53 protein-coding genes (1 of these 53 running past the window's edge) are annotated in these 55,916 nt (G+C 68.6%); 32 read left to right on the forward strand and 21 right to left on the reverse strand.

The features are described 5' to 3' along the window. From E4O86_RS05850 to E4O86_RS05885, 8 genes are all read right to left on the reverse strand, one after another. Nucleotides 1–1,580 (reverse strand): hypothetical protein (locus tag E4O86_RS05850; RefSeq protein WP_161139589.1); only part of this gene is annotated, 1,580 nt, incomplete at its 3' end. Then, complete coding sequence (locus E4O86_RS05855) at nucleotides 1,577–2,386, reverse strand: CbbQ/NirQ/NorQ/GpvN family protein (RefSeq protein WP_161139590.1); 810 nt, start codon at nucleotides 2,384–2,386, stop codon at nucleotides 1,577–1,579. The genes E4O86_RS05855 and E4O86_RS05850, both read right to left, overlap by 4 nt. 201 nt (nucleotides 2,387–2,587) lie before the next feature. Beyond that, on the reverse strand, nucleotides 2,588–3,757 hold the full coding sequence (locus tag E4O86_RS05860; RefSeq protein ID WP_161139591.1) for a mandelate racemase/muconate lactonizing enzyme family protein: 1,170 nt from the start codon (nucleotides 3,755–3,757) through the stop codon (nucleotides 2,588–2,590). Nucleotides 3,758–3,792: 35 nt separating this feature from the next. Then, on the reverse strand, nucleotides 3,793–4,866 hold the full coding sequence (locus tag E4O86_RS05865; protein WP_161139592.1) for a tartrate dehydrogenase: 1,074 nt from the start codon (nucleotides 4,864–4,866) through the stop codon (nucleotides 3,793–3,795). Between the two features lie 123 nt (nucleotides 4,867–4,989). Beyond that, nucleotides 4,990–5,841, reverse strand: a complete 852-nt coding sequence (locus E4O86_RS05870; RefSeq protein ID WP_161139593.1) for a sugar phosphate isomerase/epimerase family protein — start codon at nucleotides 5,839–5,841, stop codon at nucleotides 4,990–4,992. Nucleotides 5,842–5,871: 30 nt separating this feature from the next. Beyond that, nucleotides 5,872–6,873 (reverse strand): sugar ABC transporter substrate-binding protein, encoded by a 1,002-nt coding sequence (locus E4O86_RS05875; RefSeq protein ID WP_161139594.1) that lies wholly within the window; start codon nucleotides 6,871–6,873, stop codon nucleotides 5,872–5,874. Between the two features lie 69 nt (nucleotides 6,874–6,942). Further along, nucleotides 6,943–7,896: an ABC transporter permease gene (locus E4O86_RS05880; RefSeq protein ID WP_161139595.1), complete on the reverse strand. Its 954-nt coding sequence runs from the start codon at nucleotides 7,894–7,896 to the stop codon at nucleotides 6,943–6,945. Further along, nucleotides 7,889–9,466, reverse strand: coding sequence for a sugar ABC transporter ATP-binding protein (locus tag E4O86_RS05885; RefSeq protein ID WP_161139596.1), 1,578 nt, complete (start codon nucleotides 9,464–9,466; stop codon nucleotides 7,889–7,891). The genes E4O86_RS05880 and E4O86_RS05885 overlap by 8 nt, the downstream gene beginning before the upstream one ends. 254 nt (nucleotides 9,467–9,720) lie before the next feature. On the opposite strand from E4O86_RS05885, the gene E4O86_RS05890 reads away from it, so the two are divergent. After that, the gene (locus E4O86_RS05890) at nucleotides 9,721–10,953 is read left to right on the forward strand and encodes a Gfo/Idh/MocA family protein (RefSeq protein WP_161139597.1); all 1,233 of its coding nucleotides are present in this window, start codon (nucleotides 9,721–9,723) and stop codon (nucleotides 10,951–10,953) included. Between the two features lie 37 nt (nucleotides 10,954–10,990). Here the strand turns inward: E4O86_RS05890 and E4O86_RS05895 are convergent, their stop codons facing one another. Further along, nucleotides 10,991–12,079, reverse strand: coding sequence for an ABC transporter substrate-binding protein (locus E4O86_RS05895; RefSeq protein WP_161139598.1), 1,089 nt, complete (start codon nucleotides 12,077–12,079; stop codon nucleotides 10,991–10,993). A gap of 199 nt (nucleotides 12,080–12,278) precedes the next feature. Here E4O86_RS05895 and E4O86_RS05900 point away from each other — a divergent pair, with 199 nt between their 5' ends. Beyond that, nucleotides 12,279–13,568 (forward strand): rhodanese-like domain-containing protein, encoded by a 1,290-nt coding sequence (locus E4O86_RS05900; RefSeq protein WP_161139599.1) that lies wholly within the window; start codon nucleotides 12,279–12,281, stop codon nucleotides 13,566–13,568. A 51-nt stretch (nucleotides 13,569–13,619) separates the two neighbouring features. Here E4O86_RS05900 and E4O86_RS05905 read toward each other — a convergent pair whose 3' ends face one another. Then, entirely contained in the window at nucleotides 13,620–14,639 is a 1,020-nt protein-coding gene (locus tag E4O86_RS05905) for a Bug family tripartite tricarboxylate transporter substrate binding protein (RefSeq protein WP_161139600.1), read from the reverse strand. Between the two features lie 293 nt (nucleotides 14,640–14,932). Here E4O86_RS05905 and E4O86_RS05910 point away from each other — a divergent pair, with 293 nt between their 5' ends. The 7 genes from E4O86_RS05910 to E4O86_RS05940 all read left to right on the forward strand — a co-directional run bounded on the left by E4O86_RS05910 (nucleotide 14,933) and on the right by E4O86_RS05940 (nucleotide 22,115). Then, nucleotides 14,933–15,721 carry an FCD domain-containing protein gene (locus tag E4O86_RS05910; protein WP_161139601.1) on the forward strand — a complete coding sequence of 263 codons (789 nt, stop codon included), beginning with the start codon at nucleotides 14,933–14,935 and terminating at the stop codon, nucleotides 15,719–15,721. Nucleotides 15,722–15,766: 45 nt separating this feature from the next. Next, nucleotides 15,767–16,990, forward strand: a complete 1,224-nt coding sequence (locus E4O86_RS05915; protein ID WP_161139602.1) for an FAD-dependent oxidoreductase — start codon at nucleotides 15,767–15,769, stop codon at nucleotides 16,988–16,990. Then, nucleotides 16,990–18,354, forward strand: a complete 1,365-nt coding sequence (locus E4O86_RS05920) for an amidase (RefSeq protein ID WP_161139603.1) — start codon at nucleotides 16,990–16,992, stop codon at nucleotides 18,352–18,354. Before E4O86_RS05915 ends, E4O86_RS05920 begins: the two co-directional genes overlap by 1 nt. A 100-nt stretch (nucleotides 18,355–18,454) precedes the next feature. Beyond that, nucleotides 18,455–19,462 carry an ABC transporter substrate-binding protein gene (locus E4O86_RS05925; RefSeq protein ID WP_161139604.1) on the forward strand — a complete coding sequence of 336 codons (1,008 nt, stop codon included), beginning with the start codon at nucleotides 18,455–18,457 and terminating at the stop codon, nucleotides 19,460–19,462. 25 nt (nucleotides 19,463–19,487) lie between these two features. Then, on the forward strand, nucleotides 19,488–20,267 hold the full coding sequence (locus E4O86_RS05930; protein WP_161139605.1) for an ABC transporter ATP-binding protein: 780 nt from the start codon (nucleotides 19,488–19,490) through the stop codon (nucleotides 20,265–20,267). A 23-nt stretch (nucleotides 20,268–20,290) separates the two neighbouring features. After that, on the forward strand, nucleotides 20,291–21,124 hold the full coding sequence (locus tag E4O86_RS05935) for an ABC transporter permease (RefSeq protein WP_161139606.1): 834 nt from the start codon (nucleotides 20,291–20,293) through the stop codon (nucleotides 21,122–21,124). Between the two features lie 67 nt (nucleotides 21,125–21,191). Next, nucleotides 21,192–22,115 carry an ABC transporter substrate-binding protein gene (locus E4O86_RS05940; RefSeq protein WP_161139607.1) on the forward strand — a complete coding sequence of 308 codons (924 nt, stop codon included), beginning with the start codon at nucleotides 21,192–21,194 and terminating at the stop codon, nucleotides 22,113–22,115. Between the two features lie 27 nt (nucleotides 22,116–22,142). On the opposite strand, the gene E4O86_RS05945 is transcribed toward E4O86_RS05940, so the two are convergent. Next, on the reverse strand, nucleotides 22,143–23,519 hold the full coding sequence (locus E4O86_RS05945) for an aminotransferase-like domain-containing protein (protein WP_161139608.1): 1,377 nt from the start codon (nucleotides 23,517–23,519) through the stop codon (nucleotides 22,143–22,145). A gap of 490 nt (nucleotides 23,520–24,009) precedes the next feature. Here E4O86_RS05945 and E4O86_RS05950 point away from each other — a divergent pair, with 490 nt between their 5' ends. The 17 genes from E4O86_RS05950 to E4O86_RS06030 all read left to right on the forward strand — a co-directional run bounded on the left by E4O86_RS05950 (nucleotide 24,010) and on the right by E4O86_RS06030 (nucleotide 40,204). Beyond that, on the forward strand, nucleotides 24,010–25,689 hold the full coding sequence (locus tag E4O86_RS05950) for a UbiD family decarboxylase (protein WP_161139609.1): 1,680 nt from the start codon (nucleotides 24,010–24,012) through the stop codon (nucleotides 25,687–25,689). Nucleotides 25,690–25,800: 111 nt separating this feature from the next. Continuing rightward, complete coding sequence (locus E4O86_RS05955) at nucleotides 25,801–26,166, forward strand: Rieske (2Fe-2S) protein (protein ID WP_161139610.1); 366 nt, start codon at nucleotides 25,801–25,803, stop codon at nucleotides 26,164–26,166. Beyond that, a complete protein-coding gene (locus tag E4O86_RS05960; RefSeq protein WP_161139611.1) occupies nucleotides 26,153–26,524 on the forward strand; it encodes a hypothetical protein in 372 nt (123 codons plus the stop codon). Before E4O86_RS05955 ends, E4O86_RS05960 begins: the two co-directional genes overlap by 14 nt. Further along, nucleotides 26,514–27,767, forward strand: a complete 1,254-nt coding sequence (locus E4O86_RS05965; RefSeq protein WP_161139612.1) for an amidohydrolase family protein — start codon at nucleotides 26,514–26,516, stop codon at nucleotides 27,765–27,767. Before E4O86_RS05960 ends, E4O86_RS05965 begins: the two co-directional genes overlap by 11 nt. Nucleotides 27,768–27,883: 116 nt before the next feature. Beyond that, nucleotides 27,884–28,852 carry a tripartite tricarboxylate transporter substrate binding protein gene (locus tag E4O86_RS05970; RefSeq protein WP_161139613.1) on the forward strand — a complete coding sequence of 323 codons (969 nt, stop codon included), beginning with the start codon at nucleotides 27,884–27,886 and terminating at the stop codon, nucleotides 28,850–28,852. A gap of 83 nt (nucleotides 28,853–28,935) precedes the next feature. Beyond that, the gene (locus tag E4O86_RS05975; protein WP_161139614.1) at nucleotides 28,936–29,376 is read left to right on the forward strand and encodes a tripartite tricarboxylate transporter TctB family protein; all 441 of its coding nucleotides are present in this window, start codon (nucleotides 28,936–28,938) and stop codon (nucleotides 29,374–29,376) included. Beyond that, entirely contained in the window at nucleotides 29,367–30,899 is a 1,533-nt protein-coding gene (locus tag E4O86_RS05980; protein WP_161139615.1) for a tripartite tricarboxylate transporter permease, read from the forward strand. Before E4O86_RS05975 ends, E4O86_RS05980 begins: the two co-directional genes overlap by 10 nt. Before the next feature lie 215 nt (nucleotides 30,900–31,114). Then, nucleotides 31,115–31,630, forward strand: coding sequence for a MarR family winged helix-turn-helix transcriptional regulator (locus E4O86_RS05985; RefSeq protein WP_161139616.1), 516 nt, complete (start codon nucleotides 31,115–31,117; stop codon nucleotides 31,628–31,630). A gap of 316 nt (nucleotides 31,631–31,946) precedes the next feature. Next, nucleotides 31,947–32,819, forward strand: a complete 873-nt coding sequence (locus E4O86_RS05990) for an FAD binding domain-containing protein (RefSeq protein WP_161139617.1) — start codon at nucleotides 31,947–31,949, stop codon at nucleotides 32,817–32,819. Further along, a complete protein-coding gene (locus tag E4O86_RS05995) occupies nucleotides 32,819–33,316 on the forward strand; it encodes a (2Fe-2S)-binding protein (RefSeq protein WP_161139618.1) in 498 nt (165 codons plus the stop codon). Before E4O86_RS05990 ends, E4O86_RS05995 begins: the two co-directional genes overlap by 1 nt. Next, nucleotides 33,313–35,706, forward strand: a complete 2,394-nt coding sequence (locus tag E4O86_RS06000; RefSeq protein ID WP_161139619.1) for a xanthine dehydrogenase family protein molybdopterin-binding subunit — start codon at nucleotides 33,313–33,315, stop codon at nucleotides 35,704–35,706. Before E4O86_RS05995 ends, E4O86_RS06000 begins: the two co-directional genes overlap by 4 nt. Beyond that, on the forward strand, nucleotides 35,703–36,680 hold the full coding sequence (locus E4O86_RS06005; protein WP_161139620.1) for an amidohydrolase family protein: 978 nt from the start codon (nucleotides 35,703–35,705) through the stop codon (nucleotides 36,678–36,680). Before E4O86_RS06000 ends, E4O86_RS06005 begins: the two co-directional genes overlap by 4 nt. Nucleotides 36,681–36,699: 19 nt before the next feature. Then, nucleotides 36,700–37,170: an SRPBCC family protein gene (locus E4O86_RS06010; RefSeq protein WP_161139621.1), complete on the forward strand. Its 471-nt coding sequence runs from the start codon at nucleotides 36,700–36,702 to the stop codon at nucleotides 37,168–37,170. Nucleotides 37,171–37,275: 105 nt separating this feature from the next. Further along, a complete protein-coding gene (locus E4O86_RS06015; protein ID WP_161139622.1) occupies nucleotides 37,276–37,599 on the forward strand; it encodes an NIPSNAP family protein in 324 nt (107 codons plus the stop codon). Nucleotides 37,600–37,651: 52 nt separating this feature from the next. Continuing rightward, nucleotides 37,652–38,629 (forward strand): ABC transporter substrate-binding protein, encoded by a 978-nt coding sequence (locus tag E4O86_RS06020; RefSeq protein WP_161139623.1) that lies wholly within the window; start codon nucleotides 37,652–37,654, stop codon nucleotides 38,627–38,629. Between the two features lie 31 nt (nucleotides 38,630–38,660). Further along, nucleotides 38,661–39,434 carry an ABC transporter permease gene (locus E4O86_RS06025; RefSeq protein ID WP_161139624.1) on the forward strand — a complete coding sequence of 258 codons (774 nt, stop codon included), beginning with the start codon at nucleotides 38,661–38,663 and terminating at the stop codon, nucleotides 39,432–39,434. Then, nucleotides 39,431–40,204, forward strand: a complete 774-nt coding sequence (locus E4O86_RS06030; RefSeq protein ID WP_161139625.1) for an ABC transporter ATP-binding protein — start codon at nucleotides 39,431–39,433, stop codon at nucleotides 40,202–40,204. Before E4O86_RS06025 ends, E4O86_RS06030 begins: the two co-directional genes overlap by 4 nt. Before the next feature lie 34 nt (nucleotides 40,205–40,238). On the opposite strand, the gene E4O86_RS06035 is transcribed toward E4O86_RS06030, so the two are convergent. From E4O86_RS06035 to E4O86_RS06055, 5 genes are all read right to left on the reverse strand, one after another. Next, nucleotides 40,239–41,048 carry an ABC transporter ATP-binding protein gene (locus E4O86_RS06035; protein ID WP_161139626.1) on the reverse strand — a complete coding sequence of 270 codons (810 nt, stop codon included), beginning with the start codon at nucleotides 41,046–41,048 and terminating at the stop codon, nucleotides 40,239–40,241. 59 nt (nucleotides 41,049–41,107) lie between these two features. Next, a complete protein-coding gene (locus tag E4O86_RS06040; RefSeq protein WP_161139627.1) occupies nucleotides 41,108–42,130 on the reverse strand; it encodes an ABC transporter substrate-binding protein in 1,023 nt (340 codons plus the stop codon). Nucleotides 42,131–42,189: 59 nt separating this feature from the next. After that, a complete protein-coding gene (locus E4O86_RS23755; RefSeq protein ID WP_343039106.1) occupies nucleotides 42,190–42,930 on the reverse strand; it encodes an ABC transporter permease in 741 nt (246 codons plus the stop codon). A gap of 188 nt (nucleotides 42,931–43,118) precedes the next feature. Then, nucleotides 43,119–43,364, reverse strand: a complete 246-nt coding sequence (locus E4O86_RS06050; protein ID WP_161139628.1) for a hypothetical protein — start codon at nucleotides 43,362–43,364, stop codon at nucleotides 43,119–43,121. Continuing rightward, nucleotides 43,361–43,621, reverse strand: a complete 261-nt coding sequence (locus E4O86_RS06055) for a DUF2249 domain-containing protein (RefSeq protein WP_161139629.1) — start codon at nucleotides 43,619–43,621, stop codon at nucleotides 43,361–43,363. Before E4O86_RS06055 ends, E4O86_RS06050 begins: the two co-directional genes overlap by 4 nt. Before the next feature lie 287 nt (nucleotides 43,622–43,908). On the opposite strand from E4O86_RS06055, the gene E4O86_RS06060 reads away from it, so the two are divergent. Further along, complete coding sequence (locus E4O86_RS06060) at nucleotides 43,909–45,714, forward strand: SLC13 family permease (protein WP_246206238.1); 1,806 nt, start codon at nucleotides 43,909–43,911, stop codon at nucleotides 45,712–45,714. Between the two features lie 108 nt (nucleotides 45,715–45,822). On the opposite strand, the gene E4O86_RS06065 is transcribed toward E4O86_RS06060, so the two are convergent. Further along, nucleotides 45,823–46,128, reverse strand: coding sequence for a hypothetical protein (locus tag E4O86_RS06065; RefSeq protein ID WP_161139630.1), 306 nt, complete (start codon nucleotides 46,126–46,128; stop codon nucleotides 45,823–45,825). A 57-nt stretch (nucleotides 46,129–46,185) separates the two neighbouring features. Next, the gene (locus tag E4O86_RS06070) at nucleotides 46,186–47,838 is read right to left on the reverse strand and encodes a flavin-containing monooxygenase (RefSeq protein WP_161139631.1); all 1,653 of its coding nucleotides are present in this window, start codon (nucleotides 47,836–47,838) and stop codon (nucleotides 46,186–46,188) included. Between the two features lie 387 nt (nucleotides 47,839–48,225). Between E4O86_RS06070 and E4O86_RS06075 the strand changes: the two genes are divergently transcribed. Then, entirely contained in the window at nucleotides 48,226–49,230 is a 1,005-nt protein-coding gene (locus tag E4O86_RS06075; RefSeq protein ID WP_161139632.1) for an AraC family transcriptional regulator, read from the forward strand. A gap of 43 nt (nucleotides 49,231–49,273) precedes the next feature. On the opposite strand, the gene E4O86_RS06080 is transcribed toward E4O86_RS06075, so the two are convergent. Continuing rightward, the gene (locus tag E4O86_RS06080) at nucleotides 49,274–50,206 is read right to left on the reverse strand and encodes an alpha/beta hydrolase (protein WP_161139633.1); all 933 of its coding nucleotides are present in this window, start codon (nucleotides 50,204–50,206) and stop codon (nucleotides 49,274–49,276) included. Nucleotides 50,207–50,795: 589 nt separating this feature from the next. Between E4O86_RS06080 and E4O86_RS06085 the strand changes: the two genes are divergently transcribed. The 3 genes from E4O86_RS06085 (at nucleotide 50,796) to E4O86_RS06095 (ending at nucleotide 53,697) form a co-directional block, all read left to right on the forward strand. Next, complete coding sequence (locus tag E4O86_RS06085) at nucleotides 50,796–51,791, forward strand: ABC transporter substrate-binding protein (protein ID WP_161139634.1); 996 nt, start codon at nucleotides 50,796–50,798, stop codon at nucleotides 51,789–51,791. Nucleotides 51,792–51,896: 105 nt separating this feature from the next. Further along, a complete protein-coding gene (locus tag E4O86_RS06090) occupies nucleotides 51,897–53,345 on the forward strand; it encodes an aldehyde dehydrogenase family protein (RefSeq protein ID WP_161139635.1) in 1,449 nt (482 codons plus the stop codon). Further along, complete coding sequence (locus tag E4O86_RS06095) at nucleotides 53,302–53,697, forward strand: cupin domain-containing protein (RefSeq protein WP_161139636.1); 396 nt, start codon at nucleotides 53,302–53,304, stop codon at nucleotides 53,695–53,697. The genes E4O86_RS06090 and E4O86_RS06095 overlap by 44 nt, the downstream gene beginning before the upstream one ends. A 320-nt stretch (nucleotides 53,698–54,017) precedes the next feature. On the opposite strand, the gene E4O86_RS06100 is transcribed toward E4O86_RS06095, so the two are convergent. Further along, complete coding sequence (locus tag E4O86_RS06100) at nucleotides 54,018–54,275, reverse strand: hypothetical protein (protein WP_161139637.1); 258 nt, start codon at nucleotides 54,273–54,275, stop codon at nucleotides 54,018–54,020. A gap of 179 nt (nucleotides 54,276–54,454) precedes the next feature. Between E4O86_RS06100 and E4O86_RS06105 the strand changes: the two genes are divergently transcribed. Beyond that, nucleotides 54,455–55,342: a LysR family transcriptional regulator gene (locus E4O86_RS06105; protein ID WP_161139638.1), complete on the forward strand. Its 888-nt coding sequence runs from the start codon at nucleotides 54,455–54,457 to the stop codon at nucleotides 55,340–55,342. Nucleotides 55,343–55,396: 54 nt separating this feature from the next. Here the strand turns inward: E4O86_RS06105 and E4O86_RS06110 are convergent, their stop codons facing one another. Beyond that, nucleotides 55,397–55,916 carry the 3' portion of an ABC transporter permease gene (locus tag E4O86_RS06110; protein WP_161139639.1) on the reverse strand. It continues 347 nt past the right edge of the window, so the window shows 520 of its 867 coding nt (coding positions 348–867); its start codon lies off the right edge, out of view — the gene reads right to left on this strand; its stop codon occupies nucleotides 55,397–55,399.

A 55,916-nucleotide genomic window follows, 5' to 3' on the forward strand; every position in this document is an offset into this window, starting at 1 on the left:
AGCCGGGCTAGGCGGGCGCGGACGTCGGGCTCGCGGTCGAGCGCCGCTTCGAGCCGGCGCGGATCGCCGGCCGCCGGCGCCATGTCGCGGATCGTGGTCCAGTCGGCCCGCTCGAGGCCGGCGCCGCGGTCCCATTCCGGATAGCGCGCGATCGCGATCCCGCGCTCGTCCGGCGGCGCGGCGCGGGCATGGCCGGCCTCCGCTTCGTCCGGTTCGCCGTCCCTGCGGTCCGGCTCGGTCTCCTCGGGCCTCTCCTCCTCGATCCGCTTCGCCGCGTCGACGAAGATCTCGAGCTGCTCGGGCGCGGCCTCGCCGTCCTCGCCGAAGTCCCAGATGCCGTAGCCGTCGTCGCGGTAGACCGGCTCGACGACATAGCTCTTGGCGTTGAACTGGATGCGCATCTGGCCGAGATCGTTGCCGAGCAGGCCGCCGATCCGCCGGCTGATCGATGCGTCCGCGAGGTTTTCCCGCTCCGCGTCGAAGAGCGCGCGGCCCTTCACCACGAAACCGTGGCCGTCGCCGTAATCGGGGTCGAAGAGCGCCCGGGCGAGCCGCGCGAGGAGCACCGGCGCCGTCGTCGCCCCGGACGGTCCGGCCGTGTGGTAGGGCGCCCAGAGCGCGCGCAGCCCGGGGAAGCGACGCATCGCGAGCGCCTCCACCCGGGCGTCCTCGACGAGGGTGACGAGCGCGATCTGGAGCGGCTTCAGGCTGCCGGCCGGGAAGCGCACGGCCCCGAACGCGAAATGCGCCGTGGCATGCGCGATCGCGGCGCGGAATAGCGGGCGCGCCGCCTCGGCCGCGAAGCCGCGATAGACGGCAGGCACCCGCACGATTCCGCCGGCGATGCTTGTCCGGCGCGGCAGCGCGAGGCCCGTCCCCTCGAGCGCGCGGAGTGCCGGCGCCTGGCCCCAGAGCGCGGTGGCGAACGCCTTCAATGAGCTCTCCACGTCGTCGAAGGAGACGGCGTCCCAGTCCCGCTCGAGGAGCTGGCGGGCGAGCGGTTCCTCCAGGGAGAAGAAGGCCTGGCGCCGCACCCGGTCGCGGCCGCCCGCCTTCAGGCCGGCATGGACGAAGGATTCGAAGCGCCGGCCGTCGCAGCGGGCGAGCACCGCCTCCATGCGCTCGGCAAGCGGCGCGACCGATTCCGGCGCGAGACGGGCGAGCAGGCGCAGCCCGCCCCACCAGCGGTCGATCTCCGCTCCGCTCTTCAGCCGGCGCGCGGCGACCAGGCCCGCTTCGAGGCAGCGCGCCGCCGGATGCGAGCCGCTCCGCCGGCAGATCTCCGCGGCGGCATGCGCGCTCCGGAGGGCGGACGGCAGGCCGTGCGCCGGCACCAGCTCCGTGCTGAGCCGCGCGAACGCGTCGAGGCAGGTCGGGCCGGCATTGACGTTGACGAGCGCGAGCGCCGCCTCGCACCAGGCGTCGAGCTCGTCGTCGGCGAGGCGCGGCGCGAGTTCCTGCCAATGCAGGCGGAAGCCGGCGCGCAGGCCCTCGCGCTGCCCGACATAGCGGTGGAGCGCCGCGACCGGCCCCCGCGGCTGCGAGCTGACCACGACGAGCGGAGGCGCCGACGGGGTCATTGCAGGCAGGCGGACACGGCCGACTGGAGCGCTTCCCGCAGATCGGGATCGTCCGTGATGGGGAGCACGATCGCCGAGCGGATCGCGGCGGCGAGCGGCACGCCGCCCCCGGCGAGGCGGCCGGCATGGATCAGCATGCGGGTCGAGGCGCCCTCGGCGAGCCCGTGGCCGCGGAGATTGCGCGAGCGCGCGGCGACGTCGACGAGCCGCAGCGCGAGGTCGTGGTCGATCTCGGCCTCGCGGGCGACGATCTCGGCCTCCACCGAGGCCGCCGGATAGCCGAAGTCGATCGCCAGGAAACGCTGCTTCGTCGATTCCTTGAGGTCCTTGACCGCGCTCTGGTAGCCCGGATTGTAGGAGATCACGAGCTGGAAGTCGGGATGCGCCGCGACGAGCTCGTTCCTGCGGTCGAGCGGCAGCACGCGCCTGGCATCCGTCAGCGGGTGGATCACCACCGTGGTGTCCTGCCGCGCTTCCACGATCTCGTCGAGATAGCAGATCCCGCCGTGCCGGACAGCGCGGGTCAGCGGTCCGTCCTGCCAGACCGTGCCGCCCGGCTCGAGCAGGAAGCGGCCGGCAAGATCGGCCGCGCTCATGTCCTCGTGGCAGGCGATAGTGACGAGCGGCCTGCCGAGCCGCCAGGCCATGTGTTCCACGAAGCGGGTCTTGCCGCAGCCGGTCGGCCCTTTCAGCATCACCGGCAGCCGCGCGGCATAGGCCGCCTCGAACACGGCCACCTCGTCCCCGACCGGCTGGTAATAGGGCTCGCGCGTGACCCTGAAGGCGTCGAGTTCCGATCCGATCATGCCGCGCCGCTCTCCTCGAAACGGGCCCTGCCCGAAAACGAAAAAGGGACACCCGGCCGAGTGTCGGCCGAAGGCGTCCCTGCCGTCACGGCGCCTCCCGGGCGCCGCCTTGATGCTGCCGCGCTCATCGCGCGCGACGTCAATTGAGCACGATTTTGCGCCTGCTCACAAGTGCGAAGGCGCCGCCGCCGGGCGTGGGTCTCAGTCGAGAAGCTCGCGCCGGAAGAGCGCGTAGAGCTTCGACTTCGCCTCGAAGCCGACGCCCGGCACGTCCGGCAGCCCGACGCGGCTGTCCCTGACCTCCGTATCGTCCGCGAAGCCGCCGAAGGGCTGGAACACGTCCGGATAGGATTCGTTGCCGCCGAGATGGAGGCCGGCGGCGATGTTGAGCGACATCTGGTGCCCGCCATGCGGCACCACGCGGCGGCTCGACCAGCCGTTCTCGGCCATCATCCCGAGCGTCCGCATATATTCCACCAGCCCGTAGGAGAGGGCGCAGTCGAACTGCAGCACGTCGCGGTCGGGCCGCATGCCGCCGTAGCGGATGAGGTTTCTCGCATCCTGCATGGAGAACAGGTTCTCGCCCGTCGCCATCCGGCCGGAATAATGGTCGGCGAGCTCGGCCTGGAGCGCGAAGTCGAGCGGGTCGCCGGCCTCCTCGTACCAGTAGAGCCCGTAGGGCTCGAGCGCGCGGGCATAGGCGATCGCGGTCGCGAGATCGAAGCGGCCGTTGGCGTCGACGCAGAGATTGTGCGGCCCGCCGACCACGTCCGCGGCGGCCTCGATCCGCTTCAGGTCGTCGGCGAGCGGCACCAGCCCGATCTTCATCTTGCAGACCGTGTAGCCGCGGTCGCGGTAGGACTTCATCTCGTCGCGGAGCCCCTCGAGCTCCTTGCCGGGATAATAGTAGCCGCCGGCGGCGTAGACCCAGACGCTGTCGTCCGCCGCGCCGTCCCGGTAGCGGTCGGCGAGGAGCCGGTAGAGCGGCTTCTCCTCGATCTTGGCCACGGCGTCCCAGACCGCCATGTCGATCGTGCCGACGGCGACCGAGCGCTCGCCGTGGCCGCCCGGCTTCTCGTTCGTCATCATGGTCTTCCAGATGGCGAAGGGGTCAAGATTGCCGGCCGCCTCGTCGGCGAGCGTTGCCGGATCGGCCTCCATCAGGCGCGGGATGAAGCGCTCGCGCATCAGCGCGCCCTGGCCGTAGCGGCCGTTCGAGTTGAAGCCGAAGCCGATCACCGGCCGGCCATCCCGCACCACGTCGGTGACGACCGCGACGACCGAGCAGGTCATCTTCGAGAAGTCGATGAAGGCGTTCGCGATCGGGCTGGCGATCGAGACCGTCTTCTCCCTGATTTCGGTGATCCGCATCGTCTCCTGCCGCTGGTTCGGGGGGGAGGGGGCGCTCAGCCCGCCACGACCTCGGCGATCGCCCGGCCGCATTCCGCCGTGTTCGCCCGCCCGCCCATGTCGCGGGTGCGCGACGCCGGGTCGGCGATGACGGTCTCGATCGCCTCGATGATCCTGGCGGCGGCATCGCTGTGGCCGAGATGCTCGAGCATCATCGCGGCCGACCAGATCTGGCCGATCGGGTTGGCGATGCCCTTGCCCGCGATGTCGGGCGCCGAGCCGTGCACGGGCTCGAACATCGAGGGGAAGGTCCGCTCGGGGTTGATGTTGCCGGACGGCGCGATCCCGATCGAGCCGGCGACGGCGGGGCCGAGGTCGGACAGGATGTCGCCGAAGAGGTTCGAGCCCACCACCACGTCGAACCAGTCCGGGTGCTGCACGAAATGCGCCGTCAGGATGTCGATGTGGTACTGGCTGGTGGCGATGTCCGGGTACTCCGCCTTGATGGCGGCGAAGCGCTCGTCCCAGAACGGCATGGAATGGATGATGCCGTTCGATTTGGTCGCCGAGGTCACGTGCCTGCGCGGCCGGGTGCGGGCGAGCTCGAAGGCGTAGCGCAGGATGCGGTCGGTGCCGCGGCGCGTGAACACCGCCTCCTGGATGGCGACCTCGTCCTCGGTGCCGCGATAGACGCGCCCGCCGACCTCCGAATACTCGCCCTCGACGTTCTCGCGCACGACGTAGAAGTCGATGTCCTCGGGGCCGCGGCCGGCGAGCGGGCTCGTGATCCCCTTCAGCAGCCGGACGGGGCGGACATTGGCGTATTGCTGGTATTCGCGCCGGATCGGGATGAGCAGCCCCCAGAGCGAGACGTGGTCCGGAACTTCCGGCCAGCCGACCGCGCCGAGAAAGACGGCGTCGTGGTTGCGGAACTGCTCGAGCCCGTCCGCCGGCATCATGCTGCCGAGCTTCTTGTAGCGCTCGCAGCTCCAGTCGACCTCGTCGAACTGGAAGGCGATGTTGAACCGGCGGCCGGCGGCCTCCAGCACCCGCATGCCTTCCGGCACCACCTCGCGGCCGATGCCGTCGCCCGGAATGGTTGCGATCTTCAGTCTGTTGGTTGCTGCCATCGTTGCGTTTCCCCGCGCGTTCAGGCGCCTTGTAGCGGCGATCCGGGCGGTCAGGGAAGCGTCGCGGCGGCCTTTCGCGAAAGCGGGCGGCGCGGGTCGGATGCCCGGCCGCCCGCAAGGCCGTCAGGCGGCCGCCTGGAGGCGCCGGCCAAGGAGCTTCGTCAGGAAGGCGAGGCTCCGTTCCGCCTGGTCGATCGTTCCGCATTCGACGGAGAGCGTGAGCTCCCGGTCGAGCGGGTCGAGGATCGAGAGCACGCGGTCCCAGTCGACCACGCCCTCGCCGCAGGCGCAGCCGACCGCGGTGCCGGTGACCTTGCCGCGTTCCTTCTCCGCATGCGCGAAGCTGATGTCCTTCGCATGGACGTGGCGGACATGGTCGCGGACATGGGAGAGACCCTCATAGGGGTCCTCCACGCCCGCGAGATAGGCGTTCCCCGTATCCCAGTTGACCGCGATCCAGGGCGAGGGGACGAGGTTCACGATCCGCATCAGGCCGCGGCTCTCCTTGGTGTAGATCCCGTGCGGCTCGATGCACAGGAACACCTTGTGGCGCGCGAGCACGAAGCTCATGCGCTTCAAGGTATAGTGCATCACCTGATGGGCCTCCTCGTCGTCCATCCAGTCCGGCTTGATCATCTCGTCGGAATTGATGAACCGCGTGCCGACATAGTCGGCGAGGACGGCCGCCCGCGTCAGGCGCGCCACCGCCGCCTCCGGCTTCATGAGCGGGCTGTGGGCGCTGAGGCTCGAGACCTGCAGCCCGTTCTGTTCGCAGATCTCCTTCATCAGGAGCGGGTCCTCCTCCATCGAGAAGGAGTGGAAGTAGCCCACCTCGCTGAGGAGCTCCCAGCCGGTGTGCACCATCGGCTCGACGAACTTGTATCCCAGCTTGGCGGCGATCTCGACGCCGTGGCGAAAGTCGAGATCGGCGCTGCGGACGAATTCCATGTTCACGGAGATTCGATACGTGGCCATCGGTCTGGCTCCTTGGCTCGGGTGGAACGGTCAGCCGGCGGGGGCGGGCTCGACCGGCTTCGGGAGCGGCAGCTTCAGCCATTCCTTGATCTGCTCGGCCGGCGCGTCCCAGCGGATCGCCTCCTCGACATTCGCCTTGTCGATGACCTGGGTCGGCGCCTCGTAGTACTTGCCGGGCTCGATCGTCTTGTCGATCACGCCGGCCAGCAGGCGGAGCGCCATCACCGAGGCGATCGAGGGCGGGTTGGCGTTCGTGAGCGCGAGCTTGCCGTCGCGGATGAGGTCGAGGCCGTAGGGCGCGCCGTTCATGGCGACCATGGTGACCTGATCGGTCTTGCGCGCCCGCTCGATCGCGATCGAGGCGCCGACGGCCATGTCCTCGTTCTGGACGAACATCGCGTCGAGATCGGGATGGGCGGTCAGGATCTGGGCGGCGGCGTCGAGCGCCATCTGCCGGTTCCAGTCGCCCGGCACCTCGGACACGATCTCGGCCTTGGAGCCGCTCGCCGCCAGCCCGTCCTTGAAGCCCTTGGTATAGGCCTCGGCGTCGCCGCGCCCGAGCTTGCCCGCGATGATGGCGATCTTGCCCTCCGGCAGCTTCTTGCCGAGCCATTCGCCGAGCGGCTTGCCGAACGTCCCGACGTCGATCTGCATGAAGCCGGCCGCGTCCTTGAGGAGCGCGGGGTCGTAGCCGTACTGGAAGAAGATCGGCACCCCGCCGCGCTTCGCCTGGGCGATCGCCGCCTTCTCCGAGGAGAGCGAGACCGCGTAGATCAGGATGCCGTCGACGCCGCGGGTGATCGCGTCCTGGACGTTGGCGAGCTCCTGGCTCGGATCGGTGTTGGCGCTGTAGGTGACGAGCTTGATCCCGAGCTCCTTGGCCGCGACCTCGGCGGCGTTCATGCCGTACTGGTAGTAGGGATCCGGGCCGGCGCGCATGAAGGCGATGGTCTTCTCCTGCGCCTGCGCGGCGATGGGAAAGAGGCTCGCGGCGATGACCGGCAGCAGCAGCTTCAACTTGAACCCTGACATGGGCACCCTCCTGTGGTTTGTCCGGGCCGCCATCCGGTCCGGGATCCGGGCGCGTCCGGCGCCCGCTGGTCAGCCCCTCTTCTGAAGAAGAACGGCGGCTGTGATGATCAGCCCGAGCACGACGTTCTGGTAGTTCGCGCCGACGCCGAGCAGATTCATGCTGTTGGAGACGAGTCCGAGAAGAAGAACGCCGCCGAACGTGCCGACGACCGTGCCGCGGCCGCCGAAGAGCGGCGTGCCGCCGATCACGACGGCTGCGATGGTGCGCAGCTCGTAGCCGTTGCCCATGTTCGGCAGGGCGGAATCGAGGATTCCGGTGAGCACGACGGCGCCGACGCCCACGATCAGCCCGTTCAGCGTGTAGAGCCCGATCTTGCGGCTGCGCACCGGAATGCCGGAGAGGCGCGCCGCCTCCTCGTTGCCGCCGATCGCGAAGGCGGAGCGGCCGAGCACCGTCCGCCGCAGCACGAAGAAGACGACGACCAGCGTGGCGGCGAGGGCGTAGACCGGGTTCGGCACGCCGAAGAGATCGCCGAGCCCGAACACGTCGAAGAGCGCGCCCATGCCGTTGATCGGGCTGCCGCCGCTGATCACGATCGCGGCGCCCTGGAGGAGCGTCATCGTGCCGAGCGTGACGATGAAGGGCGTCGCCCGGTTGGTGGCGACGAGCAGGCCGTTCACGAAGCCGATCAGCGCGCCGGTGGCGAGCCCGGCCGCGATCCCGAGCGCGATCGACCCGGTCGACACGATGGTGAGCGCGGCGACGACGCCGGCGACGGAGAGCGCGGCGCCGACGGAGAGGTCGAGCCCGGCCGAGACGATCAGCATGGTCTGCCCGGCGGCCAGGATCCCGAGCACCGAGATCTGCAGGAGGATGTTGAAGAGGTTGTTGATCGTGAAGAAGCGCGGATTTCCGATCGCGGTCACCACCACGATGGCGACCAGCGTGATGAGCAGCGTATAGCGGCCGATGTCCCAGGACCGGCGGCGGGCGGCGGGCTTCTCGGCAATCGCCTCAGACATCGCTCGTTCCTTCCGTTTCCTGTGCGTGGCGCCGCTCGTGGTCGGACTGGATGGCGGCGAGAAGCCGCTCGGGCGTCAGGCCGGACGGCGCGAGTTCCCGGTCGATGCGTCCGTTGCGGAGCACCAGGATGCGATCGGCGAGGTCGATCAGCTCCTCGAGGTCGGTCGAGACGAACACGACGGACGTGCCGCCATCGGCGAGGCTCCTGAGATAAGCGTGGATCTGCCGCCGCGCGTCGACGTCGACGCCCTCCGTCGGATCCTCCAGGACGAGCAGCCGGGCCCCCGCGAAGATGCCGCGCCCGAGCAGCGTCTTGCGCTGGTTGCCGCCGCTCAGGAGGCCCGCCTCGCGCGTCGTGTCGCGCGGCTGGATGTCGAGCTGCCCGACGAGCGCCTCGGCCCTTTCGCGCTCGGCGGCGAGGTTGAGCCAGTGGCGCGGCGCGATCGCCTTGAGCCGCGCCATGGTGAGGTTCTGGGCGACCGGCATCGGCATGACGAGGCCGCGCCCGCGCATGTCCTGCGGCACGAGCACGACGCCCTGTGCGATCGCCGCATGGATCGAGCGCGGCCGGAACGCCTCGCCCTCCAGGAGGAGGCTGCCGGAGCTCGGCGTCCTGATGCCGGCGAGGATCTCGGCGAGCACGCGGGCGCCGGCGCCGGTCAGGCCGGTGAGGCCCAGGATCTCGCCCTTCGCGATCGTCAGCGCGACATGGTCGAGGCGGCCCGGAACGGTGACGCCGTCGAGCGCCATGAGAGGAGCGCCGGGCGGGTGCGGGGCGCGGCGCGCGGCGGTCTCGCCCACCGTCTGCCCGACCATCATCGCGATCAGGTCGTCCTTGTCGACGTCGCCGCTCGCCACCACGCCGACGCAGCGTCCGTTGCGGAGCACCGTGACGCGGTCGGAGATCGCCAGGACCTCGTCGAGATGGTGGGAGATGTAGACGATCGCCATGCCGCCCTCCGCGAGGTCGCGGATGAGGCGGAAGAGGAAGTCGGCCTGCGCCTTGTTGAGCGCGGAGGTGGGCTCGTCGAGGAGGAGCACGGAGGCGCGCTCCCGCACCGCCTTGGCGATCGCGACCTGCTGCCGGAGCGCGATGTCGAGATCGCCGAGCCGGGCCTCGGGCGGGAGCGAGAGGCCGAGCCGGCCGAGGAGCTCGCTTGTCCGCCGCGCCATTTCGGCGTCGTCGACGAGGCCGAGCCGCGTCCGCGGCTCCGCGCCGAGAAAGATGTTCTCGGCGACGCTGAGGTCGAGATGGAGTTCCGGATTCTGGTAGACGGCGGCGATGCCGGCCCGGCGCGCGGTGATCGGGGTGAGCGCCGCGAAGCTCTGGTTGCCGACGACGATGCGGCCGGAATCGGGAGGCTGCGCGCCCGAGAGGATCTTGAGGAGCGTCGACTTGCCGGCGCCGTTCTTGCCCACGAGCCCGTGCACCTCGCCGCGGGCGACGATCAGGTCGACGTTCTCGAGCGCCACGGTACCGGGAAAGCGCTTGGAGATGCCGAGCGCGGAGATGGCCGGCCGCGCTTGCTCGGAACTGCGCGCTCCGGATGCCGCTCTGGCCGGTTCCATGGTGCCCCCTCTGCCGGCGGCCGCTTCGGCGGCGCGCTCGTCGTATCAGCGGGTTTAAGCTGGCATTCGGCGCCTGCTTTTGATCCTGATCAAGACTGCGCCACCTGCCCAGGCGGCGGGCGGTGCGGGCGCGCCGGCGCGGGGCGCGATTGATTCCGATCAATGCGGCGCGGAGGCGGAAGGCGAGGCTGCCTCCGCCGCGCGGCTTCCGTCTGCAGCGGCCGACCTTTCTCAGCTTCCTCCGGAGAGCAGCGATGACAACGACCCTCGAAACGCTCCGCGTCGGCCTGATCGGCAGCGGCTTCATCGCGAAGTTCCACGTCCAGGCCTTCCTGAACGTGCGTCACGTGCGGATCGCGGGCGTGACGAGCCGGACGGCCGCGCACTGCCAGGGTCTCGTCGAGCGGATCGAGGAGATGGGCCTCGGTCCGTGCAAGGCCTATCCGACGGTCGAGGCGCTCGCGATGTCCGGCGAGGTCGACGCGCTCTGGCTGCTCACCCCGAACTTTCTGCGGCTCGAGACCATGCGCGAGATCCATCGCGCGGTGAAGGCGGGCGCGCCGGTCCGCGCGATCGCCTGCGAGAAGCCGCTCGCCCGCACGCTCCCCGAGGCGCGCGAAATGCTCCGGCTGGCCGAGGATGCCGGCCTCAACCACGGCTATCTCGAGAACCAGGTCTTCTCCAATGCGGTGGAGCGCGGCAAGGAGATCATCTGGCGGCGGGCGGTGCCCGCGGCCGGCCGGCCCTATCTGGCGCGCGCCGCCGAGGAGCACAGCGGGCCGCACGAGCCCTGGTTCTGGCAGGGGCTGGAGCAGGGCGGCGGCGTGCTCCTCGACATGATGTGCCACAGCGCGGAGGTGGCGCGCTTCATGCTCACGAAGCCGGGCGCTGACCGCGGCGAGCTGAAGGTCGTGAGCGCGACGGCGACGGTCAGCAACCTCAAATGGACCCGCCCGGCCTATGTCGAGCGGCTCAAGGCGATCAGCGGCGGCGCGGTCGATTACGGCCGCCGTCCGGCCGAGGACTTCGCGCGCGGCACGATCGTGCTCGAGGACCCGGAGGGCCGGGAGGTCATCATCGAGGCGACCACCTCCTGGGCCTATGTCGGTCCGGGCCTGCGCATCCAGCTCGAGCTCCTCGGTCCGGAATATGCGATGGAGTTCAGCTCGCTCGGCGGCGGGCTCAAGGTCTTCATGTCGCGCGCGGTAACCGGCCGCGAGGGCGAGGATCTCGTCGAGAAGCAGAACGCCGAGCAGGGGCTGATGCCGGTGCTCGAGGACGAGGCCGGGACCTACGGCTATACCGGCGAGGACCGCCACATGGTCGAGGCCTTCCGGCACGGGCGGGCTCCGATCGAGACCTTTCGCGACGGCGTCGCCGTCACCGAGATCCTGATGGCGCTCTACCGGTCCGCCGAGACCGGCGCGCTCGTGAAGCTTCCGGCGCCGGAGCTCGAGGACTACGTGCCCGTTCCGGCCCGCCCGTGAGCGGACGGGCCGGCCGGTTCACGGGTCGGCGCGTGGATCAGAGCGAGGCGGGGCGCTTCGGAAGGCCGAGCGCCTCCTGCGCCGCCCAGACATATTTCAGCTCCATGTGCTTGCGCCAGTCGATCCCCGCCGGGACCTCGCCGGATTCGCCGAGCTGGGTGAGGAAGGTGTCCATCACGGCCGCGCTCTCGAAGCCGCCGTCCGGGCTCAGCTGCTGGAGCTCGACCTCGTACTGGGCCTCGAAGGACGGCGGGACGTCGTAGCCGAACTTCCGGACGATGGCATAGGCCTCGTCCTTGTGGGCGGGATCGAACAGCCATTGCCTCGCCCGCAGCTCCGCGAGCGCCCAGGCATAGGCGGTCTTCTCGTTCTTCTCGAGCCAGGCCCCCATCGCGCCGATCGCCTCCTGCGGGGCGGCGGTGAGCTGCTCGTAGATGAACTTGCCGCCGGCATCCTCGATCCCCGCCCGGTGACGCGGAAACACGCTCGCCGCGTCGAGCGTGCCGTTGATGAGCGCCGCCATCCGGTTGTCCGAGCCGCCCGAGCTCGGGACGAACTGGACGTCCTTCTCGGGGTCGAGGCCGAGCCGGCGCACGATCTCCTTCTGGACCCACGTGTTGCGGCCGTCGAGCGACCCGCCCGAGATCCTGGCGCCCTTCAGGTCCTCCGGCTTCTCGATGCCCTTGCGGACGCCCATGATCCACCATTCGCTCTGGCGCAGGATGCTGACGACCTTGATGGGGGTCCCGCTCTTCTCCGCGGCGCTCAGGAAGCTGCTCGTATCGCCGTGCGCGAGATCGAGGCTTCCGCCGATGAGCCCCGGTATGTAGCTGTCGGAGAGGATCAGCTCGACGTCGGCGAGGCCGACATTCTCGAAATAGCCCTTCGCCCGCGCGATCGTGAGCGGCCAGGCGGCGACGTAGTTCGGATTGAACTCGCCATATTTGAGCGCGCTCAGGTTGGCCTTGATGTTCGCGAGGCTTGGAACGGCGTCCTCGGCCGAGGCGCCGTTCCGCGTCGCGGCGGCGAGGACGAGGCCGAGCGCGCCGAAGCCGCCCGCCTTCAGCACCTCGCGGCGCGCCATCCAGCCGGGCCCGCCGACCCCGTTTCCACGTATCGTCTTCATGCTTCCCCCTCCCTGCGGGCAGCCCGTCCGGCTGCCATCTCCTTCGGCGTGCGCCGGCCGAACTGCTTCACCGGTCCGGGTTCTTCTGGCCGCTTGCGGTCCCCGGTTAGATTGTACTATGGGCATATGGTAATATGTTGCGCAACGTGAAAACGAGGGAGGTGATGCGCGCCTCCCCGCCGTCTCGCGAGCTTTCCCGATGACCCGTGTCAGCGTCCGTCGGCTCGAAGGCAGGAAGCTGCTCTGCACCGCGGGCCGGCATTCCTTCTTCACCGATCGAAAGGTCGAGGATGGCGGCGCCGATTCCGGCTGCACGTCCGGAGAGCTCCTGCTTCTCGCCATCGGGTCGTGCGCCACCGGGTCGCTGCGGACCTTCCTGCACGGGCGCGGGCTCGGGAGCGACGGACTCGCCGTCGAGGTGAGCCTGCAGCCTTCGCCGACGGGACGGGACCGCGACATGATCCTGATCGAGGTGGCGCTGCCCGGGATCCGGTCCTGCGACCGCGCGGCGCTGGAAGCGGCCGCGATATCCGGCGGCGTGGTGAGCCGGGTGGCGCTCGGCTCGGAGATCGCCGTGCGCGTGCTGCCTGAGAGCGATGAAAGGGATGAAAGGATGGAGGGGGAGGACATGGCCGAAACCGGCGCGCAGGACGTCAGCTCGCTTGTGAGCCCGGCCTGGCTCGAGGCGCATCGCGGCGATCCGGATCTCCGCCTGATCGAGATCGCCGGTCTCCGGCAGGACGACATGCAGGCCTACAAGGCCGGCCACGTGCCGAGCGCGATCTGCTGGCGGTGGAAGGAGATGCTCTGGGACAGCCGGATGCGCGACTTCCCGACCCCGGAGGAGTTCGCCCGCCGGATGGGGGAGGCCGGCATCGGCAACGACAGCACCGTCGTCGTCTATGGCGAAGACGTCCAGTTCGGCATCTACGCCTGGTGGGTGCTGCGCTATTGCGGCCACCGGAACGTGAAGGTGCTCGACGGCGCCCGCTATCGCTGGGCGGCGGAGGGGCGGCCGCTCGAGACGGCGTTTCCGCCGCCTCCCGCCCCGGTGGCGTACAGGCCGGTGGAGCGCGTGCCCGGCATGCGCATCCTGCGCGACGAGGTGCTCGCCGCGCTCGCGGAGGGGACGAGCACGATCGTCGACGCCCGCTCGCCGGAGGAATATCGCGGCGAGCGCGTCGGCGGCCCCGGCGGGCCCGATACCGGGGCCGTGCGCCCCGGCCGGATCCCGGGCGCGCGGCATGTCTTCTACCAGAGCCTCCTCGACGGGAACAAAGCGTTCCGGCCGGCTTCCGAGCTGCGGGACCTGCTGGCCGGGGAGGGGGTCTCGCCGGACCGGCCCGTGATCGCCTATTGCCGGATGAGCCACCGGGCGACCGTCGCCTATTTCGCGCTGACGCAGCTCCTCGGGTTCGAGGATGTCCGCGTCTATGACGGGTCCTGGACCGAGTGGGGCAATCTCGTCGGCGTCCCGATCGAACGGTGAGGCCCGGCCGGTTGCTCCGCCCGCGGGGGCGGAGCGGCCGGGGCCGGGCGGCTACTGGATGGCCGCGACGGCCTCCTTCAGGACCTTCGTCAGGTCGCCGCTCGCCTTCACCACCCTCGCCACCTTCTCCTGCTGCTCGGCGCCGGAAGCGAAGACGATGTCCATGTCGGCCTTCTTCGCCTCGGCGAGCAGTTCGGGGTCCTTCAGCGCCGCCTCGATCGCTGCCCGCATCTCCTTGGTCGCGGCCGGGTCCATGCCGGGCGGGCCGAAGAAGCCGCGGCTCATCGTGAGGATGGTGACGACCGCCTCCAGCACGTCCCGCTTCGCCGGGTCGCTCACCAGCTCCGTGACGAGGGGGACGTCGGGAAGGTCGGAGAGCCGCTTGTCGTAATAGACGGCGAGCACGCGCGCCTCGCCGTTGTCGACCATCGGCTTCACCGCGATCCAGCCGTTGGCGAAGCCGTCCACGTCGCCCTTGATGGCCGCGAGCGCGGTGTCGGCCTGGCCCTCGTAGCCCGTCACGGCCTGCATCTTGAAGCCCAGCGCATCGGCGAGCACCGAAGTGGCGTAGAAGTCCTCGTCGGTCCCCTGCACCGCGTATTTGAACGGCCGGCCGAGCCCCTTCACCTCGTCGATCGACTTCAGGTTGGAAACGGCGCCGACGGCGAGCACGCGCGGCTCGGCGGCGGCGCGCCCGAGATAGGTGAACTCGGTCGCCTTGAACTTGGCGCCCGGGCTGTCGGAGAGCTGCGCGAGGATGATGGCCGGGACGTTGGTGAAGGCGATCGTCATGCCGTCGGGATCTGCCGTCCAGATCGTGTTCGTCCCCTTCAGCCCGCCGGCTCCGGTGCGGTTCTCGACGCGCACCTGCTTGGCGCCGGAATGCTTCGCGATATAGGGCGCGATCATGCGCGCGTAGCGCGACATCAGCCCGGCCACCGAATTCGGCACGACGAGCACCACGTCCTTGCCGTCATACACCGGCCCGGCCGAGGCGCGCCCGGGCGCGAGCCCTGCGACACCCAGCGAAAGGGCCACAGCGAGCCCCGCCAAACCTTTCGTCCAACCCATCGATTCCTCCTGTTCCGCCGGCTCTCCGGCCGGTCGGTCGCACTGTCATCCCGTATGACAATAAGTGCAAGCATCGCCCGGTTGTCCGGCAGATGGGACCGTCCCGCCGCTGTGCGAATGAACCCCCCGGCGTTGACAGACGCGTGTGAAATATCACACTGTGGTCAGGCAGGGCCGGACCCCGTCCGCGAGTGGCGGGGGCCTGCCGGACCTGCGGCGGCGGGGCGGCGCGCGTGGCGGTCGCCTCGGCGCGACGGCCACGCGGCGCGATTCCGAACAGGGCAGCATTCGATGTGCAGATCTTCGACGTCCCGTCCGGCCGCCTGCACCGCGCGCTTCCATGCTCCTTCCGCGATGCGGGGCGCGGCGCGGTGATCCAGGCCGCCTCCGCGGATTTGCGCCAGGGCGGGCCCGCCGAGCGGCCCGCTGCTGCTGGCGGCCGCGAGCGCGCCGCACGGTCCCTGCGCGACGTCGCCTACGAGGCCGTGCGCCACCGGATCGCGACGCTCGCCTTCAGGCCCGGGGAATATCTGAGCGAGGCCTATCTCTCCGCGATCCTCGGCATCGGGCGCACGCCGGTGCACCAGGCGCTCGACCGTCTGGCGCTCGAAGGCCTGGTCGATGTCATCCCCCGCAAGGGCGTGATGGTGCGACCCGTCGACCTCCGCGAGGCGCGGCAGATCATCGAGGTCCGGCTCGTCAACGAGATCCATTGCGTCCGGCTCGCCGCAAGGCGCGCGAGCGAGGACGAGATCCGTCATCTGAGCGACGTTCTCGCGCGCGCGGACCAGTGGATGGCGACGCGCAAGACCGAGCCGATGATGCTCTTAGACCGCGAGTTCCACGCCGTGCTCGCCGCCGCCTCGCGCAACGCCGTCCTCGCCGAGTGCCTCGGCAAGCTGCACGAGCGCTCGCTGCGGCTCTGGTTCATCTCGCTCGACACGGCGGGCCATCATGTCCGGGTGCAGGAGCAGCACCGGGCGATCCTGGAGGCGGTGCGAAGGCGCGACGCGGACGCCGCGGAGGCGGCGATGCGCTCTCACATCGAAGCGTTCCAGGCCAATGTCACGACCTATGTCTGAGCGGCAAAGGCAGCTGTCCGGCCGCAGGGGAGGCGGAGTATCGAAATGGCAAATCCGGATGTCCTGATCGTCGGCGGCGGGCCGGTCGGTCTGTTCTCGGCCCTCCTTCTCGGCCGCGCCGGCATTCCCGTCCGTCTCTTCGACGTGAACGCGACCGTGCAGAAGGATCCGCGCGCCGCCACCACCCACCCGGCCACGCTCGAGGTGCTCGGCACGGCCGGTCTCGTCGAGGACATGGCGCGGGTCGGGCTGGTGGCGCCGATCTTCCAGTTCTGGGACCGGCCGGGGGCGCGGCTCGTCGCGGAGTTCGACCACGCGCTGCTGAAGGACGATACGCCTTATCCGTTCGTCATCCAGTGCGAGCAGTTCAAGACCTCCGAGCTGATCCTGGAGCGCCTGCACGACCTGCCGAACGTCGAGCTCCTGTTCGAGCACGAGGCGATCGAGATCGGCCAGACGGAGGACGCGGTCAGCGTGAAGGCGCGCGGGCCGGACGGCGTCTCCGAGCATGCGGGACGCTATCTGATCGGCGCCGACGGCGGCCGGAGCCTGGTCCGCAAGCAGTGCGGCATCGAGTTCGAGGGCTTCACCTGGAACGAGCGCTTCATCGTGCTGACGACGCCCTTCGATTTCGAGGCGCATCGCGGCTATTGCTACCGCAGCTACTTCGCCGACCCGGAGGAGTGGTGCAACTGCTTCAAGGTGGCGGCCGACGGCCCGCCGGGCCTGTGGCGGACGGTGTTCCCGACCAATCCGGCGCTGAGCGAGGCCGAGCTCATGAGCGATGAGGCGGTGCAGGCGCGCCTGCAGAAGTTCTTCCCGGCCGCCGAGCCCTATGAGGTCGTGCACCGCAACCTCTACGTCACCCATCAGCGCGTGGCGGCGCGCTTCCGGCACGGGCGGGTGCTCCTCGCCGGCGATTCCGCGCACGTCAACAACCCGATCGGCGGCATGGGCCTCAACGGCGGCATCCAGGACGCCGCGAATGCCTGCGAGAAGCTCGTGGAGATCATCCTCGGCGGCGCGCCCGAGGATTTGCTCGACCTCTATGCGCTGCAGCGGCGGACGGTCGCGACGGAATTCGTCCAGGAGCAGTCGATCGCCAACAAGCGGCGGCTCGAGGCGAAGGATCCGGAGGTGCGCGCGCGCAACTTCGAGGAACTCGCCCGCACCGCGGCGGATCCCGTCAAGGCGCGCGACTTCCTGCTCCGCAGCTCGATGATCGCGAGCCAGCGCCGCGTCGCCGCCCTGACCCTCGAGGCGGCGTGATGTCGCTCGTCCGCACGCGCCCGACGGCCCGGCCCTTCCTCGCCGCGACCCGCGCCTTTGCGGCGGGTGCGGATACGCCCCGCGCCTTTCTGGAGCGGTGCCTCGAGGCGGTGGCGGCGCTCGAGCCCGAAATCGGCGCCTTCGTGACGATGGACGCGGCCTCCGCCCGCGCCGCCGCCGATGCATCGGCCGCGCGCTGGGCGGCCGGCCGGCCGCTCTCCCCGATCGACGGCATGCCGCTCGGCATCAAGGACATCATAGAGACGGCGGACATGCCGACCGGCATGGGATCGCCGCTCTTCGAGGGCTGGCGTTCCGAGCGCGACGCGGCCGCCGTGAAGGCGCTGCGGGAGGCGGGCGGGGTCGTCCTCGGCAAGACGGTGACGACCGAGTTCGCGGCGGTGGTGCCGGGCGCGACCCGCAATCCCTGGGACACGAGCCGGACGCCCGGCGGCTCGAGCAGCGGCTCCGCGGCGGCCGTCGCCGCCGGCATGGTGAGCGCGGCGCTCGGCACCCAGGTCGTCGGTTCGACGATCCGTCCGGCGAGCTATTGCGGCTGCTTCGGATTCAAGCCGAGCGTGGGCGGGCTCAACCGCGGCGGCAGCCACGATTATCTCAGCCAGAGCTGCACCGGCGTGCTGGCCGGCACGCTCGCCGACACCTGGCAGGTCGCGCGCGAGGTCGCGCGCCGCGCCGGCGGCGATCCCGGCTTCGCGGGGCTCATCGGCCCGGATGCGCTGCCCTCTCCGGTGCGGCCGCCAAGGCTCGCGCTTCTCGAGACGCCCGGCTGGGCGGAGGCGGGCGCCGAGGCGAAGCGGGCCCTGGAAGGCGCGGTCGCGCGGCTCGCGGCGGAAGGCGTCGAAATCCGGACCCGCGGCTCCGACAGCCGCATCGACGAGCTGGAGGAGGCGCTCGCCCAGGCCGTCGCGCTCACGCGGCGGATCAATGCCTGGGAATCGCGCTGGCCGCTCAACACCTATCGCGACCGCGATCCCGCCAAGCTCAGCCGGGTCATGCTCGATCGCCTGGTCGAGGCCGAGGCGATGACGCAGCAGGATTATGCCGAGGACATCGCCGAGCGTGCCCGCATCCGCGCGCTTCACGCCGCGCTGCGCCCGAGCTTCGACGCCTTCGTGACGCTCTCGGCGCCGGATTGCGCGCCCGTCGGGCTGCAGTCGACGGGCGACCCGTCCTTCGCGGTGCCGGCCTCGCTCCTCGGCACGCCGGCCGTGTCCCTGCCCGTCCTTTCGGCGGGCGGGCTGCCGCTCGGGCTGCAGCTCGTCGGATATGCGGATGCGGACGCGGAGCTCTTCGCCCATGCGGCCTGGGCGGCCGGGACGCTCGGAGGGGGCGATCCGGCCTGAGGGCGCCGACGGTACCGGAATCGGCCGGCGCGCGCATCCGGCTTGGGAGATGCGCCGTCGGCCAGGGGGAAAGATCTGCTTCGAACCTTGGAGGGATAGAATGGCAGTCTTCGAGAAAACCATGCGCGGGGCGCTCGGCCTCGGCGCGGCGGCGCTCGCCGCGACCATCCTCGCCGGAACCGCCGCCGCGGCGGAGCTCAAGACCTGGAAGCACGGCATGGTGCAGGCGAAGAGCGACGCCGGCATCGTCACCATGGCGAACCACCAGAACTTCGACGAGAAGTTCGGGCTCGACCTCGAATATGTCCAGTTCAAGGGCGACGCGCTGGCGCTGAAGGCGCTGATCGCGGGCGAGCTCGACAGCTACGAGGGCAGCCCCGGCGGCCCGCTCCTCGCCGCCAGCAAGGGCGCCGACATCAAGATCGTCGGCTGCTACTGGCCGGGCCTCACCTACGGCATCTTCTCGCGGCCCGATATCGCCTCGCCGGCGGAGCTGAAGGGCAAGACGCTGGCGATCTCCTCGCCGGGCGCGCTGCCGGACCTCATCGCCCGCGCGGTGCTCGAGAAGAACGGCATCGACCCCTCGGAGGTGAAGTTCGCCTCCATGGGCAGCGACAGCGACCGCTTCCGCGCCGTCTCCGCCGGCGTCGTCGATGCCGCGGCCGCTTCCACCGAGTTCGTCCGCTTCGCGGAAAGCCAGGGCCTGAAGCTCCTGGTCCACGCCCACGACGTCGCGCCGAACTACCTGCGGTTCTGCACCTACGTGACGAGCAAGACCCTCGCCGAGCGGGGCGACGAGGTGGCGGCCTATCTCGCCGCGCAGATGATGGGCGTGCGCTATGCGCTCGCGCATCCCGACGAGTCGATCGCGCTCTCGAAGGAGATGACGAAGGCGGCGGCCGACGATCCGCGCGCGGCCGACGTCTTCGCCGAGGTGAAGCAGTACGACGCCGTCGATCCGGACATGCCGGTCCCGATGGAGAAGCTCGCATGGATGCAGGATCTCCTGACCGCTACCGGCAACCTCAAGCAGAAGGTCGATCTCGCCAAGCTCGTCGACGACAGCGCGCGCCAGAAGGCGCTCGAACTCGCCGCCAAGAGCAACTGAGGTCGGGCCAGGTCGGGAAATCGGAATGGGACAGGTAAGCCTCGTCGACGTCTCCAAGCGCTTCGCCCTGCGGGTCGAAAAGGAGGTGCACGTCGTCAACGCGCTGAACGGCGTGAGCTTCGACGTGAAGGACGGCGAGATAGCCGTCCTCATCGGGCCGAGCGGCTGCGGCAAGACGACGGCGCTCAGGATCGCCATGGGCCTGGAGACCGCCACCCGCGGCCGGGTCATGGTGGACGGGCGCACCGTCACGGGCTGCGGCTATGATCGCGGCCTCGTCTTCCAGCATGCCGAGCTCCTGCCCTGGCTCACCGCGTTCCAGAACGTGATGTTCGGGCTGGAGATGAAGGGCATGCGCGGCGCCGAGCTGAAGGATACCGCGATGCGGTACCTGAAGCTCGTCGGGCTTGAGCAGTCGGCGAACCGCCGTCCGCACCAGCTTTCCGGCGGCATGAAGCAGCGCGTGGGCATTGCCCGCGCGCTCGCGATCGATCCGGCGGTGCTGCTGATGGACGAGCCTTTCGGCGCGCTCGACGCGCAGACCCGCGAGGGGCTCCAGGCGGAGCTCCTCGACATCCAGGCGCGCACGGGCAAGACCATCCTGTTTGTGACGCACGATCTCGACGAGGCGGTGCTCCTCGCCGATCGCATCATCGTGCTGCGCGCGGGCAGCCTCCAGGAGATCATCGAGGTCGGTCTCCCGCGGCCGCGCGGAGATCTCGCCGCCGTGCGCGGCTCGGCCGAGTTCGCCGAGACGCGCTACCGCATCTGGAAGGCGCTGCATCAGGCGGAGACCACCCATTGAGCGCCGAGGCCGGAGGAATTCTCATGACCGACAATGCAACGGCCGGCCGTTCGGCCGGCGCGCCGCCGGTCCCCGACGTCGAGCCCCCCAAGGCGCGCCAGGTGCCGGGCTGGCTGATCACGCTGCTCTCGCTCGCCCTCGCCATCGGCATCTGGCAGTATTTCGGCCGCGACGTGAACCCCGTCTTCGGGTCCTATCCGTCGGCGATCGCGGCCGCGTTCTGGGAGATGCTCGTCTCCGGCGAGCTCCTCTCCGCGCTCTTCGAGAGCCTCCAGGCCTTCCTGGTCGGCTATGTTCTCGCGATCGTGGCCGGCGTCCCGCTCGGGCTCGTGATCGGCCGCTCGCGCGTACTGGAGGCCGCGCTCGGCGTCTATGTGACCGCCGCCTACGCCATGCCGCTCGTCGCGCTCGTGCCGCTCCTCGTGCTCTGGCTCGGGCTCGGCTTCTGGGTCAAGGCCTGCGTGGTGTTCCTGATGGCGGTCTTCCCGGTCGTCATCAACACCTGGCTCGGCGTCAGGGCGGTGCCGAAGGCGCTGATCGAGGTCGGGAAGTCCTTCGTCGCCCCGAACCACGTGATCCTGCGGCGGATCGTGCTGCCGGCGACGCTTCCCTACATCATGGCCGGCATCAAGCTCGCCGTGGGCCGCGCGGTCGTCGCCATGGTGATCGCCGAGTTCTTCACCGCGATCTCGGGGCTCGGCGGCATCATCATCAACTCCGCCAACAATTTCGAGACGGCCCGCATGTTCGTGCCGATCGTCGTCCTGATGGTGCTCGCGATCGGCCTCAACTGGCTGGTCGGCTGGGTGGAGCGGCGGGTCGCGCCGTGGCAGTTCGAGATCGCGGGCCGCGAATAGCGCCTTCCTTTCCCTGCAACAGTCCCGGCCGGCGCGCCGCCCGGGCCAGACCGGAAGATTCGACCAGATGAAACTCGCCGTCCCGGACCTGATCTCCAATTCCTACTTCCCGGCCGCGGCGGCGGTGGAGCTCGGCTTCTTCGCGGAGGAGGGGCTCGACGTCTCGCTCGAGCTCGTCTTCCCCGTCGACAAGGCCTACGAAGCGCTCCGCGACGGATCGGTCGACTTCGTCGGCGGCTCCGCCCATTCCGCGCTCGCCGCGTTCCCGGAATGGCGGGGCGTGAAGCTCCTCTGCGCGCAGGGCCAGGGCATGTACTGGTTCCTCGTCATGCGCGCCGATCTCGGTGCGGCGCGCGGCGATCTCTCCGTCGTGAAGGGCAGGCGGATCGGCGCGGCGCCGTGGGTCGAGATGGGGCTCCGGCGCCTGCTCGCGGCAGGCGGGATCGACATCGCGAAGGACGATGTGACGATCGCGCCGGTGCCGGGCACGGCCGGCGCCGGCGTCAATTTCGGGCTCGCCGCCGCCAAGGCGCTCGAGGAGGGCAGGATCGACGGCTTCTGGGCGAACGGCATGGGGACCGAGGTCGCGGTCCGCCGCGGCGTCGGCACGGTCGTTCTCGACATCAGGCGCGGCGACGGGCCGAAGGAATGCTTCGACTACACGATGGCCTCGATCGCGGCGACCGACCGGCTCATCGCGGAGAAGCCCGCGGCGGCCGCGGCCGCGATCCGCGCGATCGTGCGGACGCATCGGGCGCTGAAGGCCGATCCCGGGCGCGCGACCGAAGTCGGGGAGAAGCTCTTTCCTCCGTTCGAGGCGAGCCTCATCGCCGATCTCGTCCGCCGCGACCTGCCCTATTACGACCCGGCCATCTCGCGCGGCTTCGTCGAGGGCATGAACGGCTTCGCCCGCGATCTCGGCATCCTGAAGGGCCACCCGGCCTACGAGGATGTCGTCGCCGTCGCGTTCAGCGATCTCTGGACGGCGTGAGGCCCCGGCCGGCCCGCGGGTCGGCCGTCAGACGAGCGACATCGCCTCGGCGTCGTTCAGGATGTCGCTGACCGTCCGCAGCGCATATTCGAGCTCGCTTTGGTTCTTGGGCGAACCGAGGCAGAGCCGCACGCCGTTGCTGAGCGGGTCGAAGGAGCGGAGCGCGACCGGCGGCGCGATCGTGACGTTCGCCATCGCCGCCTGCGCCACCAGCGAGGTGGTGGTCCTGCCGGCCGGCATCGGCAGCCAGACATGGAAGGCCGGGTCGCCGGCGACCGGGGCGATCCGGTCGCCCAGGATGCGGCGGGCGGCGGCATAACGCTGCGCCGCGATCTTGCGCTTGCGCGCGACCTGCTCCTCGAGCTGGCCGTTGGTGACGAGCCTCGCGACGACCTCCGCCATCAGCGCGTTGGCCGACCAGCCGGTCGCCCGTACGGCGTTGATGGCGCGGTCGCGGAACGGGGAGGGGGCGTACATGGCCCCGATCCTGAGGCCCGGCGCCAGGCATTTCGCGAAGCTCACGACATAGAAGCTGCGCTCCGGAATCCGCGCCGAGATCGGGGCGAGCGGCGGATCGGCAAGGAATCCGTAGGCGTCGTCCTCGATCAGATAGGCGTCGTGGCGGGCGATGATCTCGGCGATCGCGTCGCGCCGCTCGGCCGGCATCACGGCGCTCGTCGGCGTCTGCAGCGTGGGCATGGCGTAGAGCACGCGCGCTCCCGTCTGGCGGAACGCCCGCTCGAGGTCTTCCGGCACCAGCCCGCCGCCGTCCATCAGCACGCCGCGGAGCTCGTAGCCGGCCTGCGTCGCGAGCGCGAGCATGCCCGAATAGGTGAGGTTCTCAGCCAGCACCGGGTCACCGGAGCGGGCGAGGAGGCTCGTGGCGATCGAGATCGCGTGCTGCGCGCCATGCGTGATGAAGAGGCAGTCGGGCGTGGTCGGCATGCCCTGCCGCGTCAGCCTGTCCGCCATGATCGCGCGGTGCTCGGCGCAGCCCTGGTGCGGCAGGTAGCCGAGAAACGCGCCGAGGCGGTCGGAGGCGAGGATGTCGGAGAGCACGCCGCCGATCGCATCTTCCTCGCCGGTCGCCGGCGGCGCGTTGAGCGCGAGATTGATGCGGCGGAACCCGCTCGTCTCCTCCGTCTCCGCCTGCTGGCCCCGCCGGCGGAGCACGAACGTGCCGCGGCCGACCTCGCCGGAGATCAGCCCGCGCTTCTGGGCCTCCGCATAGGCGCGCGAGATCGTGCCGACGCTGATGCCCATGCGCTCCGCCATCTCGCGGTGCGGCAGCAGGCGCTGCCCGGGCAGGATGGCGCCGGTCTCGATGTCGGATTCCAGCGCGCGCACGATCTCCAGGTAGCGCGGACCGCCCTCTGCTGCGATCTTCGGAATCCAGTCGGCCATCGTCTCACCTGCTCGAATCCATTGAGTATAACAATTCGCGGATTGTCGCAACGCGGCACGGCGGACCCCGGCCCCGGAGCGCCCGGAAATGGCCATCCGGCGACTGCGGAAGGGCTCCCGATGCTTCGATTTCCGCGGCGGACCGGATTGCACCAGGATTGAAGCGTCCCTGCATTGACACCGGGAAACTTGCCTCATTATTGTTTCCAGGAGCCGAGCCGAAGAGCCAGCAAGGAAAAGGGGAGGAATCCTGCGCATGAAGCGCATTCCGGCCATGCAGCGCGCGGAGCCCCGGATGGTGGCGCACAGATGTCTCCGTGCCCGGCCGATTCCCCTGCCGCCGGCCGGTTCCGCGCCGCGTGGGGTCGATTGTTCCCGATGAGGCGCGCTGCCGGGATGGGCGCGCGCCGTGCCGCGGCGGATGGACGTCGCCGGCGGACGCTGGCCGGCGCCGGGCGCCTGGTCGGCTGAAGGTCTCTGGAGGATTTGGATGGACGAGCACAGCATCGCGGCCGAGGCCGAACGCCCGACCGAGCGGTCGGAGGCGGCGGCCGGCAGGCGGCCTTATAACGACCTGCACGATCACATCGCGGAATTGCGGCGGCGCGGCCTCCTCGTCGAGGTCGACCGGCCGATCGACAAGGACAGCGAGCTTCATCCGCTGGTGCGCTGGCAGTTCGTCGGCGGCATGAAGGAGGCCGACCGCAAGGCGTTCCTCTTCACGAACATCATGGACGGCAAGGGGCGGAAATACGACATTCCGGTCGTCGTCGGCGCGCTCGCCGCCAACCGCGCGGTCTACGCCACCGGCATGAACTGCTCGGTCGACGAGATCCAGGCGAAGTGGGACCGCGCCATCGCCGAGCCCGTTCCGCCGCGTCTCGTCGAGCAGGCGCCGTGCCAGGAGATCGTCGAGACCGGAGAGGCCCTGACGAAGGAAGGCGGCGGCCTCGACCGGCTGCCGATCCCCGTCTCCACGCCCGGCTTCGACAGCGCGCCGACGCTGAGCGCGACGAACGTGATCAGCAAGGACCCGGTCACCGGCGTCCAGAACATGGGCACCTATCGCTGCGCGCTGAAGGCCCCGGACCGCCTCGTCGTCCGGATGGCGACGCGCGTCGGCGGCGCCGGCGGCTACCAGCACTACCTCAAGCACCAGGCGCGCGGCGATCACGAGATGCCGGTCGCGATCGTGCTCGGCTGCCCGCCCTACGTCGCCTTCATGGGCCCGCAGAAGCTGCCGATCGATCTCGACGAGTTCAACGTCGCGGGCGGCCTCGCCGGCGCGCCGATCAATGTCGTCAAGGCGAAGACCGTCGATCTTCTCGTGCCGGCGGAGGCCGAGGTCGTGATCGAGGGCTATGTCGATACCCGCATGGTCGAGCCGGAAGGGCCGTTCGGGGAATCGCACGGCCACGTCGCGCTCGAAGAGTTCAACATGCCGATGCGCATCACCGCGGTGACGCGCCGGCGCGACGCCGTCATTCCCTCCTATATCAGCCAGGTCGCGCCGAGCGAATCGAGCGTCATCAAGCGCGTCGCCTACGAGCCGCTCTTCCTGACGCATCTGCGCGACACGATGAGCATCAAGGGCGTGAAGCGCGTTTCGCTGCACGAGCCGCTCACGGGCCTGCTGCGCGTGACGGTGATCACGATTGCGGCCGGCACGCCGAAGACCGAGGTCTGGCGCGCGCTCTACGGGGCCGCCTTCTTCAAGGGCGATTGCGGCAAGATCTGCATCGCCGTCAGCGAGGACATCGACCCGGACAATCCGGATGCGATCCTGTGGGCGATGGCCTACCGGTCGAACCCGGTCGCCGACGTCCTGACCCTGCCGCATCGAGGCCAGGGCCACGGCCCGAAGCGCGAGCATGCCGGCGAGGAGGATTCGACGCTTCTCGTCGACGCGACCATGAAGTCGCCGATGCCGCCGCTGGCGCTGCCGACCCAGCCCTTCATGGAGCGCGCCCGCGCCATCTGGGAGGAGATGGGCCTGCCTCCGCTGGTCCCGCAATCGCCGTGGTTCGGCTATTCTCTCGGCGAGTGGCACCCGGCATGGGACAAGGCGGCCGAGCGCGCCGCCCATGGCGAGTACCTTGAGAACGGCAGGATCAGCCTCGGACAGCAGCAACCGGGCCTGAAGCCCGAAACCCGCTTCGTGCCCGAGTAGGGAACGCGCGCCGGTCCCGGAGGTCCCGGGGCCGGGCGCTTTGCGGTAGAATCGTATGTGCACATACGATATGGCTTGCGACCGTCTCTGCACGGTTCGGGGAAACGGATCATGAAAGAAGTCTACATCTGCAGGCAGGAGGAAATGGCCGACGGCAACGTGCGCATCCTGCGCGTCGATGGCCTCGAGATCGGCGTCATCCGTCACAAGAGCCGCTTCTACGCCTACCGCAATCTTTGCCTCCACCAGGGCGGGCCGGCCTGCGAGGGCGTGCGCATGCCGGGCGTCTTCGACGACGTGGACGAGGAGGGCCGCTTCCTCGGCCAGAAATACGACGAGGACGACGTCCACATCGTCTGCCCCTGGCACGGCTACGAGTACCACCTGAGCGACGGCACGAATGTCTGCGACCCGCGCCTCAGGCTGCAGAAGTTCGAGGTCTCGGAACGCGGAGGGAACGTCTATGTCAGCGTGTGAGGGCGCCTCCCCGGAACCCGCCGGGACCGAATTCGAGGCCGTGGCGAGCGAGGTCGCCGCGCTCTGCGACGAGGCGATCGCCTCCGGCCGCATCGACGCGCTCTCCGACGGCGCGCTCGGCCAGATCTTCGCGAGCGCCGTCCGCCTCTATGTCGCGAAGGCCGAAACGGGCGCCAAGCTCAGGCCCTTCGCGCGGAACGTCGCGGTCACGCCGACGGAAGTGGCGATCGCCGCCATGGCCATGCTCGACGCGGCCGGCATCGAGCTCTTCGAACTCGGGCTCTGGGAGACGATGACCAGCATCCGCCCCGCCCGCCAGTCGCTCGCCGAACAGGGAGTCGGCCACCATGAGCATTGACATGATCGACGCCGCGACGGCGGATTTCCGCGATCTCGCCACGGAAGGCTTCGACACCGGCCGCCATCTCGCCCATGCCACCGAGCAGGCGGATGCGCGCGGCTACGAGGACTTCCTGATCGTCGACATCGACTCGCACCATTACGAGAACGAGGCCTCCGCCGAGATCGCGGAATTCATCGAGAACCCGATCATCCGGCACGAGGTGAAGTACCAGGGCATCTCGCGGAAGGGGATCACCACCGGCTTCGGCCAGTATCAGGAGCTCGGCGGCCGGATCACGCGCTACCCGCTGCGCAAGAGCGAGAAGGTGCCGCCGCATCCGCACCGCGACATCACGCTGATGCGCCGCTGGATGGACGCGATGGGCGTCGACGTCGCCTGCATGTTCCCGACGCCGCTCCTCAATCTCGGTCTCGCCCCCCGCGTCGACCTCGAGGTGGAGCTCGCCTTCGCCTACAACCGCTGGCTCTGCGAGACCATCCTCCAGGAGGAGCCGCGCCTGAAGTCGATGCTCTACATGCCGTTCAACGACCCGGATGCGTGTCTGAAGACGGTCGAGCAGTTCGGCGACAAGCCCGGCGTGATCGGCTTCATGGTGACGTCGACGCGCTATCGCGGCGTCTACGACAACGTCTACGCCAGAACCTACCGGGCGCTCGAGGAGCGGGGGCTGCCGATCGGCTTCCACACCGGCCTCGGCGGACAGGAGCCGGGGCTTTCGCTCTGCAACCGCTTCCTGACGCTGCATGCCCTCGGCTTCGCCTGGCACAACATGCTGCATCTGTCGAACTGGGTGATCAACGGCATCCCGGAGCGCTTCCCGAAGCTGAAGACGCTCTGGATCGAGGCCGGGCTCGCCTGGCTGCCCTTCCTCATGCAGCGGCTCGACAACGAGTACATGATGCGCCCGTCCGACGCCCCGCTCCTGAAGCAGAAGCCGAGCGATTACATCCGGCAGATGTACTTCACCTCGCAGCCCATGGAGATGGTCGACAACAAGCGGGCGCTCGAGCTCACCTTCGACATGATCAATGCCGAGACGCAGCTGCTCTATTCGTCCGACTACCCGCATTGGGACATGGACCTGCCGAGCACGATCTACGACCTGCCGTTCCTGAGCGAGCAGGCGAAGCGGAACATCCTCGGCGGCAACGCGCAGCGCGTCTTCAACCTCGAGCCGGTCTTCTCGGAGCGGAAGCTCAGGCGCCGGGCGGAGAAGGCGATGCGCGCGGCGGTCTGAGGACGCGGCCGGCGCGCGGATGCGCAGCTCGGGAGCGACGCCGGAGCAACCGGCGCCTCCCGGCGCGGAGCGGGAAGGGGATGCGGAGAGATCCCAGGTACCTACGGAGGAAGCAGATGCACCTTTCGAAGATCAGGAAAACGGTCTGCGCGTCGCTCGTCGCGCTCGCGGCGCTTGCCGGCCCGGCCGCGGCCGAGTTTCCGGAGAAGCCGATCAAGCTCGTCGTGCCGTTCGGCCAGGGCGGCGCGACCGATCAGATGGCGCGGCTCATCGCGCCGCTGATGGAGAAGGAGCTCGGCCAGCCGATCGTCCTCATCAACCAGCCGGGCGCCGGCGGTGCGGTCGGGCTCGCCAACCTCGCCCATGCCCGCCCCGACGGCTACACGATCGGGGTCGGCTCCGATTCGACCCTCGCGGCGCGGCCGCTGATGTCGAAGTCCGGCTATACGGCCGAAAGCTTCGCCACCATCGCGCGGGTGGTGGAGATCCCGTCCGGGGTCGCGGTCCGCTCGGACAGCCCCTACAAGTCGCTCGGCGATCTCGTCGCGGCGATGAAGACGAAGGACCTCACATGGTCTTCGTCGGGCATCGGGTCCGGCCCGCATCTCGCGATGGCGGTGTTCCTCGCGCAGAACGGGCTGAAGGCGACCTACGTCAACAGCAACAGCGGCCAGGAGGCGATGGTCAAGCTGCTCTCCGGCGAGGTCGCCTTCCTCTCGGCCGGCGGCTCGAACTTCCCGCCGATGCTCGAGGACGGCAAGGGCGACATCCGCGTGCTCGGGCTCGCCGCGGAGAAGCGCTGGACCTACCTGCCGGACGTTCCGACCTACAAGGAACAGGGCTTCGACTATCTCCGCTCGCAATGGTTCGGGCTCGTCGCTCCCGCCGGCACGCCGGACGAGGCCGTCGCGAAGATGTCGGCCGCGGTGAAGGGCGCGGTCGAGAATCCGGAATTCGAGAAGCGGCTCGGCACCTTCTACTTCAACGCCGCCTATCAGGACCCGAAGACGATGCGCGGCCAGATCGAGAAGGAGGCGGCGGAGCTGAAGCCCGTGCTCGAGCAGGCTGGACTCGTCCAGAACTGAGGCACCCGCCGTGCCGGCGCGGGCACTCTGGCCAGGGCGGCGCCGGCCTTTCAACACGGATGGCAAGTCGGAGGCCTGAGACGATGGCGTTGCGACACGAAGACACGGTCGGCGGAGGCGCGCTGATCGCGGTGGGCGGGGTCGTGACCCTCCTCTCCCTCGACATGGGAACGGGGGCGGCCGGGGCCACGCTCCCGCCGAATTTCTTCCCGCTCCTCTGCTCCGCGGGGCTGATGATCTGCGGGGCGGTGCTGCTGGTCCGCGGCTTGCTCTCCGCGGCGAAGCCGCTCCCCGCGCTGCTCGACGCCCGGGTCGGCGCGGTCCTCGTCGCGCTCGTCGCCTATTTCTGGTGGTTCGAGGCGATCGATTTCCGCGTCGGGACCTGGCTCTTCGCCCTCGTCGCGCTGTTCGCCTTCGGTCTCAGGCGTCCGCGGCAGCTGATCTTCGTGCCGATCGTGCTGAGCGCGGCGCTCTATCTCGCCTTCACCTACGGCTTCGACGTGGTGCTGCCGTCATGGACCTGATCTCGTTCGCCGACGTGGCGGCGGCGCTCTCCGCCGTCGCCGATCCGACCGTCGTCTTCTTCGTCTTCGCGGGCGCCGTCATCGGCATGATCTTCGGCGCCGCGCCGGGCCTCACCGCCGCATCGGCGATCGCGCTGTTCCTGCCGATGACCTATGCGATGGGGCTCACCACCTCGATGGCGCTGCTCCTCGGCATCTATTGCAGCGGCTATTTCGCGGGCTCGATCCCGGCGATCCTCATCAACACGCCGGGAACCCCGGGCTCCGCGGCGACCGCCCTCGACGGCCACCAGATGGCGCTGAAGGGGGAGAGCGACCGCGCCATCACCACGGCCCTGGTCAGCTCCTTCCTCGGCGGCCTCTTCTCGCTGCTTCTCCTCACCACGATCGCGCCGAGCCTCGCCAAGGTCGCGCTGACCTTCACGTCCGTGGAATATTTCTCCTTCGCGCTGGTCGGCATCGTCTGCGTCGCAGGGATCTCGCGCGGGTCGATGGTGAAGGGGCTCGCCTCCGCCTGCATCGGCATCCTGGTCAGCACGGTCGGCCTCGATCCGGTGAGCGGCGTCGGCCGCTTCATCTTCGACGAGCCGAATCTCATGGGCGGAATTTCGAGCACCGCCGCCTTGATCGGGCTCTTCGCGATCGGCCAGATGCTGCTCCTCGCCAAGAAGAACAACGTGGCGGCCGAGTTCCTGCCGGTCCAGGCGAGGTCCTCGGTGCTCTCGGTGATCGGGGATCACTGGAGGAACCGCTGGATCGCGCTCCGTTCCGCGATCATCGGGACGATGATCGGCGTGCTGCCGGGCACCGGGCCGGCGATCGCCTCCTGGGTGAGCTACAGCGACGCGCTGAGGACGGCCCGGCGCGGCGACAGGTTCGGGCAGGGCGAGGTGAAGGGCGTCATCGCCTGCGAGGTCTCGAACAACGCCGTCACGGGCGGTGCCCTCGTTCCCCTCCTGACGCTCGGCATCCCCGGCGACCCGGTGACGGCGATCCTCATCGGCGCGCTGCTGATCCAGGGCATCGAGGCGGGGCCGTTCCTGATCAAGCACAACCCGTCTTTGTTCGTCTCGATCCTCATCCTCCTCTTCATGTCGAACTGCTTCATGGTGGCGCTCGGTCTGTGCTGCCGCAGGCTCGCGGCGAAGGTGCTCGAGATCCCCGCCGGAATCATGGTGGCGACGATCTGCACGGCCGCCGCCGCGGGTTCCTTCTCGCTTCAGAGCAATGCTTTCGACGTGAAGCTCGTCATGGCCTTCGGCCTGCTCGGCTATCTGATGATCCGGTACCGCTTTCCGACCGCGCCGGCCGTGCTCGGCATCGTGCTCGGGCCGATTCTCGAGCAGAATCTCCGCAATGCGCTCACCGGTAACGGGATGGACTTCACCGTCTTCTTCACCCGGCCGATCAGCGCCGGGGCGCTGCTCGTGATGTGCTTCCTCCTCTATGTCTGGCTGAAGCCCGCGGGCGGCCGGGGCGGCGCGAAAGCGGATGCGCGCGCGGAGGAGACCGTCAACCCCTGAGGAAGCGGCCGGCTCTGCTCCCTCCGGGCCGCGTCGCCCGCACGTCTCCGCCGTCCGGCCCGGTCCCGGCCCGGGCGGAATTCGTCCGAGATTGCAGTGCGCTCGGGAGGAGACGGCTCCGGTCAGGTCCCATATAGTCGGCCGGCAGGCGGCGCCCGTGCCGGGCGCTGCGGGGCGCCGCTTGCTTCTGCGGCGGCTTGGACGGAGAGGGGACATTGGAGCTGCGGGCGACGGATCGGGAGGAGGCGCGGGAGAACGTGCCGGAGATCGGGCTCGGCCTGCTCCTGCGCAGTGCCAACCAGGCGTTCGGCGATGCGATCAACGCCAATCTCGCTGCCTTCGGCGTGACGCGCGGGCAGTTCAACCATCTGAGGCGCCTGTGGGAACGCGACGGCATGAGCTCCAGCGAGCTCTCCGCGCTCGTCGGCGTGAAGAAGGCGACCTCGACGAGCATTCTCGATTCGCTGGAGAGCAAGAAGCTCATCCGCCGCGTCCGCAACGATCCGGACCGGCGCAAGGTGAACGTCTTCCTGACCGAGGCGGGGCGGGCGCTCGAGCAGGATCTGACCGAATGCGCCAAGCAGGCGAACCGCCAGGCGGCGCGGCATTTTTCCGAGGCCGAGATGCTCGCGCTCTACAGCCTGTTGCGGCGGCTCGTGAAGTCGCTGCGCGAATCCGGACCGGAGCCGTCGGCCGCCGCCGAGGCGGAGCGGTCCGGGCACGTGGCGTGATCCCGCGCCGGTAGGCCGCGTGGACTAGCACAATTTGGATTGTCCTATACCAACTTGTCGCAGGGCGCGCTCCGGCCCCGTGTGGACCTGGGCGTAAACCTCTTGATCTCACGATTTTCGGCCCGTCCGGGGCGTCCGCCCGCGCATGAGCGGCGTTCGACCGCGGCCGGAGGCTTGCTTCCTGTCGAAATGACCTATAACAATGCCCCCGCTTGTCGGAATGTCATCAAACGATCCGCCGCGCGGCGGCCGGTTCGTTGGCGTCTGAAGAAGAGCCTGGCCCAGCGAGGGACCTCGCCCGAGAACCGGAGGAGGCATGAAGCCCGCCCCATTCGAGTACGTCCGCCCGGCCTCTTTGGCCGAGGCTTGTGAGCTGCTGGCGGCCAACGGCGATGCCCGCCTGATCGCGGGGGGCCAGACGCTGGTCCCGATGCTCGCGATGCGCCTGGCGCGCCCGTCGATGCTGATCGACATCGCCCGCCTCGAGGAGCTCCGCGGCATCCGGGCCGAGGACGGCGCGATCGTCGTCGGCGCGGTCACGCGGCAGGCGGTCGCCGAGCGCGATCCGCTCGTCGCCCGCGAGGTGCCGCTCCTCGCCAAGGCGCTGCCCTGGGTCGGGCATCCGCCGACCCGCGCGCGCGGCACCGTCGGCGGCTCGATCGCGAATGCCGACCCCTCCGCCGAGATCGCCCTCGTCGCCGCCACGCTCGGGGCCGAGGTGGTGGTGCGCACCGGCGCGGACACCGAGACGATCTCCGCCACCGAGTTCTTCATCGGTCCGATGATCACCCAGGTCCCGCCGGACGGCTGCGTCACGGCGGTGCGCTTCCCCCGCCGGCCGGCCGGCCGGGTCGGGACCGGCTTCGGCGAGATCAGCGTCCGGCGGAGCGATTTCGCGCTCGTCTCCGCCGCCGCGCAGGTGGTGCTGGAGGCGGATGGCCGCTGCGCCGAATGCTTCGTCGCCGTCGGCGGCGCCGCCGACATCCCGCTGCGGCTCGAGGGCGCTTCCGCTCTCGCCGGCACCAGGCTCGCCGATTCCGACATAGCGGAGGCCATCGCCGACGACATAGCGGGCCTCGACACGATGTCCGATCTCCATGCCTCCGGCGCCTATCGCCGGCGGGTCGCGCGCACGCTCGCCATGAGGGCGGTCGCCGAGGCGCGCGAGGAAGCGAGCAGGGTTCACTGATGAAGGTCGATCTCAACATCAACGGCGTCGAGCGGACGGTGGACGTCGAGCCGCGCACCTCGCTCCTTGACTGCCTGCGCGGCGAGCTGGCGCTCACCGGCACGCGCGCCGGCTGCGAGCACGGCGTCTGCGGCGCCTGCACCATCCTCCTCGACGGCGAGCCGGTCCGCTCCTGCCTGATGTTCGCGGTCCAGGCCGACGGCTACGAGATCACCACGATCGAGGGCATCGCGCCGGCGCCGGGCGAGCTCAGCGTCGTCCAGGATGCCTTCGTCGAGAAGCACGGCATGCAGTGCGGCTATTGCACGTCGGGCATGGTGCTGGCGGCCCATGCGCTGCTGATGCGCAACGCCAACCCGACCGACGAGGAGATCCGCGACGCGATCTCCGCCAATCTCTGCCGCTGCACCGGCTACGGCCAGATCGTCGAGGCGATCCGGCTCGCCGCCGACAATCTCGCCCAGTCCAACGTCTTTCCCGCGGAGCGTGTGCGATGACCGAGCAGGGCTTCCGCTATATTTCCAAGCCGCGGCGCGTCGCCGAGGACCGCCGCTTCGTGGTCGGGCGGGGGCGCTACGCCGCCGATATCCGCCGACCGGGCGAGCTCGCGGTGGCGCTCGTTCCCTCCCAGCACCCCTGCGCGCGCATCGTCTCGATCGATGCGAGCGCCGCGCTCGCCATGAAGGGCGTGCGCTACGTCCTCACCGGCGAGGAGCTCGCCGCCGCGACCGACCCGCTGATGGTCGGCGTCGACGCGCCGCTCGTGAAGCGCTATCCGCTCGCCGTCGGTCGCACCCGCTATGCCGGCGAGTGGGTCGCCGCCGTCGTCGCCGAGACGCGCGCGCTCGCCGAGGACGCCACCGAGAAGGTGGTGGTGAAGTACGAGCCGATCGAATACGTCATCGACGGCGAGGCTGCCATCGCGCCGGACGCGCCGCTCGTCCATCCCGACCACGGCTCCAACATCGTGCTGGAGAAGCGCTTCGTCTGGGGCGAGGTCGACGAGGACTTCGCGAAGGCGCCGCACAGCCTCTCCTACCGGGTGAAATGGGGCCGCAGCTCGACGGTCCCGATCGAGACCTTCAACCTCGTCGCCGAGTGGAATCCCTGGCAGGAGATCCTCGACGTCTGGGCCTCGATCCAGATGCCGAAATATCCCGATCAGATCGCGCGGGCGCTGCGGATCCCCTATACCTCGGTCCGCGTCCACCACGATGTCGACGTCGGCGGCAGCTACGGCGTCAAGCGCGGCATCAAGCACACCGTGCTCGCCGGCTATCTCGCCCGCACGCTCGGGGCGCCGATCCGGCTCATCGAGGACCGGCTGGAGAACATGCGGGCCGGCGACGCCCACGGGCCGGAACGCCTCTTCGACGTCGAGATGGCCTATGACGATGACGGCCGCATCCTCTCCATGCGGATGCGCGCGCTCGACAATGTCGGCGCCTATATCGGCCGCTCGCCGCTCCAGCTCGGCAAGCCGGTCGGCGCGATCGTCGGCCCCTACAAGATCGGCAGCGTCGCCTACCATGCGATGGCGGTGCTCTCGAACAAGACGCCGCAGGAGGCCGTGCGCGGCTTCGGGCAGTCGCCGACCAACTACGCCATCGAGACGGGGGTGGAGAAGGTCGCCGAGGCGCTCGGGCTCGACCGGCTGGAAGTGCGGCGGCGCAACTTCGTCAAGAAGGACGAGTTCCCGTACCTGATCCCGAGCGGCACCAGCTATGACAGCGGCGACTACGATGCCGTCGCCGACAAGGTGATGGCGCAGATCGACTGGGATGCGCTCGTCGCCGAGCGCGACCGGCTCCGCGGCGAAGGCATGCTCGCCGGCATCGGCCTTTCGGCCTGCCTGGAGCCGGGCGGCGGCAATTCCGCCTTCGAGCCGCTCCTGAACGAGAAGAACCTGACCACCACGTGGATGGAATCGGTCCGCATCAATGTCGACGCGCTCGGCGGGGTGACGGTCGCGATCCACACGACCTCGTCGGGCCAGGGCCACGAGACGCTGGTGTCGAGCTGCGTCGGCGAGGTGCTGGAGATCGACCCGGACACGATCCGCGTCGTGCGGCCGGATTCGCTTGCGAGCCTGCCGAGCAATTCGCCCGTTGGGAGCCGCATGGCGATCATGATGGGCGGCGCGGCCTATCGCGCGGCCCACAAGGTCAAGGCGAAGCTGATCGCGGTCGCGGCGAAGAACCTCGACGTGGCGATCGACGCGGTGTCCTACCACGACGGCAATGCCAGCGCCGGGGGCAGGACGCTCTCCTGGATGGAGCTCGTCACCATCTGCCACCGCGGCTACCACAAGCTGCCGGCCGGCATGGATCCGGGCCTCGAGGCGACCGACGTGATGCAGGTTCCGGGCGGCGAGCGCCTGCCGGAGCAGGGCCGGACCCAGATGTATCCGTGCTACTCCTTCGAGTTCCACGCCATCCTGGTGGTGATCGACCCCGCGCTCGGCAAGCCGGACATCCGGCGCTACGTGATCGGTCACGATTGCGGCACGGTCATCAACCCGCACATCGTCAAGGGCATGACGCTCGGCGGCATCGCGCACGGCATCGGCGCCTCGCTGTTCGAGGAGTTCGCCTATGACGAGGAGGGCCAGCTCCTCACCCAGAGCTTCATGGACTACCTCCTGCCGTCGTCGCACGAGGTGCCCGCCGTCGAGATCGTCCATCACGTCAGCCCGTCGCCGCATACCGTGTTCGGGCAGAAGGGCTCGGGCGAGTCCGGCTATCTCGGCAGCCCGGCCGCCATCTCCAGCGCGGTCAACGACGCCGTGCGTCCGCTCGGCATCCGCTTCGACGCGCTGCCCATCCGCATCTCGGCGATCGGCGATGCTGTCGCCGAGGCCCTCGAGAAGACCGAAGGACTGCAATGATCATCGACGCCCACGCGCATCTCTTCCCGCCGACCCTCCTCGACAAGATCCGCAAGGAGAAGGGGCGCTTCCCGTCGGTCGCGGCGGTCGAGGCGGGCGACAGCCTCTCGCTCGGCTTCGCCGGCGGCAAGCTCTCGCGTCCGGTGGCGAAGGGCCTGACCGACATTGCCGGCCGGAAGGCCTGGATGGCGAAGAACGGCATCGACCGCCAGATTGTCGGCGGCTGGGTCGACAGCTTCGGCTATGAGCTGCCGCCCAAGGAGGGCGCGGCCTGGGCGAGCCTCATCAACGAGGACCTGATGGAGACGGCGAAGGCCGAGCCGGCCTTCGTGCCGCTCGCCGACGTGCCGCTCCAGAGCGGCGCCGAGGCGGCCGCGATCCTCAGGGAGGCGCATTCGGCCGGCTTCCGGGGCGCCATGATCGGCACGCAGCCGAACGGCAAGGGCTCGGTGCTCGATGCGCCGGAGCTCGACCCGTTCTGGCAGGAGGCCGACCGCCTCGGCTCCGTCCTCTTCATTCATCCCGTCTTCGACAGCGGCGACGACCGCAATCTCGATTACGGCATGCCGAATGCCGTCGGGCGCATCACGGATACGATGATCGCGGTGAGCCGGCTTCTCTATTCCGGCCACGTGCTGCGCTATTCCGGCGCCAAGATCGTGATCGGGATCGGCGGCGCGGGCCTGCCGATCATCCTCGGCCGGCTGCGGCGCAATCATTCCCTCGACCCGGAGAAGCTCGCCGATCCGGTCAAGGGCATCGCGTCCATGTATTACGACACGCTCATCCACGATGCGAACGCGCTGAAGTTCGTCGCGAGCGTGGTCGGGACCGACCGCATGATGCTCGGCTCCGACATGCCGTTCCCGATCGGCGACATGGAGCCGAAGAAGGTGGTCGAGGAGGCGGGCTTCGACGAGGCCGCGCGCGCCTCGATCTATGGCGGTCTCGCCGAGAAGCTGCTGGCCGGCTGAGGCCCTGGAGAGACACGACATGAAGGTCGAACTCAAAGGCAACGAGACGATCGCGGCGCCGCGCGACGCGGTCTGGACGGCGCTCAACGATCCGGCGTTCCTCGCCGAATGCATCCCGGGCTGCAGCGGCATGCGCGAGGTCGGCCCGGACGCCTACAAGGTCGATATGAACCTCAAGGTCGCCTCGGTCGGCGGCACCTTCGAAGGCGATATCGCGCTCTCCGACAAGGAGCCGCCGCGGGCCTGCCGGATCACCGTCTCCGGCGCCGGCACGCTCGGCCACGGCAACGGCGAGGCGCGTTTCGAGATCGAGGACAACGGCGACGGCACCTCCGCGCTCTCCTACCAGGGCAAGGGCGAGGTCGGCGGGCTCGTCGCCGGCGTCGGCCAGCGCATCCTCGGCAGCGTCGCGAAGCACCTCACGGGCCGCTTCTTCAAGGCCGCCAAGCAGAAGCTCGAGGCGCCAGAAAAGGCGGCCGCGGGCGCCTGAACATGCTGCGGCGGTCCCGGGCCGCCGCTGTCGCTCACTTGCGGATCGTCCCTGCGCGCCGCTCAGGGCGGCGGACGGGCCGTGACAATCATAGGGAGAAGTCGAATGATCTACGAGTTGCGGACCTACGAGGCGCACGAAGGGCGCGGCGAGCCGATGCGCCGCCGCTTCAAGGAGCATGTCGTGCCGCGGCTGCCGAAGCACGGCATCGAGCTTCTCGGCGTCTTCGAGCCGCAGGATGATGAGGGCCGCCTGGTCTATGTCACCCGGTTCGCCGACGAGGGCGCGCGGCAGAAGGGCTGGGCCGCGTTCGGAGCGGATCCGGAATGGAAGGCGATCAAGGCGGAATCCGAGAAGGACGGGCCGCTGCTCCGCAATCAGACCGTCGTGGTCATGAACCCTGCGGTCGAAGGACTTCTCATGGGGTGAGCCCGTTCCGACGGGCTGCCCCTCTCCGCTGCGAGAAGAGGGAGGACGTATCGTGAAAGCTCATTTGACCGCTTCGCTTCTGGCGCTCGTCGCCGGGATCGGGCTCGCCGGCACGCCGGCTTTCGCCCAGGACCTCGAGAAGGTGTCCGTCGTTGTCTTCGGCCCGCCCTCGCTCGGCGCGTTCCTGCCGCCGGTCATCGAGGCGCAGAAGTTCGACGAGAAGAACGGCCTGCAGGTCACCTTCGAAGAGCGGCCGCCCGACGCCTATGCGGCGCAGTTCAATTCCGGCGAGTTCCAGGTCGGCGGCAGCGCGGCGCTGCTGACGGTCGGCCTCGCCGACATCCGCGGCGTCGACGTCACCTATCTCTTCAACCTGTTCGACTATTGGGGCGCGGTCGTCACCTCGCGGCCCGAGGTCAAGACCCTGAAGGACCTCGAGGGCAAGGATCTCGCCGCCGCTTCCGGCACGACGAACTACGTCATGTTCAACTGGCTCGCGAAGCAGCAGGGCGTCGACACCTCCAAGATTTCGGTGGTGAACACGGCGACGCCGGGCCTCATCGGCTATGCGGTCGCCGACCGCGCCGCGGCGGTCCAGCTCTGGGAGCCCGCCTATACCTCGCTGGTGACGAAGCACCCGGACATCCGGACGCTCGATCTCGGCATCGCCGAGAACTGGGAGAAGTTCGCCGGCAGCCGCAACCTGCCCTATCTCGGCGTCGCCGCGCACACCTCCTGGGTCAAGGAGCATCCCGAGGCGGCGGAGAAGCTCTTCACGGTCTACCAGCAGGCCGCCGACTGGGTCTCCAAGAATCCCGACGAGGCGGCGAAGCTGATCGTCCCGAAGGGCACTGCCGACGACCAGGCGGCGATCGCCGCTCTCATCCGCAACAATGACCGGCTCGGGATGAACGTCCGCAAGGCCGGCGAGATCGGCGAAGAGATCAAGAAGGTCTACCAGGCCGGCAAGGAGGTCGGCTGGCTGCCCGGCGATCCGAAGGATTCAACCATCTACCAGGCCGGCAAGTAGCCCGGCCTGCAGCGCACGAAGGCATTCGAGAATGGGATCCACAATCATCCTGTCGCGGATCTTCTGGTCCGTGGCACCGTTCCTCCTGCTGGCGGCACTCTGGCAGTTCGCCTCGCTGTGGTTCCCGCCGTTCCTGTTCCCCTCGCTCGTCGACGTCTTCCGGCGCGTCTTCCAGATCCTGGTCGATCTCGGACAGTTCGTGGACGTGCTGGCGACGGTCGGGCGCATCCTCGCCGGTCTCTTCGGCGCCTTCGTGCTGGGCGGCCTCCTCGCCGTCCTGATGAACCGGTCGCCCGGGGTCGACCGGTTCATCTCGCCGATCCTCACCTTCTTCCAGGGCATCCCGGCGCTGTCCTGGGTGGTGTTCGCGATCATCTGGTTCCACGGCATCGAGTTCCGCATCTTCTTCATCATGGTGATGACGACGCTGCCCGCCTTCACCTTCCAGATGATCGGCGCGCTGCAGGCCATGTCGAAGGATCTCTTCGAGATGGTGCTGTCGTTCCGGCCGACCCGGCTGCAGATGTTCCGCACCATGGTCCTGCCGGCCGTGCTGCCGGAGATCCTCACCGCGTGGAAGGTCAATCTCGGCAATGCGGCGCGCGTGGTCGTGGTGGCCGAGCTCGTCGGCGCCACCGGCGGCGTCGGCTACCAGCTCCTGCAGCAGCAGCAGCTCTTCGACATGGCCGGCGCGCTCGCCTGGACCTTCCAGCTCGTCTTCTTCGTCCTCATCACGCAGCAGATCATCACGATGATCGAGCGCTATGCCTTCCGCTACCGCGCTGTCTCGGAGCGTTCGCTATGAGTGTCGCCGCCGCCGCCGATCCCGCGATGGGGATCACGCTCGACAAGGTCACGAAGCGCTTCCCGAAGCGCGGCTCGGACGAGGGCTTCGTGGCGGTGGACAGGGTCGATCTCCACATCGATCCGGGCGACATGGTGGCGCTGCTCGGCAAGACGGGCTGCGGCAAGTCGACCATCTTCAACATGGTCTCGGGCCTGCTCGAGCCGTCGGAGGGCAAGGTCAGCGTCGCCGGCCACGATCCCTTCCACGAGTTCGACTGGTTCCGCGGCAAGGTCGCGATCGTCTTCCAGAACGACCGGCTCCTGCCCTGGCGCACCGCGCTCCAGAACGTCGAGCTCGGCCTCGAGCTGCTCGGCGTCCCGCATGAGGAGCGGCGCAAGCAGGCGATGGACTGGCTCTCGCGGCTCGGCCTGAAGGGCCACGAGCACGATTATCCGCACGCGCTCTCCGGCGGCATGCGCCAGCGCGTCAGCATCGCGCGCGCCTTCGCGACGAATGCGGGCCTGCTGCTCTGCGACGAGCCGTTCTCCGCGCTCGACGAGATGACCGCGAACCGCCTCCGCGAGGAGTTTTCGGCGCTGGTGCGGGAGAACAGGAAGACGGCCGTCTTCATCACCCATTCGATCAACGAGGCGCTCCAGATCGGGGACCGGATCATCGTGCTCGAGCGGCCGGCGAAGATCGCCTACGACGTGCGCCTCGACCGCGCCACGGGGGAGGCCGAGAAGGAGGCGATCCGCGACCGCATCAAGGAGGTGCTGGCGCTCTGAGCCGGCGGCTCGGCCGGCCGGCGCCCGCCGGATCTCAGAAATCCCGGCTGCGGCCGAAGAAATCCGAGTTCTCGTCCGAGAGGACGAGCTCCCGGATGCGGTTCCAGAGATAGGCGCGGAGCTCGATGAAGCGCGGCTCCGCGCGGACGTCGTAGCGCCAGCGCGGCCGCGGCAGCTCGACCTCGATCGCCTCCAGGATGCGGCCCGGCCGCGGTCCCATCAGCACCACCCGGTCGGCGAGGAGGATGGCCTCGTCGACGCTGTGGGTCACGAACAGCACGACCGAGCGGCGGAGCGCCCACAGCCGCATCAGCTCCGCCTGCATCAGTTCGCGCGTCTGCGCGTCGATGCTGGCGAACGGCTCGTCCATGAGCAGGATCTCCGGCTCCGGCGCGAGCGCGCGGGCGAGCGCGGCGCGCTGCTTCATGCCGCCGGAGAGCTCGCCGGGATAGGCGGACGCGAAGCGCGCGAGCCCGACCAGCTCGAGATAGTGCTCCGCCCGCTCGCGGCGGGCGGCGCGGTCGAGCCCCGTGCCGGCGAGCGCGAATTCCACGTTGCCGCGGACCGTCGACCACGGCACGAGCCGGAACGACTGGAACACGAAGCCCATGCCCGGGCCCGGAACGGGTGCGCGGCCGAAGACGCGGACGCTTCCGGAATCGGGCGGCAGCAGCCCGTCCACGAGGCGCAGCAGCGTGGTCTTGCCGCAGCCGGAGGGGCCGAGCAGCACGACGAAGCTGCCTTGGTCGATCGAGAGCGTGACGTCGCGGAGCGCGTCCACGGCCGGCGCCCCGCGCGGCGGCTCGAAGCGCTTCGAGACGCCGGCGAGCTCGATTATCGGCATCGGCTTCTCGGCCGGCGGCGCCGCGGGAAACGCCCCGGACGGGGCCGGCTCCGGCCGGTTCATCGCACCGGTCTGTCCCGGCCCGGCGCGGTGCCGAGCCGGGCGAGCACGGCGTCGAGCGGCCCGAACTCCGTCCAGGCCGCGAGCGGCACTTCGGGCAGGCCGGCGAAATCCGGGGTTTCGTAGAGCCAGGCTTCGGTCGCCGCCAGCTCGTCCCGGGCGAGCCCGCCGTTCACGCTCCAGCTTCCTGCGAAGCTTTTGGCGAGCGTCTCGAGCGTCGCGCGCGAGACGTCGGGCCGCTCGGCGGCCATCGCCGCGACCCACTTCTCCGGATCGGCGGCGAAGTCGCGCGAGGCCTTCACCAGCGCGGCGATCACCGCTTCGACGTCCTTCCTGCGGCTTTCGAGGGCGGCCGGCGCGACCACGTTCACCTTGTTCACGACGGGCGCGGCCGCGTAATAGGCGTCCTGGTCCACCAGCACGTGCAGCCCGGCCTTGTCGGGCAGGTCGGTCCAGACGCCGATCGACATCGTGGTGGCGTCGATCTGGCCGGCGGCGAGCGCCCGCGCGCGCACGGCCGGCTGGCCGAGCGCGACGAAGCGCACCGCGTCGGGAGCGAGGCCGTCCGCGGCGAGCACCTTGGCGCTCAGCGAATGGTCGAGGCTGCCGAGCCGGCCGATCCCGAAACTTCGCCCCGCGAGCTCGGCCGGGCGGGCGATCGAATCCTTCGCCGCGATCAGGAAGGGCAGGGACTTGTTGGGCGACATCACCGCCTTGAGCCCGGGATCGCCGCGCGCGGCGAGCTGCAGCACGGCGTCGACGGAGACGTTCGCCATCTCGCCTTCGCCGGCCTTCAGCGCGGCGAGCGCCGAGGGTGTCTGCTGCACGCGGACGATCTCGACGTCCACGCCCTCGCGCTCGAAATAGCCGAGCTTCTCGGCGAGCGGCATCACGGAATTCGGCACGAGCGGCACGTCGAGCTCGGTGACGATGAGCCGGAACGGCGCCGCCGCGGCCGGCGCGAGCGCGGCGGCGAGGAGCGCTGCGGCGGCGATGACGGATCGTAGGGCGTTCGCCCGCATTCTTTCCTCCCGGTTGAACCTGCCGTCGGAGCGGCCGCCGCCCAACCGGGGCGGCGGTCTCAACGGGTCCGCCACCGTGCGAAGCGCTGCTCGACGAGGCGCAGGCCTTCCGTAACGGCTACCCCGGCGAAGGCAAGCGTGATGACGATCGCGAAGTATTCCGCCATGCGGAACGTGTTGCCGTAGAGCGCGAGCAGCCCGCCGAGGCCCTGCACCGCCGTATAAAGCTCGGCCACGACGGTGTTGATGAGGCCGATCGTGGCGCCGAGCCGGAGGCCGGCGACGACGAAGGGAAGCGCCCCCGGCAGCACGATGTGGAGAAAGATGCGCAGCTTGCCGGCGCCGGTGGAGCGCGCCATCTCGACGAGCTCGTCGTCGGCGGCGAGCACGCCGGCATAGGTGTTCACCAGGATCGGCATGATGGCGCCGAGAAAGACGATGAAGACCTTCGCCTCGACCCCGAGGCCGAGAAGCACGATGACGAGCGGGACGAAGGCGACGCGCGGCGTCGCGGCAAGCGCGTAGACATAGGGCTCGAACGCCTTGCCGAGCCGGCCGGCGGCGCCCATCGCGAGTCCGAGCGGAACCGCGGCGGCCGCGGCAGCGAGATAGCCCGAGAGATAGACGAGCGCGCTGTCGCCGAGCGCGGCGAGGAGCGTGCCGTCGGCGGCGAGCCGTCGCCCGGCCGCGAGCGTCGCCGGCGGATCCGGCACCACCGTCGGCCCGTAATGGAAGGCCGCGGCCCACCAGACGGCGAGGATGCCGGCGAGGATGAGGAGGCGCTCGATGGCGATCGTCACGCCGGAGCGTCCTGCCGGGCGCCGGACGGACGGCAGGACCGGGCAGCCGCTGCGGGGCGCGTTCCTGCGCGGCCGGAGGGGCGATCGGCCGGGTCGGGTCCGTTCGTCGGAAGAGGGATCATGCACCGCGACAATAGACCAGCCCGCTTGGCCGGCCAAACCGGAAGCGAGGCTCCGCGCCGGCCGCGTCAGACTTCCCGTCGGTGCGGCACGTCCGCGGCGTCGTCATGGTTCAGGCAGACGGTATCGGTCAGCCGCAGAAGCTCGTCCGGCACCTCTGCGATCCGCTCGACCGCCATCACGCGCCCGCACTCCGCGAGAAGCACGATCGAGCCCGGCCTGACGCCGCCGCTCACGAACACCCGCTTGCCGGCGAGGCGGTGCGCAAGGTCCGCATGCGCTGCCGCGCCGGGCAGCTGCTGCATCGCGCTCATTGGGCCGTCCTCCTGCCGATCCTCCGGAGCCGCACCCGCCAGGTCTCCGGGCCGGATTCGAGATAGGTCCATGCGAAGTCGCCTTCGAAGTTGAATTCGAGCTGGTTCCGGAGGAGCGTCGGATCGTGGTCGTGCACGATCTGCAGGCTCTGTTCCGGTGCGAGCGCCGCCAGCAGCTGGAAGATCACCGTGTGCCGGATCCGCGACGGAATCTCCCGCACGTCGAGGATGCGCTCGCCCGCTTCCGTTTCGATCATGCCGCTGCCCTCTCTTCCCGCACATTCTCCATCATGCGGGCGCCGCGCGGCCCGCGCCTTGATCAGGCGCAAGGACAGGCGGAACCGTCCGGCGCCCGGGACGGAGCTCTTGCCGCGGGCGGGAGATCGGCGGGGCAGGCTGGACCCGGTTTCGTCGCGGTGCAATATGGACCGGCCTGGCGCTGGTGCGTCGCAACACGGGGCGGGACCTTGTTCGGGACGACTGAGCGCGCGGCAGCGAGAGAAGCTCTTCCGGCCGGCTGGCCGGTGCCTCGGGCGACGCCTCTTTGAACACGGCGCACATGCTCGCGGGCCTTGCACCCTACGCGCCGTTCCTCGCGCTCGCCGTGATAGCGGCCCTTTTCGTCGCCTTCGCCAGCGAGCGCATGCCGCCGGAGGTGGTCGCGATCGCCGGCATGGCGTTCCTTCTCGTCACCGGCCTCATCGATACCGGCGACATGCTCGGCGTCATGTCGAACAGCGCGCCCTGGACCATCGTGGCGATGTTCATCATGAGCGCGGCGCTGGTGCGCACCGGCGTGCTCGACGGCGTGATGAGCCGCCTCCATCTCCTCTCGCGCTACGGGCCCGGCGTGGCGCTCGCCGCCTTCCTGTTCCTCACCATGGCGGCCTCGGCCTTCGTCAACAACACGCCGATCGTCGTGATGCTCATCCCGGTCGCGACCGCGCTTGCGCGGAAGGCCGACATCCCGGCCTCGAAGATCCTGATGCCGCTCTCCTTCGCGGCCATTCTCGGCGGCACCGGAACGCTCATCGGGACCTCGACGAACATCCTCGTCGACGGCGTCGCGCGCGGCCTCGGGCTCGCGCCCTTCACGCTCTTCGAGATCGCGCCGCTCGGGGTGATCGTCGCGCTCGTCGGCGGCCTCTACATGATGACGCTCGGCCGGCGGCTCCTGCCGGAGCGGACGATCGTCTCCGATCTCCTTGCCGGGCGCGGGCGGTCGCAGTTCCTCGTCGAGGTGCTGGTGCCGCACGATTCGCCCATGATCGGGCAGAACCCGGGCAAGGTAGCGCTCTTCAACGGGCCCGACCGGCGCGTCGTCGACGTCGTGCGCGGCGATCTCTCGCTCCGCCGCGACATGGGCTCCGTGGTCCTCGCCCCCGGCGACATCGTGGTGCTGAAGTCGCCGGTCGCCGACGTGCTCGCCATGCGCGACGGCAAGGAGCTCTCGCTCGGCGGGGAGGATCTCGTGGAGCCGGTCGCGGCGCGCTCGACGGTGGTCGTCGAGGCGCTGCTCGGGCCCTCGGCGCGGCTCCTCGGGACGACGCTGCGCTCCATGCGCCTGCGCCGCCGCTACGGCCTCTATCCGCTCGCGGTCCACCGCCACGGCGAGAACCTCGCCGCGCGGCTCGAGGAGATGCCGCTCGAGGTCGGCGATACGCTGCTTCTCGAAGGCTCGCCCGAGGACCTTCGCCGCTTCGCCGACGACATGGACCTCGTCAGCCTTGCCGAGCCGCGCGAGCGCGGGCTCCGCCGGGAGAAGGCGCCGCTCGCCGCCCTCGCGCTCGCCGGCGTGGTGATCGCCGCCTCGACCGGCGTCATGCCGATCGTCGGCCTCGCCTGGATCGGCGTCGCCTTCGTCCTCCTGACGCGCTGCATCGACGCGGAGGAGGCGTTCGGGGCGGTCGACTGGCGCATCATCGTGCTGATCTACACCATGCTCGCGGTCGGCCGGTCGCTGGAGAATACGGGCGCCGTCGGGCTCATCGTGGCAGGCGTCGAGCCGTGGGCGCGCGGCCTGCCGCCGATCGCGGTCCTCGCCATCGTCTATTTCCTCACCTCCGCGCTCACCGAGCTCGTCACCAACAACGCGGTGGCGGTCGTCGTCACGCCGGTCGCCGTCGGCCTCGCGCTCGAGCTCGGCATCGATCCGCGCCCCTTCGTCGTCGCCGTCATGTTCGGGGCGAGCGCGAGCTTCGCGACGCCGATCGGCTACCAGACGAACACGCTCGTCTATTCCGCGGGCGGCTACCGCTTCATGGATTTCGTGCGCGTCGGCCTGCCGCTCAACGTCATCGTCGGCATCGTGACCGTGCTCGTCATCCCGCTGGTCTGGCCGTTCCGTTGAGCGGGCGAGGTCGATCCGCCCGGACGCGCCCGCTCAGCGGACGAGGATCGCCCGCGCCGGTCGGACGAGCTCGACCCCTCCACGCGGATGACGATCGCCCGCCGCCGGTCAGATGAGCTCGATCGCCTGCACGCGGACGACGATCGCCTGCTGCGCGAAGCGCGCCTCGAGGTCCCGGCGGTAGCCCGCCCACCAGGCCCGGTCGAGCGTCTCCGTCATCACCTCGAAGACGGCGATGTCGTCGGCCTCGGTGCCGCCGCCGCCCTTCCAGAGCCCTTCGGCCGGCGCGCGCGTGAAGGCCGTCAGCCCGCCGAAGCGCTCCGTGAGCTCGCTCCTGACGCGGTCGAACGCCGCGGCGTCGAAGCGCCGGCCGCGCGGGTCGCGGACGGGCAGGAGGATCTGGGCGAGATGCATCGGGGCGGCTCCAGGGGCGGCAGGACCTCCGAATTCTACCCAGAATCTCCGGACCGACTACTCAGCGGCGAGGGCTTTCACAGGGGCCCTGACGAAGCCGCGATAATCATCATTGGCTATTCCTTCGCAAATCTCGCGATAGGTGCCAACTCCGCCGATGTAGGGCATGAAAACCCGCGGCTTGCCGGGGATGTTGGCCCCCAGGTACCACGAGTTCGCCTTCACATGCAGCGTCTTGCTCGCGACGTCATTCACCGTCTGGACCCATTTGTCCTGTTCTTCCAGGGTCGGCTCGATGCGGTCCTGACCGGCCGCCTCCATCCGGCCGATGATGTCGCAGGTCATTTCGACATGCTGCTCGATCGAGACGGTCATGTTCGACAGCACCGAGGGGCTGCCCGGCCCGGTGATGAGGAACATGTTGGGGAAGCTGTGGGTCATCAGCCCGAGATAGGTGCGCGGCCCCGCTGCCCACGCATCGCGGATCGACAGCCCGTCGGTGCCGCGGATGTCGACGTTGAGGATTGAACCCGTCATTGCGTCGAACCCGGTAGCATAGACGATGGCGTCAAGCTCGTATTCCAAGCCGGACTTCAGCCGCACACCGGTTTCGGTGATGCGGTCGATGGTATCCTCCGACACGTCGACGAGGCTCACATTCGGGCGGTTGTAGGTCTCGAAATAGTCGGTGTCGACGCAGATACGCTTTGAGCCGATCGGGTAGCCCTTGGGGCAGAGCTTTTCGGCAGTGACCGGATCCTTCACCGTCTCGCGGATACGCTGACGCACGAATTCGGCGGCCAGGTCGTTGGCCTTCTGGTCGATGCCCAGCTCCTGCCACTGGAAGATGAAGCCGAAACCGCCCGATTGCCAGCCCTTCCAGAACGCCGCCTCGCGATCCTCGTCGGACATTTCCAGCATCGGCACCGGAATGGTGTCGACGGGAAGGCCGCTGGGCGAATATCGCGCGGCATGGCGCAGGGCCGGATAGTTCGCCTTGACCTCTTTCTCACGTTCCTTGGGCAGGGGGCCGTTGTAGGCGGGGATCGAGAATTGCGCCGTGCGCTGGAACACGGTCAGGTGCTTCGCCTCCTGGGCAATGACCGGGATGGCCTGAAGCGCTGACGATCCCGTGCCGATCACAGCCACACGCTTGCCTTCGAAGCTGACGCGCTCGTGCGGCCACCGGCCGGTGTGGTAGGTGTCGCCCTTGAAGGCCTCCATGCCCGCGAACTTCGGCAGATTGGTCGAGGACAGACAGCCGGTCGCCATGATGAAGTAGCGCGTGGTCACCTCGTCGCCAGCCTCGGTCGTCACGGTCCAGGTGCGGGTCTCCTCCGACCAGACGGCCTTCTTGACACGCGCGTCGAACTTGATCGAGCGGCGCATGTCGAAGCGGTCGGCCACGTGGTTCAGATAGGCGAGGATTTCGGGTTGCGGCGAGAATTTCTCGCTCCAGCTCCATTCCTGCTCGAGATCGCGGTCGAAGGAGAAAGAGTAGTGCACGCTGTCGGAATCGCAGCGCGCGCCAGGATAGCGGTTCCAGTACCAGGTGCCACCGACATTCGTGCCTGCCTCGAAGACCTGGATGGACAGGCCCATCTCGCGACATTTGTGGATGAGGTAGAGGCCCGAGAATCCGGCGCCCACCACCACGACATCGGTCTCGGCGCGGATGGGCTGGGTTTGGGTCGTCTGTTCAGCTTTCATTGTCCTAGCGGTCATTGTCCACCTTTCGCGCGGCGCGGACGTTCCCGACGCCACGGGAATTGCGGCGCCAATTCGCGTTTCGGGATATTTGCTGACGCCGGCCATTCGCTGCAGGCGCGGGCGCGCGCTTGTGACAGACGCCGGTCCGCCACATGGTTGCGCTCCGATCTGCTCGGAGGGCGGCGCTTCCGCCGGATGGCGCTACGGTATCGTATTCTTCATGGTTTCCTCTCTTGGGCGGCTGCCACTATTCTGCGGTAGGCTGGCCGTTCGGAATCGAATTACGATTCGGCTTGATAAGCGTAGTCATAGAGTGACTGCCTAGAAGAGGAGACGCCGCCAGATACCTGGTAGAAGGTGCCAATGTGAGAGAGGAGGAGGCCTGGGTTGAGGATCGACCTGTTGCAGACGACCGTGATGCTGGCGACCAGTATCAGGATCATGGCCGACATTCTCAGGGAAGAGGGGCATGATGTGGCCGCCGCGGCGGCCGAGGCGGGGTTGCCGTCGTCAGCCCTGACCGATCCTTTGGCGCGTGTGAGCGGGATCGGTGAACTGGCTTTCCAGCGGATTGCGTGCGCACTGACGCCAGCTCGCCAGGACCTGTGGTTCGCCCTCGGCCAGCGCTATCGCGCCATGGCCTACAGCGCCGGCGGGCTGGCAATGATGACGGCGCCTAACCTGTCGGAGATGATCGTCAACGCGCATGTCTGGCAGCCGCTGACCTATTCCCTCACCCAGACCCTGCCGATCATGGAGAGCGGCATCGCCATCGGCGTCGAGCACGACCTGACCGAGGTGCCCGAACCGCTGCGCGAATTCACCATCTTCCGCGACGTCGGTGCGATGATGACCGCGTTCGACGAGGTCGTGCCGAATTTCCGCTGCCGGATCGAGATTTGCTTTCCGCGGCCCGCGGTGGCGCTTCCCGAACCGATGGCCGAGGCGGTCTATGATGCGCCGCGTTCGGCCGTTATCTGGGGGCCGGAGCTTGCGGTGGTGCCGTTCCGCCACGCCGATCCGGTGCTGCACGCCACCTTCATGCAGCAGAGCCTGGCGACGGTGAGCGACATGCAGCAGACTTCGAGCTTTCTGCGCACCGTGCTCGAGGTGCTGTCGGACACGACGAAGCGACACAGCATCGACGAGATGGCGCGGGACCTCGGCATGTCCAAGCGCACGTTCCAGCGACGGCTGCGCGACCATTCCATGTCGTTCCGCGACGTCATCGGCACCGTCCGCGCCCGCAGTGCCAAGGATCTGTTGCGCCAGCCGGGCATGACCATCTCGGAGGTCGCGTGGCGGATGGGCTATGCCGATGCAACCGGCTTTTCCCATGCGTTCCACCGCTGGACAGGCCTGTCTCCGCGCGCCTTCCGCGAAAGGGGATGACGACGGACGCCGGACCGTGATGGATGGTCCGGCGTCCCGACAATCAGGCGGTTTCGCGGATGAGGCGGCCCAGATCGTCGATGGCGCGTTCAACGTGCGTCATGCTGGACGGCAGGGCGGCGCGCATGTTCATGATGCCGTGGATCAGCCCGTGGGCTTCGCTGAACAGCAGGCGGACGCCGCTTTCGGCCAGCCGCGCGGCATAGGCCCGGCCCTCGTCGCGCAGCACGTCCAGCCCTGCGGTCATGATCACCGTGGGGGGCAGGTGGGCCACGCTTTCGGCCAGAAGCGGCGAGACGCGGGGATCGGTCCAGTCGGCCTCGGTCGGCAGATAGTGGTCGCGGAACCAGTCCATCCCCGCTTCCTCAAGGAAATACCCGGACGCAAATTCAGAATAGGAAGCGTGCTTCTTCGAGATGTCGGTCACCGGATAGAACAGCAGCTGCGCCCGCACCTTCACCTTGTCCGATGCCGAGACCACCGTGGCGAGATTACCCCCGGCGCTGTCGCCGCCAGTCAGCACGCCGCCCGCCTTGCCTCCCAGCTCGGCCGGTGATCCGGCGACCCAGACCGCTGCGGCGATGCTGTCGTCGACCGCTGCCGGAAATACATGTTCCGGCGCCATGCGGTAGTCCACCGAAACGACGCGGATGCCCAGCCGGTTGGCGATCTGGCTGCACAGGCCGGCGCAGCCGTCGAGGCTGCCAACCACCCAGCCGCCGCCGTGGTAATAGACCAGGACCGGCCCTTCGGGCTCGCCGTGGTCGGGCACGAACAGCCGCGCGGGGATCGGCCCGGCGGGACCGGGTATGGTGATGTCTCGCATCTCCTTCAGCGGCTCGACCGGCAGGTCGAGTTCCAGCATCATCGGCCCCATGACTTCGCGCGCGGTCACGGGATCCATCTCGTGCAGCTTCGGCCCCGGCGCCTGCGCAGCGGCGTCGAGCAATGCTTTGGTCTCCGGCAGAATCGTCATTCCTCCCTCCCTTGTTCTTCCGTGATCTCATCAAGACCGGAGACTACCGAGCCCGGGCAGTCAGCAGGAACCGGAGCGGGCGCCAATTACATGAGACACCGCGCCAGTTCGCGGTCCGCGTCGCGAACCCGTCGCCGAGGGGCCATCGACCGCGAGGAGCGCCGCTACGGCGGATCCTTGCCGCGCGCCCGCTTTCGCTTTGCCAGCCTGGCCGTCCTTTGTCGCATTCGTCCTCGAAAGGTATCCGCCTGAGGTCGTAGCAGCCGGGGGTGTGGCCCTGTTCATCGTCCTGCGTCTGATACGCGCAGACGAGGTCATGGCCTCGTTCTCCAACCCTGCTCCGATCACCATCGCGCCATGTTCGTGGTCTCGGGCGCGTTGGTCCGCACCGGGGTTTATCGACGGCATCAGCCAGATGCAGCTTTCGAGCGCAGCTGCGCCATCCGCTGGTGCCCATCTTTGCCGGCTTGCTTAGGCGCGACCCTGGCGCTGGTTGTATAAATGCGGTTTATGAGTACCGCACGACTAATTAATTGACAGTGATGAGAACTGCGTGTGAATCTCCGGCCGGTTCCCGGGAGGACTTCGTATGAAAAACAAACTAATTATCGCTCTATCGTCTGTAATTGTACTTTCAGCCGCAAATATATCATTTGCAGAAACGAAGCATACATCGATTGCTGTTCAGTTCGGGGTAACCTATCTGCCGCTGGCAGTCATGAAGCATGAGAAGTTGATTGAGAAGCGGGCCAAAGAGGCTGGCCTGGATTTGGTGGTTAACTGGACCCAGGTTGCTGGCGGAAATGTCTCCAACGATGCGTTGATCGCCGGGAATCTCGACATTTCCGCGACCGGCTTCCCGTCATTCCTGACATTGTGGTCGCGCGGCGCCGGAAAGATCGATGTGAAAGGCATTTCCGCATACGGCTCGACGCCGCTATTGCTGGTAACGCGCGACCCCGACGTTAACTCGATCGCAGACTTTTCGGACAGCAACCGCATTGCAGTGCCGGCCGTAAAGAGCTCCACGCAGGCCATGCTGCTGCAGATGGCCGCAGAGACGCAGCTAGGGCAGCTCGACAAGCTCGACAACATCACCGTCTCGCGCTCGCACCCGGACGCCCAGGCCGAACTCCTGTCAGGCATCGGGCAGATCGATAGCCATTTCAGCGCCCCGCCGTATCAGTACAATGAGCTCGAGGCGGACGGCGTCCATCTGGTCATCACCTCAACGGAAATTCTGGACGGGGATGTGTCCAACGGCGTGCTGTTCGCGAAGCAGAAATATATCGACGCCAACCCTGCTGTCATCGAGGCGGTCTATCTGGCAGTCGGCGATGCGATGGCGCTGATCAACCAGGACAAGCCGGCCGTGGCCCAGATGTATCTGGATGAATCGGGTGACAAGATGTCCGTGGACCAGATTCTGCAGACGATCGAGGCGCCCGGCGTCATCTTCGACCAGACGCCCAGGGGGCTCATGAAATTCGCCGACTTCATGAAAAGGACGGGCGCGATCGAGAATGCGCCGGCCGACTGGAAGGATGTCTTTTCGGGCGAAGTGATCAATCTGCCGGGCAATTGAGGAACCGCGCCATCGGCTGACGGCCGGACGTTTCTGCGTGGCTGGCGCCCCGGCCGTCATCATTGCTCCAAGCGTCATTGCTCCAAACCAGCCAGGAAGAGATACGTGTCCAACGTTTCGATCAATCCTGCCACCGGGGAGGAAATCTTCCGCTTTGCCTTTCACTCCGACGTAGATGTCGATGCGGTCATTGATGTCGCCCAGGCGGCGCAGCTGTCCTGGAAGACGCGCGGAATAGGCGAGCGAACCGCGCTGCTGAGCCGCTCGGGGCAGGTGCTTCGCGCCAACGCCGAGCGCTATGCCCGCCTGATAACTCTGGAGATGGGCAAGCCGCGAGCCGAAGCGCTGGCGGAAATTGAGAAATGTGCGTGGAACTGCGATTTCTACGCCCAGCATGCAGCGGATTTCCTCGCGGACGAGCCGGTGGAAACGGGCGCACAGGCAAGTTCGGTCGTGTTCGACCCGCTTGGCGTCGTGCTTTCCATCATGCCGTGGAATTTCCCCTTCTGGCAGTTTTTCCGGTTTGCCGCACCCGCGCTGGCAGCCGGCAACGGAATTGTCCTCAAGCACGCCAAGAATGTGCCGCAGAGCGCCCTGGCCTGCGTCGACGTGCTTCGGCAGGCCGGGATGCCGGGTGGCCTCGCCGGCGCGATCTTCGTCGAAAACAAGGATGTTGCCCGGATCATCGCCGACAGCCGGATTGCCGGTCTGACGCTGACCGGATCGACCGGAGCCGGGGCCATCGTCGCCTCGCAGGCGGGACAGGCACTCAAGCGGCAGGTGCTCGAGTTGGGTGGATCGGACCCGTTCATCGTACTGGCGGACGCCGATGTCGAGCGTGCCGCCAGGGTCGCGGTCAAGGCCCGCTTCCTCAACGCCGGCCAGAGTTGCGTGAACGCCAAGCGCTTCATCATCGAGGAGGCGGTCGCGGACAGGTTCACCGAAGCGTTCTGTCGATCCGTCGCTGCGCTGCGGATCGGGGATCCCTGGGCGCCGGAGACGGATGTCGGTCCCCTGGCCCGGGCGGATTTGCGCGATGCCCTGCACAGCCAGGTGGTGCGGTCGGTTGCTGCCGGCGCCAAGCTGAGGATTGGCGGAGAGGCCGTCGAGGGCCCGGGATTCTTTTATCGCCCCACCGTCCTGGACGGCGTGACGGAAGCCATGCCCTGCTTCGTGGAAGAGACGTTCGGGCCGCTGGCGGCGATCTCGCGCGCCAAGGATGCCGATGATGCCGTCCGTCTTGCCAACAGCACCGAATTCGGGCTGGGCGCGTCGCTGTGGACCGCAAGCGCCGAGCGGGCACGCCGCATCATGCACCAGCTGGAATCGGGCGCGGTGTTCGTGAACGCCATGGTTGCGTCCGACCCACGCCTGCCATTCGGCGGTATCAAGCGGTCCGGTTATGGCCGCGAGCTGGGTCGCTATGGCATCCGGGAGTTCACCAACATCAAGTCGGTCTGGATCGAAGCCACCGACTTGCTCCCGGCACCGACCGATCGGAGGAAGAGCGATGCAAGCTGTCATATTGCGCCCGAACACGATCAAGCCGCATGACCGCGGCGGTGGCGCCCGCACATATGCCCTGGTGACCAGTGAAATAGGCTCCAGGTCACTGCTCAACGGCATAACGGAGTTTGCGCCCCGCGCGTCGATCCCGCTGCACAAGCACAATTGCGAGGAAAGCGTCATCGTCCTCGATGGCGAAGCGATCGTGGAAATCGACGGCGTGCTGACACCGATGCGGGCCAACGACACCACCTGGGTGCCGGCGGACATCCCCCACCGCTTCATCAACGCCTCTAGCGAACATCCCATGCGGATATTCTGGACCTATGCATCGATTCAGGCGACGCGGACCCTGATGGCCACCGGTGAGGTGAGACCAGTGGATTCCGAGCGCTCGTGAATGCGGACATGACCATACGGTCCGCTCGGGTCGAGGCAGGGACCGGGTAGTCGATGTCCGCGGCGGACATGAAGATGGCCAGTACCTGGTCGTAGCCCGCAATCGCGCCCACCTTGCTCGCTGCGTCGCGGTCGACCATCTCGACCAGCAGCCTGAGGTTGGCCTGCGAGACGCGATGATCGCGGACGGCCCTGCCGCACAGCCGGATTGCCGCCGCATGCAGCGGGGTTACGCCCGGGCCGGCCACGCCGCTCAGCGCCGCCGCCAGGGTCTGTCCGTCGAGCCCGATCCGTTCTCCCACGGCGGCGTGGTAGTCCCATTCATATCCCGATCCAAAGGGCCGCGGCCGTCGCCGGTATCGCTATCTCCCGCAGGTCTGCCGGCAGGTTGTCCAAGAACCTCAACTGCGCCCCAATGACCTGGATCGAGCGGGTGATGTCGGGGATGTCCAACATTGCCAGGAAGGGGCGCGGGACCTCCCCGCGCGGACCGGCGGAGATCTCGTGGTAGACTCGTTTCTGCTCGACGTTCCTCGCTTCGTCGGTGGCAACCCCGATCAGCATTTTCTGCCGGTTCATCGTTTCCTCCGATGCGATGCGAATAAGTCGGCCGAAGCTGCAGACCAGCAATTCTGGTTGTGTCCGATCCAGGGACAATCGACGTTGGGGTGTCGCCACATGGCGCCGTGGCGGAGCATGCCCGCGCGGCGATGCGAGCCAAAGGCGTGTTCCCCGCAGCAAGCTGTACGAGTGAGCCCATGAATCTGAGACAGATGGAAGTTTTCAACGCCATTATGAAGGTTGGTTCCGTCACGGAAGCTGCCCGGCTGCTCAATGTCACGCAGCCGGCGATCAGCGCCGTGCTGCGCCATTGCGAGACGACGCTGAAGTTCAAGCTTTTCGACCGGGTCCGCGGTCGGCTCGTGCCGACACCCGAGGCCGAGGAAATCTATCCGTACATATCGAGCGTGTTCGAGCGTATCGAGGCCATCGATCACATGACGCGGGACCTGTCCGGGGCCAAGCGGGGCGTGCTCTCCGTCGCCGCGACCTTTGCCATTGCGAACGGACCTCTGGCCAATGCAGCGGCGCAGCTGGTGCGGCTGCATCCCGACATCCGCATAACGATCAACTCGCTGCCCACCGCGCAGGTGGTGAGCAGGGTGGCGCGGCGCGAGGCCAATTTCGGCATCGGCTTCGGGCCCATCCTCGATTCGTCGGTGGAGAGCCAGAGCCTCGCCGCGTCGGAAGTCGCCTGCATCATGCCCAAGGACCACCGGCTTGCGGGTGAAGCCGCCATCTCTCCCAACATGCTTCGGCACGAGAACATCATCACCTACGCGCCGTATTCGCTGATCGGCGCGCTCGTCGAGACTGCCTTCAAGGCAGAGGGAGTCGATATTCGAAGGACGGTCCAGATCAATTACTCCAGTACCGCCTACTCTCTGGTCGAACAGGGTGTCGGACTCGCTTTGGTCGAACCCTTCCTGCTGCGATCGCAGCCCTCGCCGCTGCTGGTCGCGCGGCGTCTGGTGCCGGCCATCCCGATCGAAACGCACCTGATTCAATCGATCGGGAGTTCCCAATCCGCGTCCGGGAACCTGCTGCTACGTTTGCTCACCGACGAAATCCTGGCGATATTCTGACGACACGACGCAGCCTCTGCCGGCATCGCGCAGGAACGTCGCTGCCGCGATTCATCAGGCCAGCATTCCCCATTTCCTGATCGTCCTGGCTTCAACGACCTTGAAGAAGACGTTCTCGATGATCAGTCCGATGATGATGATGGTCAGCAGGCCGGCAAAGACCGAGGCGATGTCGAGGCGGTTCTTGCTCTCGAAGATGAACCAGCCCAATCCGCCACTGCTCGAGGACACGCCGAACACCAGCTCTGCGGCAATCAGGGTTCGCCAGGAAAAGGCCCAGGCGATCTTCAGGCCCGCCAGGATGCTGGGAAAGGCGGCCGGGATCAGAATCTGGCGGAAGAAGGCAAAGCCGCGGAGCTCATAGTTGCGGCCGACCATTTTCAGCGTGTTCGACACGCTGTTGAAGCCGGAATGGGCATTCAGGGAAACGGCCCAGATGACCGAGTGCACAAGAACGAACACCACGCCCCCCACACCCAGCCCGAACCAGATAAGCGCGAGCGGCAGCAGCGCGATCGCCGGCAGCGGGTTGAACATGGCCGTCAGCGTTTCAAGCAGGTCGGTGCCTATGCGG

This window comes from Propylenella binzhouense, assembly GCF_009866965.1.
In the GTDB taxonomy this organism is placed as follows: Bacteria; Pseudomonadota; Alphaproteobacteria; order Rhizobiales; family Afifellaceae; genus Propylenella; species Propylenella binzhouense.

Bases quoted from the DNA above. Each gene is read 5' to 3' on its own strand.
- E4O86_RS05855 (WP_161139590.1), bottom strand. From the start codon at position 2,386: ATGATCGGATCGGAACTCGACGCCTTCAGGGTCACGCGCGAGCCCTAT.
- E4O86_RS05860 (WP_161139591.1), bottom strand. From the start codon at position 3,757: ATGCGGATCACCGAAATCAGGGAGAAGACGGTCTCGATCGCCAGCCCG.
- E4O86_RS05865 (WP_161139592.1), bottom strand. From the start codon at position 4,866: ATGGCAGCAACCAACAGACTGAAGATCGCAACCATTCCGGGCGACGGC.
- E4O86_RS05870 (WP_161139593.1), bottom strand. From the start codon at position 5,841: ATGGCCACGTATCGAATCTCCGTGAACATGGAATTCGTCCGCAGCGCC.
- E4O86_RS05875 (WP_161139594.1), bottom strand. From the start codon at position 6,873: ATGTCAGGGTTCAAGTTGAAGCTGCTGCTGCCGGTCATCGCCGCGAGC.
- E4O86_RS05880 (WP_161139595.1), bottom strand. From the start codon at position 7,896: ATGTCTGAGGCGATTGCCGAGAAGCCCGCCGCCCGCCGCCGGTCCTGG.
- E4O86_RS05885 (WP_161139596.1), bottom strand. From the start codon at position 9,466: ATGGAACCGGCCAGAGCGGCATCCGGAGCGCGCAGTTCCGAGCAAGCG.
- E4O86_RS05890 (WP_161139597.1), top strand. From the start codon at position 9,721: ATGACAACGACCCTCGAAACGCTCCGCGTCGGCCTGATCGGCAGCGGC.
- E4O86_RS05895 (WP_161139598.1), bottom strand. From the start codon at position 12,079: ATGAAGACGATACGTGGAAACGGGGTCGGCGGGCCCGGCTGGATGGCG.
- E4O86_RS05900 (WP_161139599.1), top strand. From the start codon at position 12,279: ATGACCCGTGTCAGCGTCCGTCGGCTCGAAGGCAGGAAGCTGCTCTGC.
- E4O86_RS05905 (WP_161139600.1), bottom strand. From the start codon at position 14,639: ATGGGTTGGACGAAAGGTTTGGCGGGGCTCGCTGTGGCCCTTTCGCTG.
- E4O86_RS05915 (WP_161139602.1), top strand. From the start codon at position 15,767: ATGGCAAATCCGGATGTCCTGATCGTCGGCGGCGGGCCGGTCGGTCTG.
- E4O86_RS05920 (WP_161139603.1), top strand. From the start codon at position 16,990: ATGTCGCTCGTCCGCACGCGCCCGACGGCCCGGCCCTTCCTCGCCGCG.
- E4O86_RS05925 (WP_161139604.1), top strand. From the start codon at position 18,455: ATGGCAGTCTTCGAGAAAACCATGCGCGGGGCGCTCGGCCTCGGCGCG.
- E4O86_RS05930 (WP_161139605.1), top strand. From the start codon at position 19,488: ATGGGACAGGTAAGCCTCGTCGACGTCTCCAAGCGCTTCGCCCTGCGG.
- E4O86_RS05935 (WP_161139606.1), top strand. From the start codon at position 20,291: ATGACCGACAATGCAACGGCCGGCCGTTCGGCCGGCGCGCCGCCGGTC.
- E4O86_RS05940 (WP_161139607.1), top strand. From the start codon at position 21,192: ATGAAACTCGCCGTCCCGGACCTGATCTCCAATTCCTACTTCCCGGCC.
- E4O86_RS05945 (WP_161139608.1), bottom strand. From the start codon at position 23,519: ATGGCCGACTGGATTCCGAAGATCGCAGCAGAGGGCGGTCCGCGCTAC.
- E4O86_RS05950 (WP_161139609.1), top strand. From the start codon at position 24,010: ATGGACGAGCACAGCATCGCGGCCGAGGCCGAACGCCCGACCGAGCGG.
- E4O86_RS05955 (WP_161139610.1), top strand. From the start codon at position 25,801: ATGAAAGAAGTCTACATCTGCAGGCAGGAGGAAATGGCCGACGGCAAC.
- E4O86_RS05960 (WP_161139611.1), top strand. From the start codon at position 26,153: ATGTCAGCGTGTGAGGGCGCCTCCCCGGAACCCGCCGGGACCGAATTC.
- E4O86_RS05965 (WP_161139612.1), top strand. From the start codon at position 26,514: ATGAGCATTGACATGATCGACGCCGCGACGGCGGATTTCCGCGATCTC.
- E4O86_RS05970 (WP_161139613.1), top strand. From the start codon at position 27,884: ATGCACCTTTCGAAGATCAGGAAAACGGTCTGCGCGTCGCTCGTCGCG.
- E4O86_RS05975 (WP_161139614.1), top strand. From the start codon at position 28,936: ATGGCGTTGCGACACGAAGACACGGTCGGCGGAGGCGCGCTGATCGCG.
- E4O86_RS05980 (WP_161139615.1), top strand. From the start codon at position 29,367: ATGGACCTGATCTCGTTCGCCGACGTGGCGGCGGCGCTCTCCGCCGTC.
- E4O86_RS05990 (WP_161139617.1), top strand. From the start codon at position 31,947: ATGAAGCCCGCCCCATTCGAGTACGTCCGCCCGGCCTCTTTGGCCGAG.
- E4O86_RS05995 (WP_161139618.1), top strand. From the start codon at position 32,819: ATGAAGGTCGATCTCAACATCAACGGCGTCGAGCGGACGGTGGACGTC.
- E4O86_RS06000 (WP_161139619.1), top strand. From the start codon at position 33,313: ATGACCGAGCAGGGCTTCCGCTATATTTCCAAGCCGCGGCGCGTCGCC.
- E4O86_RS06005 (WP_161139620.1), top strand. From the start codon at position 35,703: ATGATCATCGACGCCCACGCGCATCTCTTCCCGCCGACCCTCCTCGAC.
- E4O86_RS06010 (WP_161139621.1), top strand. From the start codon at position 36,700: ATGAAGGTCGAACTCAAAGGCAACGAGACGATCGCGGCGCCGCGCGAC.
- E4O86_RS06015 (WP_161139622.1), top strand. From the start codon at position 37,276: ATGATCTACGAGTTGCGGACCTACGAGGCGCACGAAGGGCGCGGCGAG.
- E4O86_RS06025 (WP_161139624.1), top strand. From the start codon at position 38,661: ATGGGATCCACAATCATCCTGTCGCGGATCTTCTGGTCCGTGGCACCG.
- E4O86_RS06030 (WP_161139625.1), top strand. From the start codon at position 39,431: ATGAGTGTCGCCGCCGCCGCCGATCCCGCGATGGGGATCACGCTCGAC.
- E4O86_RS06035 (WP_161139626.1), bottom strand. From the start codon at position 41,048: ATGCCGATAATCGAGCTCGCCGGCGTCTCGAAGCGCTTCGAGCCGCCG.
- E4O86_RS06040 (WP_161139627.1), bottom strand. From the start codon at position 42,130: ATGCGGGCGAACGCCCTACGATCCGTCATCGCCGCCGCAGCGCTCCTC.
- E4O86_RS06050 (WP_161139628.1), bottom strand. From the start codon at position 43,364: ATGAGCGCGATGCAGCAGCTGCCCGGCGCGGCAGCGCATGCGGACCTT.
- E4O86_RS06055 (WP_161139629.1), bottom strand. From the start codon at position 43,621: ATGATCGAAACGGAAGCGGGCGAGCGCATCCTCGACGTGCGGGAGATT.
- E4O86_RS06065 (WP_161139630.1), bottom strand. From the start codon at position 46,128: ATGCATCTCGCCCAGATCCTCCTGCCCGTCCGCGACCCGCGCGGCCGG.
- E4O86_RS06070 (WP_161139631.1), bottom strand. From the start codon at position 47,838: ATGAAAGCTGAACAGACGACCCAAACCCAGCCCATCCGCGCCGAGACC.
- E4O86_RS06080 (WP_161139633.1), bottom strand. From the start codon at position 50,206: ATGACGATTCTGCCGGAGACCAAAGCATTGCTCGACGCCGCTGCGCAG.
- E4O86_RS06085 (WP_161139634.1), top strand. From the start codon at position 50,796: ATGAAAAACAAACTAATTATCGCTCTATCGTCTGTAATTGTACTTTCA.
- E4O86_RS06095 (WP_161139636.1), top strand. From the start codon at position 53,302: ATGCAAGCTGTCATATTGCGCCCGAACACGATCAAGCCGCATGACCGC.
- E4O86_RS06100 (WP_161139637.1), bottom strand. From the start codon at position 54,275: ATGAACCGGCAGAAAATGCTGATCGGGGTTGCCACCGACGAAGCGAGG.
- E4O86_RS06105 (WP_161139638.1), top strand. From the start codon at position 54,455: ATGAATCTGAGACAGATGGAAGTTTTCAACGCCATTATGAAGGTTGGT.